Annotated in this window: 43 protein-coding genes and 2 pseudogenes; 29 read left to right on the top strand and 16 right to left on the bottom strand. The window is 72.3% G+C overall.

Annotated features, from left to right (window positions below):
• Window positions 1–84: 84 nt before the first annotated feature.
• The gene (locus tag ACFRIC_RS41570) at window positions 85–765 is read right to left on the bottom strand and encodes a TrkA family potassium uptake protein (protein WP_037620032.1); all 681 of its coding nucleotides are present in this window, start codon (window positions 763–765) and stop codon (window positions 85–87) included.
• Entirely contained in the window at window positions 765–1436 is a 672-nt protein-coding gene (locus tag ACFRIC_RS41565; protein WP_326785032.1) for a TrkA family potassium uptake protein, read from the bottom strand. Before ACFRIC_RS41565 ends, ACFRIC_RS41570 begins: the two co-directional genes overlap by 1 nt.
• Window positions 1437–1870: 434 nt before the next feature.
• Here ACFRIC_RS41565 and ACFRIC_RS41560 point away from each other — a divergent pair, with 434 nt between their 5' ends.
• A complete protein-coding gene (locus ACFRIC_RS41560; protein WP_382797234.1) occupies window positions 1871–3919 on the top strand; it encodes an APC family permease in 2049 nt (682 codons plus the stop codon).
• 295 nt (window positions 3920–4214) lie between these two features.
• Window positions 4215–5543 (top strand): class I SAM-dependent RNA methyltransferase, encoded by a 1329-nt coding sequence (locus ACFRIC_RS41555; RefSeq protein WP_382797233.1) that lies wholly within the window; start codon window positions 4215–4217, stop codon window positions 5541–5543.
• Window positions 5544–5583: 40 nt separating this feature from the next.
• Here the strand turns inward: ACFRIC_RS41555 and ACFRIC_RS41550 are convergent, their stop codons facing one another.
• From ACFRIC_RS41550 to ACFRIC_RS41540, 3 genes are all read right to left on the bottom strand, one after another.
• Entirely contained in the window at window positions 5584–6663 is a 1080-nt protein-coding gene (locus ACFRIC_RS41550; RefSeq protein WP_382797232.1) for a hypothetical protein, read from the bottom strand.
• Window positions 6660–7316, bottom strand: a complete 657-nt coding sequence (locus ACFRIC_RS41545) for a hypothetical protein (RefSeq protein ID WP_382797231.1) — start codon at window positions 7314–7316, stop codon at window positions 6660–6662. Before ACFRIC_RS41545 ends, ACFRIC_RS41550 begins: the two co-directional genes overlap by 4 nt.
• A 195-nt stretch (window positions 7317–7511) precedes the next feature.
• Window positions 7512–8255 (bottom strand): hypothetical protein, encoded by a 744-nt coding sequence (locus tag ACFRIC_RS41540; protein ID WP_382797230.1) that lies wholly within the window; start codon window positions 8253–8255, stop codon window positions 7512–7514.
• Between the two features lie 91 nt (window positions 8256–8346).
• Here ACFRIC_RS41540 and ACFRIC_RS41535 point away from each other — a divergent pair, with 91 nt between their 5' ends.
• The 8 genes from ACFRIC_RS41535 to ACFRIC_RS41500 all read left to right on the top strand — a co-directional run bounded on the left by ACFRIC_RS41535 (window position 8347) and on the right by ACFRIC_RS41500 (window position 17164).
• Window positions 8347–8844, top strand: coding sequence for a winged helix-turn-helix transcriptional regulator (locus ACFRIC_RS41535; protein ID WP_382797229.1), 498 nt, complete (start codon window positions 8347–8349; stop codon window positions 8842–8844).
• Window positions 8845–9031: 187 nt separating this feature from the next.
• Complete coding sequence (locus ACFRIC_RS41530) at window positions 9032–9556, top strand: SRPBCC family protein (RefSeq protein WP_382797228.1); 525 nt, start codon at window positions 9032–9034, stop codon at window positions 9554–9556.
• A 14-nt stretch (window positions 9557–9570) separates the two neighbouring features.
• Window positions 9571–10632 carry an LLM class flavin-dependent oxidoreductase gene (locus tag ACFRIC_RS41525; protein ID WP_382797237.1) on the top strand — a complete coding sequence of 354 codons (1062 nt, stop codon included), beginning with the start codon at window positions 9571–9573 and terminating at the stop codon, window positions 10630–10632.
• 269 nt (window positions 10633–10901) lie between these two features.
• Window positions 10902–11360 carry a hypothetical protein gene (locus ACFRIC_RS41520; RefSeq protein ID WP_382797227.1) on the top strand — a complete coding sequence of 153 codons (459 nt, stop codon included), beginning with the start codon at window positions 10902–10904 and terminating at the stop codon, window positions 11358–11360.
• A gap of 114 nt (window positions 11361–11474) precedes the next feature.
• Window positions 11475–12824 carry a hypothetical protein gene (locus ACFRIC_RS41515; protein WP_382797226.1) on the top strand — a complete coding sequence of 450 codons (1350 nt, stop codon included), beginning with the start codon at window positions 11475–11477 and terminating at the stop codon, window positions 12822–12824.
• Window positions 12825–13035: 211 nt separating this feature from the next.
• Window positions 13036–14541 carry a hypothetical protein gene (locus tag ACFRIC_RS41510; protein WP_382797225.1) on the top strand — a complete coding sequence of 502 codons (1506 nt, stop codon included), beginning with the start codon at window positions 13036–13038 and terminating at the stop codon, window positions 14539–14541.
• A 95-nt stretch (window positions 14542–14636) separates the two neighbouring features.
• Complete coding sequence (locus ACFRIC_RS41505; protein WP_382797224.1) at window positions 14637–15923, top strand: AAA family ATPase; 1287 nt, start codon at window positions 14637–14639, stop codon at window positions 15921–15923.
• A complete protein-coding gene (locus tag ACFRIC_RS41500; RefSeq protein ID WP_382797222.1) occupies window positions 15920–17164 on the top strand; it encodes a VWA-like domain-containing protein in 1245 nt (414 codons plus the stop codon). The genes ACFRIC_RS41505 and ACFRIC_RS41500 overlap by 4 nt, the downstream gene beginning before the upstream one ends.
• 27 nt (window positions 17165–17191) lie before the next feature.
• Here ACFRIC_RS41500 and ACFRIC_RS41495 read toward each other — a convergent pair whose 3' ends face one another.
• From ACFRIC_RS41495 to ACFRIC_RS41485, 3 genes are all read right to left on the bottom strand, one after another.
• Window positions 17192–18019, bottom strand: coding sequence for an SDR family NAD(P)-dependent oxidoreductase (locus ACFRIC_RS41495; RefSeq protein WP_382797220.1), 828 nt, complete (start codon window positions 18017–18019; stop codon window positions 17192–17194).
• A 119-nt stretch (window positions 18020–18138) separates the two neighbouring features.
• A complete protein-coding gene (locus tag ACFRIC_RS41490; RefSeq protein ID WP_382797236.1) occupies window positions 18139–19761 on the bottom strand; it encodes a hypothetical protein in 1623 nt (540 codons plus the stop codon).
• Window positions 19762–19980: 219 nt separating this feature from the next.
• Window positions 19981–20400 carry a molybdopterin-binding protein gene (locus tag ACFRIC_RS41485; protein WP_382797219.1) on the bottom strand — a complete coding sequence of 140 codons (420 nt, stop codon included), beginning with the start codon at window positions 20398–20400 and terminating at the stop codon, window positions 19981–19983.
• A 176-nt stretch (window positions 20401–20576) separates the two neighbouring features.
• Between ACFRIC_RS41485 and ACFRIC_RS41480 the strand changes: the two genes are divergently transcribed.
• The 4 genes from ACFRIC_RS41480 to ACFRIC_RS41465 all read left to right on the top strand — a co-directional run bounded on the left by ACFRIC_RS41480 (window position 20577) and on the right by ACFRIC_RS41465 (window position 23354).
• Window positions 20577–20966, top strand: coding sequence for a cell division protein SepF (locus ACFRIC_RS41480; RefSeq protein ID WP_382797217.1), 390 nt, complete (start codon window positions 20577–20579; stop codon window positions 20964–20966).
• 228 nt (window positions 20967–21194) lie between these two features.
• Entirely contained in the window at window positions 21195–22352 is a 1158-nt protein-coding gene (locus ACFRIC_RS41475; protein WP_382797215.1) for an AAA family ATPase, read from the top strand.
• Window positions 22349–22681: a nucleotide pyrophosphohydrolase gene (locus ACFRIC_RS41470; protein ID WP_382797213.1), complete on the top strand. Its 333-nt coding sequence runs from the start codon at window positions 22349–22351 to the stop codon at window positions 22679–22681. Before ACFRIC_RS41475 ends, ACFRIC_RS41470 begins: the two co-directional genes overlap by 4 nt.
• Before the next feature lie 193 nt (window positions 22682–22874).
• Entirely contained in the window at window positions 22875–23354 is a 480-nt protein-coding gene (locus tag ACFRIC_RS41465) for a DUF6099 family protein (RefSeq protein WP_382797211.1), read from the top strand.
• A 79-nt stretch (window positions 23355–23433) separates the two neighbouring features.
• Here ACFRIC_RS41465 and ACFRIC_RS41460 read toward each other — a convergent pair whose 3' ends face one another.
• Window positions 23434–24357, bottom strand: a complete 924-nt coding sequence (locus ACFRIC_RS41460; protein WP_382797209.1) for an LLM class F420-dependent oxidoreductase — start codon at window positions 24355–24357, stop codon at window positions 23434–23436.
• A gap of 74 nt (window positions 24358–24431) precedes the next feature.
• The gene (locus tag ACFRIC_RS41455) at window positions 24432–25148 is read right to left on the bottom strand and encodes an SDR family oxidoreductase (protein ID WP_382797207.1); all 717 of its coding nucleotides are present in this window, start codon (window positions 25146–25148) and stop codon (window positions 24432–24434) included.
• A gap of 221 nt (window positions 25149–25369) precedes the next feature.
• On the opposite strand from ACFRIC_RS41455, the pseudogene ACFRIC_RS41450 reads away from it, so the two are divergent.
• The 3 genes and pseudogenes from ACFRIC_RS41450 to ACFRIC_RS41440 all read left to right on the top strand — a co-directional run.
• Window positions 25370–25945, top strand: a pseudogene (locus tag ACFRIC_RS41450) (TetR/AcrR family transcriptional regulator); the annotation flags it as partial.
• Window positions 25946–26741: 796 nt separating this feature from the next.
• On the top strand, window positions 26742–28235 hold the full coding sequence (locus tag ACFRIC_RS41445; protein ID WP_382797205.1) for a 3' terminal RNA ribose 2'-O-methyltransferase Hen1: 1494 nt from the start codon (window positions 26742–26744) through the stop codon (window positions 28233–28235).
• Complete coding sequence (locus tag ACFRIC_RS41440) at window positions 28232–30775, top strand: polynucleotide kinase-phosphatase (RefSeq protein ID WP_382797203.1); 2544 nt, start codon at window positions 28232–28234, stop codon at window positions 30773–30775. The genes ACFRIC_RS41445 and ACFRIC_RS41440 overlap by 4 nt, the downstream gene beginning before the upstream one ends.
• A 600-nt stretch (window positions 30776–31375) precedes the next feature.
• Here ACFRIC_RS41440 and ACFRIC_RS41435 read toward each other — a convergent pair.
• Window positions 31376–32269 (bottom strand): hypothetical protein, encoded by an 894-nt coding sequence (locus ACFRIC_RS41435; RefSeq protein WP_382797201.1) that lies wholly within the window; start codon window positions 32267–32269, stop codon window positions 31376–31378.
• Complete coding sequence (locus tag ACFRIC_RS41430; RefSeq protein WP_382797199.1) at window positions 32266–33345, bottom strand: SPFH domain-containing protein; 1080 nt, start codon at window positions 33343–33345, stop codon at window positions 32266–32268. Before ACFRIC_RS41430 ends, ACFRIC_RS41435 begins: the two co-directional genes overlap by 4 nt.
• A gap of 161 nt (window positions 33346–33506) precedes the next feature.
• Between ACFRIC_RS41430 and ACFRIC_RS41425 the strand changes: the two genes are divergently transcribed.
• Window positions 33507–34730 carry an arginine deiminase gene (locus ACFRIC_RS41425; protein ID WP_382797197.1) on the top strand — a complete coding sequence of 408 codons (1224 nt, stop codon included), beginning with the start codon at window positions 33507–33509 and terminating at the stop codon, window positions 34728–34730.
• Between the two features lie 201 nt (window positions 34731–34931).
• Window positions 34932–35939, top strand: a complete 1008-nt coding sequence (gene argF, locus ACFRIC_RS41420) for an ornithine carbamoyltransferase (protein WP_382797195.1) — start codon at window positions 34932–34934, stop codon at window positions 35937–35939.
• 145 nt (window positions 35940–36084) lie between these two features.
• On the opposite strand, the gene ACFRIC_RS41415 is transcribed toward argF, so the two are convergent.
• Window positions 36085–36540, bottom strand: a complete 456-nt coding sequence (locus ACFRIC_RS41415; protein ID WP_382797193.1) for an ATP-binding protein — start codon at window positions 36538–36540, stop codon at window positions 36085–36087.
• Window positions 36541–36981: 441 nt separating this feature from the next.
• Here ACFRIC_RS41415 and ACFRIC_RS41410 point away from each other — a divergent pair, with 441 nt between their 5' ends.
• Both ACFRIC_RS41410 and ACFRIC_RS41405 read left to right on the top strand, forming a co-directional pair.
• On the top strand, window positions 36982–37809 hold the full coding sequence (locus ACFRIC_RS41410; RefSeq protein ID WP_382797191.1) for an enoyl-CoA hydratase family protein: 828 nt from the start codon (window positions 36982–36984) through the stop codon (window positions 37807–37809).
• Window positions 37810–37816: 7 nt separating this feature from the next.
• Window positions 37817–40108, top strand: coding sequence for a bifunctional salicylyl-CoA 5-hydroxylase/oxidoreductase (locus tag ACFRIC_RS41405; protein ID WP_382797188.1), 2292 nt, complete (start codon window positions 37817–37819; stop codon window positions 40106–40108).
• Here ACFRIC_RS41405 and ACFRIC_RS41400 read toward each other — a convergent pair.
• Entirely contained in the window at window positions 40089–40943 is an 855-nt protein-coding gene (locus tag ACFRIC_RS41400) for a PaaX family transcriptional regulator C-terminal domain-containing protein (protein ID WP_382797186.1), read from the bottom strand. The genes ACFRIC_RS41405 and ACFRIC_RS41400 overlap by 20 nt on opposite strands.
• A 15-nt stretch (window positions 40944–40958) precedes the next feature.
• The gene (locus tag ACFRIC_RS41395; RefSeq protein ID WP_382797184.1) at window positions 40959–42695 is read right to left on the bottom strand and encodes an AMP-binding protein; all 1737 of its coding nucleotides are present in this window, start codon (window positions 42693–42695) and stop codon (window positions 40959–40961) included.
• Window positions 42696–42834: 139 nt separating this feature from the next.
• On the opposite strand from ACFRIC_RS41395, the gene ACFRIC_RS41390 reads away from it, so the two are divergent.
• Complete coding sequence (locus tag ACFRIC_RS41390; protein WP_382797182.1) at window positions 42835–43950, top strand: acyl-CoA dehydrogenase family protein; 1116 nt, start codon at window positions 42835–42837, stop codon at window positions 43948–43950.
• The gene (locus ACFRIC_RS41385; protein ID WP_382797180.1) at window positions 43947–44345 is read left to right on the top strand and encodes a RidA family protein; all 399 of its coding nucleotides are present in this window, start codon (window positions 43947–43949) and stop codon (window positions 44343–44345) included. The genes ACFRIC_RS41390 and ACFRIC_RS41385 overlap by 4 nt, the downstream gene beginning before the upstream one ends.
• A gap of 41 nt (window positions 44346–44386) precedes the next feature.
• On the opposite strand, the gene ACFRIC_RS41380 is transcribed toward ACFRIC_RS41385, so the two are convergent.
• Window positions 44387–44581: a DUF5999 family protein gene (locus tag ACFRIC_RS41380; RefSeq protein WP_382797178.1), complete on the bottom strand. Its 195-nt coding sequence runs from the start codon at window positions 44579–44581 to the stop codon at window positions 44387–44389.
• A gap of 251 nt (window positions 44582–44832) precedes the next feature.
• On the opposite strand from ACFRIC_RS41380, the gene ACFRIC_RS41375 reads away from it, so the two are divergent.
• The 6 genes and pseudogenes from ACFRIC_RS41375 (at window position 44833) to ACFRIC_RS41350 (ending at window position 53359) form a co-directional block, all read left to right on the top strand.
• On the top strand, window positions 44833–45258 hold the full coding sequence (locus ACFRIC_RS41375; RefSeq protein WP_382797176.1) for a DUF6299 family protein: 426 nt from the start codon (window positions 44833–44835) through the stop codon (window positions 45256–45258).
• Window positions 45259–45424: 166 nt separating this feature from the next.
• Complete coding sequence (locus ACFRIC_RS41370; protein ID WP_382797235.1) at window positions 45425–49102, top strand: nitrate reductase subunit alpha; 3678 nt, start codon at window positions 45425–45427, stop codon at window positions 49100–49102.
• 1 nt (window position 49103) lies between these two features.
• Window positions 49104–50807, top strand: a complete 1704-nt coding sequence (gene narH, locus ACFRIC_RS41365) for a nitrate reductase subunit beta (protein ID WP_382797174.1) — start codon at window positions 49104–49106, stop codon at window positions 50805–50807.
• On the top strand, window positions 50804–51418 hold the full coding sequence (gene narJ / locus ACFRIC_RS41360) for a nitrate reductase molybdenum cofactor assembly chaperone (RefSeq protein ID WP_382797172.1): 615 nt from the start codon (window positions 50804–50806) through the stop codon (window positions 51416–51418). Before narH ends, narJ begins: the two co-directional genes overlap by 4 nt.
• Complete coding sequence (gene narI / locus ACFRIC_RS41355) at window positions 51415–52143, top strand: respiratory nitrate reductase subunit gamma (protein WP_382797170.1); 729 nt, start codon at window positions 51415–51417, stop codon at window positions 52141–52143. Before narJ ends, narI begins: the two co-directional genes overlap by 4 nt.
• Window positions 52125–53359 (top strand): annotated as a pseudogene (locus tag ACFRIC_RS41350) (nitrate/nitrite transporter). The gene narI and the pseudogene ACFRIC_RS41350 overlap by 19 nt, the downstream one beginning before the upstream one ends.
• The last annotated feature ends 61 nt before the right edge of the window (window positions 53360–53420 follow it).

Raw genomic sequence — 53420 nt, 5'->3', positions numbered from 1 at the left:
CCCCCATCGTCGTACCGCTTCGTCGTATCGCGGCGCGAGCCCTCGTCCCGTCGGCGGACGCCGTACCGCCGACGGGACGGACGGCTACTTCGTCGTGCTCGGGTCGCGGCGCACCGACAGCAGGTCCTCGAGCTGCTCCTCGCGGGCCTGGGCGGCCACGAAGAGGAGTTCGTCGCCCGCTTCCAGGGAGTCCTCCCGGGAGGGGGTCAGGACGCGGGTGCCGCGGATGATGGTCACCAGCGAGGTGTCCTCCGGCCACGCGACGTCGCCCACGGTCGTGCCGGCGAGGGCGGACTCCGGCGGCAGGGTCAGCTCGACGAGGTTGGCGTCGCCGTGGCTGAAGCGGAGCAGCCGCACGAGGTCGCCGACGCTCACCGCCTCCTCCACGAGCGCCGACATCAGACGCGGGGTGGAGACGGCGACGTCCACGCCCCAGGACTCGTTGAACAGCCACTCGTTCTTGGGGTTGTTCACCCGGGCGACGACGCGCGGGACGCCGTACTCGGTCTTCGCGAGCAGCGAGACGACGAGGTTGACCTTGTCGTCGCCGGTGGCCGCGATGACCACGTTGCAGCGCTGCAGCGCCGCCTCGTCCAGGGAGGTGATCTCGCAGGCGTCGGCGAGCAGCCACTCCGCCTGCGGGACGCGCTCGACCGAGATGGCGGTCGGCGCCTTGTCGATCAGCAGGATCTCGTGGCCGTTCTCCAGCAGTTCGCCCGCGATCGAGCGGCCCACGGCACCGGCACCGGCAATGGCGACTCTCATCAGTGCCCCGCCTCCTCTTCAGGACCCTTGGCGAACGCCGCCTCGACCTTGTCCACCTCGTCGGTGCGCATCATCACGTGCACCAGGTCGCCCTCCTGCAGCACCGTCTGCGAGCTGGGCAGGACCGCCTCGCCGAGCCGGGTCAGGAAGGCGACGCGTACGCCCGTCTCGTCCTGGAGGCGGCTGATCTTGTGGCCCACCCAGGCGACGGAGGTGTGCACCTCGGCGAGCTGCACACCGCCCGTGGGATCGCGCCACAGCGGCTCGGCCCCCGAGGGCAGCAGCCGGCGGAGCATCTGGTCGGCCGTCCAGCGGACGGTGGCGACGGTCGGGATGCCCAGGCGCTGGTAGACCTCGGCGCGACGCGGGTCGTAGATGCGGGCGGCGACGTTCTCGATGCCGAACATCTCGCGGGCCACCCGGGCGGCGATGATGTTGGAGTTGTCACCGCTGGAGACCGCCGCGAACGCGCCGGCCTCCTCGATGCCCGCCTCGCGAAGGGTGTCCTGGTCGAAGCCGACTCCGGTGACACGACGGCCGCCGAACCCGGAGCCCAGCCGCCGGAAGGCGGTGGGGTCCTGGTCGATCACGGCGACCGTGTGCCCCTGTTGCTCCAGGTTCTGGGCAAGAGCGGAACCTACTCTTCCGCAGCCCATGATGACGATGTGCACGACCGTCCTTCCGCATGAATGGTTACGGCTCAGGCTAAACAGGGTCTCAGACCGCCGCCCAAGCTACACACGCACGGTCGACCAGGGGCTTCGTTGCGCAGGTTCGCCTGTGCCTTTTTCGCGGAGCGTTCGGGGGACGGGCGTGAACGACGGCGAACGCCGGGCGGTTCAGCGCCGTGTGATGCTCCGAACACTCGCCAGGGTGAGGATTCCGAGGCCGACCAGCGCCACGGCCGCTCCGATGAGCTCAGGGGGCAGATGCATGGATCCTCCAGGGCGGTCGGGAGCGGGGTTTTGTCATATAGACACGTGGATCTCCGGTGCTGCGGAATCCGCAGCGGAAGCCACCCCGTTTTCACCCGGAGAGCAGATGACGTGCCGAAGAGGGACGGCGGGTGGGCGACAGCCAGTTCGAACCCTTACGATTCCCTGTTGTGTCCAAACTGACCGACGTGCCCAAGCGGATCCTCATCGGGCGTGCATTGCGCAGCGACCGGCTGGGGGAAACGCTTCTGCCGAAGCGCATCGCCCTCCCCGTCTTCGCATCCGACCCGCTCTCCTCCGTGGCGTACGCGCCCGGAGAAGTCCTGCTGGTCCTTTCCATCGCGGGCGTGTCGGCCTACCACTTCAGCCCCTGGATCGCGGTCGCGGTCGTCGTGCTGATGTTCACGGTGGTCGCCTCCTACCGCCAGAACGTGCACGCGTACCCGAGCGGAGGCGGCGACTACGAGGTCGCCACCACCAACCTCGGACCGCGGGCCGGCCTCACCGTCGCCAGCGCGCTGCTCGTCGACTACGTCCTCACCGTCGCCGTCTCCATCGCCTCCGGCATCGAGAACCTCGGCTCGGCGGTGCCGTTCGTGGTGGAGCACAAGGTCTTCTGCGCGGTCGCCGTCATCGTGCTGCTCACGCTGATGAACCTGCGCGGGGTCAAGGAGTCCGGAAAGCTCTTCGCGATCCCGACGTACGTCTTCGTCGCCGGCGTCTTCATCATGATCGCCTGGGGTGCCTTCCGCGGGCTCGTGCTCGGCGACACCATGCACGCGCCGACCGCCGAGTACCACATCAAGGCCGAGCACCAGGGGCTCGCGGGCTTCGCCCTCGTCTTCCTGCTGCTGCGCGCCTTCTCGTCCGGTTGTGCGGCACTGACCGGTGTCGAGGCGATCTCCAACGGCGTGCCCGCGTTCCGCAAGCCGAAGTCGAAGAACGCGGCGACCACGCTGGCGGCGATGGGCCTCCTCGCCGTCACCATGTTCTGCGGCATCATCGCGCTGGCCATGACCACCAAGGTGCGCATGGCCGAGAACCCCGCCACGGACCTGATCCACAACGGCGTGGCCGTCGGCACCGGCTACGTGCAGAACCCGGTGATCTCCCAGGTCGCCGAGGCCGTGTTCGGCAAGGGCAGCTTCCTGTTCATCCTGCTCGCCGCCGCCACCGCCCTCGTCCTGTTCCTGGCCGCGAACACCGCGTACAACGGCTTCCCGCTCCTCGGTTCGATCCTCGCCCAGGACCGCTACCTGCCGCGCCAGCTCCACACCCGCGGCGACCGCCTCGCCTTCTCCAACGGCATCGTGCTCCTGGCCGGCGCCGCGAGCATGCTCGTGATCATCTACGGGGCCGACTCGACGCGCCTGATCCAGCTCTACATCGTGGGCGTGTTCGTCTCCTTCACTCTCAGCCAGACCGGCATGGTCCGCCACTGGAACCGCCATCTGGCGAGTGAGACCGACCCGGCCAAGCGCACCCACATGATCCGCTCCCGCGCGATCAACGCCTTCGGTGCCTTCTTCACCGGCCTGGTCCTGGTCGTCGTCCTCGTCACCAAGTTCACCCACGGCGCCTGGGTCGCCCTGCTCGGCATGGTGATCTTCTACGCGACGATGACCGCGATCCGTAAGCACTACGACCGCGTCGCGGAGGAGCTCGCCGCCCCCGAGGGGCCCACCGACGACAGCGTCCGCCCCTCCCGCGTCCACTCAGTCGTCCTGGTCTCCAAGATCCACCGGCCCGCGCTGCGCGCCCTCGCCTACGCCAAGCTGCTGCGCTCCGACACCCTCGAAGCGCTCAGCGTCAACGTGGACCCGGCCGAGACCAAGACCCTGCGCGACGAGTGGGAGCGGCGCGGCATCGACGTACCGCTGAAGGTCCTCGACTCGCCCTACCGCGAGATCACCCGGCCGGTCATCGAGTACGTGAAGGGCCTGCGCAAGGAGTCGCCGCGCGACGCGGTCTCCGTGATCATCCCCGAGTACGTCGTCGGCCACTGGTACGAGCACCTGCTGCACAACCAGAGCGCCCTGCGCCTCAAGGGCCGTCTGCTCTTCACCCCGGGCGTCATGGTCACCTCCGTGCCCTACCAGCTCGAGTCCTCCGAGGCCGCCAAGCTGCGCGCCCGCAAGCGCCAGGACTGGAACGCTCCGGGCGCGGTGCGCCGGGGCCCGGCCCAGGTGCGGCCCAAGGAGCCCACCCAGAAGAGCTGAGCCGACGGGGCGGGAGGCGGGTCGCGAGCCCACCGGCGAGGATGGGAAGCGCGGCGCGAGCACGTCGACCGGGACGGGAAGCCTGACGCGACCACGTCCACCGGGACGGCAGGCGCGTCGCGAACCACGTCCACCGGGACGGCAAGCGCGCTGCGACCATGTCCACCGGGACGGCAAGCTCGACGCGTGCTCGCGGACGAGGCGGGAAGCGGTGCCGTGAGCACGTAGACTGGACGGCTGTTGTCCGGCCGCGCAGTCCGGCCGTTTCCCCCCTCTCAACTGGAGTCACCCCACCATGCAGGCAGAACCGAAGAAGTCGCTGGTGGGGGACGAGTACGAGGTCGAGATCGGCCCCGTGGCCCACGGAGGGCACTGCATCGCCCGTACGGACGAGGGCCAGGTCCTCTTCGTCCGGCACGCGCTGCCCGGCGAGCGGGTCGTCGCCCGGGTGACCGAGGGCGAGGAGGGCGCGCGGTTCCTGCGCGCCGACGCCGTGCGGATCATCGACGCCTCCAAGGACCGCGTCGAGGCGCCCTGCCCGTACGCGGGCCCCGGACGCTGCGGCGGCTGCGACTGGCAGCACGCCAAGCCCGGCGCGCAGCGTCGTCTCAAGGGCGAGGTCATCGCCGAGCAGTTGCAGCGCCTCGCGGGCCTCACGCCCGAGGAGGCCGGCTGGGACGGCACGGTGATGCCCGCCGAGGGCGACAAGCTGCCCGCGGGCGAGGTGCCGCAGTGGCGCACCCGCGTCCAGTACGCCGTTGACCCCGACGGCAACGCCGGACTGCGCCGCCACCGCTCGCACGAGGTCGAGCCCATCGAGCGCTGCATGATCGCCGCCCCCGGGATCACCGAACTCGGCATCGAGGAGCGCGACTGGTCCGGCATGGAGGCCGTCGAGGCGATCGCCGCGACCGGTTCCCAGGACCGCATGGTGATCCTGGAGCCGCGCCCCGGCGCCCGCCTCCCCCTCGTCGAACTCGACAAGCCGGTCTCCGTGATGCGGGTCGCCGAACAGGACGGCGGCATCCACCGGGTCCACGGCCGCGCGTTCGTGCGCGAGCGCGCCGACGGCCGCACCCACCGGGTCGGCAGCGGCGGTTTCTGGCAGGTCCACCCGATGGCCGCCGACACCCTCGTCAAGGCCGTCATGCAGGGCCTGCTGCCCCGCAAGGGCGACATGGCCCTCGACCTCTACTGCGGCGTCGGCCTCTTCGCGGGCGCCCTCGCGGACCGTCTGGGCGACCAGGGCGCGGTCCTTGGCATCGAGTCGGGCAAGCGCGCGGTGGAGGACGCCCGGCACAACCTCGCCGGCTTCGACCGCGTCCGCATCGAACAGGGCAAGGTCGAGGCGGTCCTGCCGCGCACCGGCATCACCGAGGTCGACATCATCGTCCTCGACCCGCCCCGCGCGGGCGCCGGCAAGAAGACGGTCGAGCACCTGTCGTCGCTGGGCGCCCGAAAGATCGCCTACGTGGCCTGCGACCCGGCGGCCCTCGCCCGCGACCTGGCGTACTTCCGCGACGGCGGCTACAAGGTACGCACGCTGCGCGCGTTCGACCTGTTCCCGATGACGCATCACGTGGAGTGCGTGGCGATCCTGGAGCCGGTGAAGAAGTCCGACTGAGGTCGCGGGTTCCGGGCCGGCGGCCGCAACCGCGGACGGTCTAGCGGTTGATGGACTGGATCTCCTGCACGTCCATGTCCTGGGTCGTCTCGAACGTGCCGTCCGGCAGGTCGCCCGCCGCGCCTCCGCTTCCCTGCCAGGAGATCTGCCAGGTGATGGACGCGCTCAGCCGGTAGGGCTTTCCGTCCGTGGCGCGCCGGTAGGTGATGCCGCACGGTGGGGTCCTGCCGGCGTCGCCCTTGGTGTACGGGGTGCCGATGGAGCCGTCGTCGTTGATCGCGCAGTCACCGGAGGCGGGGGAGGTCTCGGCGTCGCTCGTGCCCGGGTTCAGGTGGAGGGCGACCGGCTTCGCCGTCGTCTCCGCCCACACTCCCGCGGCCGCCAGCTCGGCGCGGACCTTGACCGGCTTGAAGGTGCCCTTGTCCAGCCACACCCAGGTCGGCACGTTGACCGTGGACCTGGCGGCCGGCTTCAGCTCGATCTCGGTCCCGGGAACCTTGATCTTGTCGTAGGCGTAGGCGGCGAGCACGTCAGGGGTGGGGGCGTGCTGGTTGGCGGGGAGCGTCCTGGCGTTCTGCCAGAACAGGGTGTCCTCGCAGTCGTACGACGCGGGGTCGTCGGCCCTGTCCTGATTGATCACCCCGCGCCAGAACATGCCGTCCTTGCCGAGGTTGTAGTTCTCGTAGCCGTCCCCGCTGCCGTTCTCGGCCTTGCCCTTCTCGTAGTGGTCGACCATCAGGTCCTCGCCCCAGCTCAGCGTGGGCGTGACGGGCACCAGGTCCGTGTTGGGGTTCTTCTTGAGGCGGTCCACCGCCGCCTTCAGTGCCTGCGGCGTGGCCACCGGCTCGTACCAGCACGCCGGGGGCTTCCAGTTGGGGTCCGCGGGGGCGAGGGCCTTGGGCGACGTGTGTGAGCGGCCACCGCTGATCTGTGTGACCTTGATCTGGGTGGACGTGGCCTTGGCCGTCAGCGTGGCTCCGGACGAATCTCCGGAGGGGCCCGGAGGCGGGGGCGCCTGACCGTGTTTGCCCCCGATCGCGAAGGCGGTCGGGGAGGCGAGGAGGAGAACGGCAGCGGATGTGACGACGAGGCTGGACGCCCTCGTTGCGGACCGCGTCACCTGCAACCCCCTGCGACGGTCGTCAGGGACACGTTCTTCCAGACGCCCTGTGACGTCTTGTCCAGCCGCTCGCGGTACTGCAGCACGGACTCGGGCTTGTCCGGTGTGGTCGTCACCTTGCCCGTCCTGCGGTTCTTCGTGGACGCCTTGCGTTCGTCGACGCAGTAGAAGAGCACGCCCGAGCCGGTGTCGTTGAGGTGGACCTGGGGGTTGTAGACCGTGACCTCGCCGATCAGACCGTCGTCGGTGTCGGTGAAGCTTTTGATCCACTGGCGGGCGGAGGTCAGGGAAGTCCCCGAGTTGTAGAACGCGACGGCGTCCGAGTCCGGGTTCGACTCGATGATCGCCGCGTATTTGGACCTCAGCTCCTCCCGACCGTCATCCAGGATCGCCTGGAGTTTCGGATCGCTGTTCGTCCAGCCCTGGAAGTTCGCCTGGAAGTCCTTGGAGAGGGTGATCTTCGGCCGCCCGGCACCGTCCTGCGCCGTCGGAGAGGAAGCGGGCGCGCTCGCCGAGGCCTTCTTGCCGTCGGCGTCCGCCCCCTTGATCTTGTCCGAGGAGGAGTCGTCGCCCCCTCCCGAGCCGCAGGCGGTCAGCAGCAGGGCCGTGGATGCGGTGAGCGCGGCTACGACGAGCCGGGCGGGGCGGTTCACTGGGGACTCCCGTTGAGGTAGGGGTTGCTCAAGCGAACCACGCTATCCCTGGGGCGCGTGGTGACACCAGTCGGGGTTCCGCCAGGACGGGACAACTGTGGCTCACCCAGGGCGGTTTAGGCGGTCTGGGTGACCGACGCGGCGTCAGCGGCCGCGGCCAGGAGGCATGTCGAGGTTCGCCGGGAGTTGCGGACGCTACGTGCCAGGAGTGCGCCGCTCCTGCGGAGGGACGGGCGGTGCGGCGTCCTGCGGTGGGGGCGGGGGCGTCGGGTTCTCCGTCCGGAGGGGGTTCCTCGCTCGTTCCCGCAGTCTGCGGCGGTGGCCGGCGCGGTCGGGGCGGCCCTTGTAACCCGCGGGCTGCCATTTCCTGCCGTGCCAGAGGTCTGGTGGAACCCAGCGGGAGCAGGCCAGTTCGACGTCCGGCGTCACGTTGACCATGTTGGTGAGCCCGACGCGGTAGCGCAGCCTCGGGAGACCGTCGGCGGGCGGGTCGGCGTCCCGTGCGTGGCGCCACAGCACGGGGTGATCGCGGTCGAAGTCCTCGCGGGGGAAGAGTTCGAGCGTCGCGGTGCCACCCTCGGCCGCCGCGTCACCGGTGGAGCAGATGCACACCCCGGCCAGTGAATCCCAGGTCAGCAGGGCGTCACCGTCCATGCTGAACGACCACCAGCCCGTCGCGTCGAAGACGAACCTGTCGTCCGACGTGGCCGCGGTCCCGATCAGCAGGAACAGGCCGCACAGCGCGCACAGGCCGCCGGCCGAGGCCAGGAGCCACCGGATCACGTCGTCGTCGAGCAGCGCCGCCGCCGACAGCCCGAGAGCGGCGATCGACCATATGAACGCTGTGGCGATCAGGCCGGGTGTGATCTCCCGCTGCCCGTACCGCACGACGGTCGCGTCGTCGGACGGCTGTTCCGGCAAGCTCCCCCCGGTGCTCATGGGCGTCACGGTACCGGCCCCCGCCGAGCCGCGGCACCCCCTCCGTTCCGGGCTGCCGGGTCCGTTTGCGGGACCTTCGTATGCTGGGCCTGTGAGGCGGACTTCTTTTGCGAACTGGCCCTGCTCCATCGCGCGCACGATGGACCTGCTCGGCGACTGGTGGACGCCCCTGGTCCTGCGGGAGGCGTTCTACGGGATCAAGCGGTTCGACGCCTTCCAGCAGGAGCTCGGCATCGCGCGCAACACGCTGACCGACCGGCTCCGTCGGCTGGTCGACGAGGGGCTCATGGAGAAGCGGGCCTATCAGACCGACCCGGTCCGCTACGACTACGTCCTCACCGAGATGGGCCGGGACTTCTTCGGGGTGCTGGCTGCCATGAACAGGTGGGGCAATCGCTGGCTCAGTGGTGAGCAGGGCCCGCCGGTCGTCTTCCACCACGAGCGTTGCGGGCACGAGGCCGAGGCCGCCGTGGTGTGCGCCGAGTGCGGTGAGCCGATGACGGCCGAGGACACCCGTCCGCGGCTCGGCCCCGGCTATCCGCCGCACCTCGCGGAACGGCCCGACATCCAGAAGCGTTTCACCGCCTGACCGCGCCGCGGCTTCCGCGTTCGTCCTGGCGTCCCCTCTCCGCTCTCTTCGAACTCTTCCCGCTCCCCGCTTCCGGTCCCGCGCCGGGAGCGGTTTTCCTTGACATGACAGTCTATCTACGCAACTCTCAAGGTCAGAGCCCTGGGATGGGTGAGGTCCTGGGGGACGAGAGGAAGGCCGGAGACTCATGGAGTGGACGGGCGCCCGCTACGCGGACCAGCCGACCGTCGATGTGCGGACACGGATCGACGCGCCACCGCGACGGGTGTGGGACCTCGTCTCCGACATCCGGCTGATGCCGGACCTGAGCGCGGAGCTCCAGTCGGTCGAGTGGCTCGACGGCGTGACGGCGCCGCGCGTCGGTGCCCGCTTCGTGGGGCGCAGCAGGCACGAGTCGCTGGGGGAGTGGGAGACCACCTCGTACGTCGTGGAGTGCGAGCCCTGCCGGGTCTTCGCCTGGGCCGTGGCCGACCCCGAACACCCCAGCGCCGTATGGCGGTTCACCCTGGCTGAGGTGGACGACGGTACGGAGCTGACCCAGTGGATGCGGATGGGGCCGGGCCGTTCGGGGCTGTCCTTCGCGATCGACCGGATGCCGGAGAAGGAGCAGAAGATCGTGTTCGTACGGCTGCGGGAGTTCGAACGGAGCATGACGGACACCGTCGCGGCGATCAGGAAGCTGGCCGAGAGCGCGGAAGGGGCGGGGGCGTGATGGGCGGGCGCGTGATGCGGACCTCCACGACGATCGAGGCGTCGGCGGGCGACTGGCGGGAGACCGTCGACTTCGTGGTCGAGGCCGAGAAGCTCGGCATGGACATCTGCTGGGTCGCGGAGGCCTGGGGATCCGAAGCCCCCTCCCCTCTGGGCTACTTGGCGGCGAGGACCGAGCGGCTGCTGCTCGGCTCCGGGATCATCCAGCTCGGCACGCGCACCCCGTCGGCCATCGCCCGCGCCGCGATCACGCTCTCCAACCTGTCCGACGGGCGCTTCCTCCTCGGCCTCGGACCGTCCGGGCCCCAGGTGATCGAGGGGCTGCACGGAGTTCCGTTCGCCCGTCCGCTGTCCCGGATGCGGGAGACCGTGGAGATCGTCCGGCAGGCCGCTGCGGGGGAGAAACTCTCGTACGAGGGAAGGGAGTTCACGATCCCGCTGCCCGGTGGTGAGGCCCGGCCCATGCGGATGTCGATGCGGGCCGAGCACGACCTGCCCGTCTACCTCGCCACGCTGTCGCCGAAGATGCTGCACCTGACGGGCGAGATCGCCGACGGCTGGCTCGGCACCAGCTTCGTGCCCGAGGGCGCCAAGGAGGCGTACTTCGATCACCTGGACGCGGGCCTCGCCGCGTCCGGCCGCGACCGCGCCGACCTCGACATCTGCCAGGGCGCCGAAGTGGCCTTCGCGGAGGACGAGGACGCGCTGCGCGCCATGGTCGCGGGCCGGAAGAAGGAACTCGCCTTCAGCCTCGGCGGAATGGGCTCCGCCACCACCAACTTCTACAACGCCGCCTACAGCAGGCAGGGCTGGGCGGAGATCGCCGCCGAGATCCACGCGCGCTGGCAGGCCGGGGACCGGGACGGCGCCGCCGGGCTCGTGACCGACGAGATGGTCCTCGGCACCACCTTGATCGGCACCGAGGACATGGTCCGCGAGCGGCTCCGGGTCTGGCGCGCCGCGGGTGTCGACACGGTCCGCTTCTATCCCGCCGGCGCGACTCTGGACGAGCGGCTCACGACGCTGGGGCGCGCGCTGGATCTCGTGGCGGAGCAGAACGGGGCGCCTGTCGCCTAGCTCGCTGATATCCGCCGCGGGGCAGCGCGGGGCGGAAACCGCCGTCGGGACCGTCACCCGATCAGTGGAGCCCCCGTGGCGGGGGACGCGTGGCGGGCGGACGCTCGAACTCCCCGGTGCTTCCGGCACGGGGACGGCCGGCGGCCGACAGCGCAGCGAGGTGGTCGAGCATGAGCCAGGATTCTTCGAGACCTCCGGGCCCCCCGCCCGGTGGCGGCACGGGATCCCAGCCCGGCGGCGGCACGGGATCCCAGCCCAGCGGCGGAGACATGCCGCTGTGGGGAGACCAGTGGTCCGGTGCCGCTCCCGCCGCGGGGGGCATGGGACCGCCGCCCTCCGGCAGCAGCGGCTGGGCGGCCGGCGGAGTCACCTTCGCCGGTGTCCTCATGCTGGTGAACGGGGGCCTCAACATCCTCCAGGGCATCTCCGCGCTGGCCAAGGACGACGTCTACACGCGCGTGAACGACTACGTCTACCGGATCAACCTCACCGGCTGGGGCTGGATCCTGCTGATCCTCGGCGCGATCGCCGCCGTCACCGGCTGGGGGATCCTCAAGGACGCCGCGTGGGCCCGGGTCACCGGCATCGTGCTGGCCTCGCTGAGCATGCTCTTCCAGTTCATGTTCCTGCCGTACGCGCCGATCTGGTCGGTCATCCTGCTGGCCATCGACGTCTTCGTCATCTGGGCGCTGGCCACCTACCGGCCCGACAGCCGACAGCCGCGCTGACGCGGCCCCTCCGCCGAGTGGAGCGAGACACGCCATGGATGACGTGACCGACCGGACGCGAGCAGGTGGGTCCGCGCGAGGCGCCGCCGGCCCCCTCGACGACCCGGAGACGACGTGAGCACCGGAGACGTGAGCGGCGGTGCCGGGGCGAACGGCGGCGCCGCGGACGCGCGCGAGCTGGCCGAACTGCGGGCCCGCGTCGCCGAACTGGAGAAGCGTCCGCCGAGAGCCGAGCACCACCGCGTCCGGTCGACCTTCGCGGTCGTCCTGATCCTTCTCGCGGCCCTGCTCACCCCGCTGAGCGCGGTGGCTGCCTGGTCGAGCGACCTGATCGGGAACACCGACCGCTACGTGGCGACCATGAAGCCGCTCGCCTCCGACAAGGACGTCCAGGACGCCGTCGCCAACCGGGTGACCAAAGCGGTCATGCAGCACGTCGACGTCAAGACGCTGCTCGAATCCGCCGCCCCGGCCGACCGGCCCGCACTGACCAAGGCGATCGGGCCACTGAGCGGTCCGATCACCAGCGGCCTCACCGACTTCGTGCACACCGTGGCCCTCAAGTTCGTCAGCAGCGACGCGTTCGCCACCCTGTGGACCGAGCTGAACCGCAAAGCCCATGCCGCCGTCGACAAGGCGCTGACCGGCAAGGGCGGCGGGGCGGTGAAACTGACCAACGACGCCGTCGTCATCGACCTCGCCCCCGTCATCGACCAGGTCAAGCAGTCCCTCGTCGACCAGGGGCTCGGCGTCGCCGCGAAGATCCCCCAGGTGCACACCAACTTCACGGTGATGACCTCCGACTCCATCGGCAAGGCCAAGAAGATCTACCGGCTGCTCGAACTCGTCGGATTCTGGCTGCCGGTGCTGACGCTCCTGCTGGCGGCGGCCGGTGTGCTGCTCGCCGTCCGCAGACGCCGCGCCCTCGTCACGGCGGCGCTCCTGGTGGCCGCCGGGGCCGCGGTCCTGGGCATCGCCCTGTGGATCTTCCGGGAGATCTATCTGGACGGTCTGCCGTCGGACGTCTCCCAGCCCGCCGCCGGATCGGTCTTCGACACCCTGGTGCGCTATCTGCGGACGTCGGTACGCCTCGTGATCACCATCGGCGTCGTCGTGGCGCTGGCGGCCTGGCTGACCGGCAGCGGCCGGGCGGCCTCGCGGGTCCTCGCCGCCTGGAAGGGCGGCATCGGTGCCGTGCGTACGGCCAGCGGGGCCGAACTGGGCGCGGTCGGCGCCTGGGTGCACCGGGCCAAGACCTGGCTGAACTGGACCGTCGTCGCGGTCGCCGCCGCCGTCCTGCTCGTCTGGAACTACCCCACGGCCGCCGTCACCATCTGGATCGCCCTGCTGGCGCTGCTGGCCCTGGCGATCGTCGAGTTCCTCGACGACGACGGCACCCCGCACCTGATCGGCTCCGGCGACGGACCTGTGGCGGGGCCCCCGGAAGCCAGGAGCCCGGCCTGATCCATCGGTTTCCGGCGCGGCCGCACTCCGCGGACGCCGAGCTCCGCGAACGTTCTCCCACGTCCTCCGGCGTCCGCCGACCCCCGTCGCCGGGCGCCGGAGGACGTCCGGGACGAAAGCACCTGACAGATCGTCGGCGTCGGGTTACGCTCCCCGCGATGACTTCCTCCCTGATCAGATTGGGGGACCCGTCCGCGCAAAGTGAGTGCTGATGCTCACTTCGACCGCGTACGAGGATTCCCTCCTCTCCTTCTGGCCGCGCGTGCGTGACTTCGCCGTGCCGCCCACCATGATCGAGACCGCGACCGTCCGCCGCCGTCAGGGGGACTGGGCGGGGGCGTGTGCCGCCGCCGGTGTCGACATCGACCTCGATCTGCGTTCGCTGGCACGTACGCACGGCCGCGAACTGACCTCCCGAATCCGCCGCGATCTGCGTCATCTGGCTCCCGACCTGCTGCGCTGGCACATGCCGAGAGTGGCCCCCGACGGGCTGCTGCGGCCGGGCCTCACCATGACCCTGGCCCGGTACGAGCGTGACCCCGGGCGGGACGACACCGATCCCGTACGACCCGTGCACCTCGTGGTCCGTACGCCGCCGGCCTGGGCGGACGGCGGCCAGCGGATGAGCCTGGCGCTCTGGGACGGAGCTCCCGGCGCGTCCCGCGAGCGGTTCTCCTTCGACACCGGCGCCCGCCGCCATCCGCACCCCCGTCCCAGCCGCCGGTACCGCCTGGACCTGCACCGGCACCTGTGGGACACCCGCAGGACCGACGAGCTGCGCGTCCGTTCCGGAGCCGACCTGACCGCGGGCGACGACCGTTCGGGGAGAGGGGACCCGCCGGGGCCGGCCCCCAGGGACCTCGGCCACGACGCGGTGCCCTGGCCGGTGCTCCAGGACCTCGGCTGCGCCGTCGCCCGATGGGCCGACGAGGCGGCGATCGTGCTGCGCGACCAGGGGCGTACGGCCGGCTCCGTCACCGTGCGGCTCGGAACCGGCCGGTGGCTGCTCCTGGAGCTGGTCGCGGACCCGGCACGCGTCGGGCCGCCCGCCCTGCGGATCACGGACGCGCCCGACCGCGCGGGCGGTGGCGATCTCGCGGTCCCGGCCCTGCCCGACGCCGCGACCTGGATACCGCCCGACCTGGCACTGCTCCGCGCCGGCGCCGTCGAACCCGGGCGACTGCATCCGCTGGTCGCCTCCGCGCTGGCACCGGAACACGGCGACTCCGGAGCCGACGGGCACGCGCGCCCCGCGGGACCCGACGGGCCCGTGGCGGCGGGCGCGGCGCGCTTCGTGGAATGCCGGGGAGCCCGGCACCGGATCGGCCTCGTGGACGGCGTGCTCGCGCCGCTCGACCACGATCCGGCCGAGATCCGCAGGGAGGAGCTGCTGGTCGCCCTGACCGGCACCCCCCTTCCCTGCCTCCGGGCGATCGACGAGGCGCACCGGCGGCCGCAGTGTCTCTCCGGTGTCCGAGAACGGCTGCGGCACGGCGACACCGCCGGCGCGCTGGCCGTCGTCGAGGGACTCCTCGGCCCCGACGCGGTGCTGCGCGGCGGCGCCCTGCGGGACGAACTCCAGGCGGCCGCGCGGCGACGTCTCACCTACGGACTGTTCAGGGCCGGACTCACCGGGCCCGGACCCGACCGACTCACTCCGGGGCCCGCCCGGCCTCGCGGTCATCGCTCCCACCCGCGTGACACGACGGTCCGCTGACCGCCCGTCCATCGCTCACCGAAAGCCAGTTGACCGCCCCCGGGGCCAAGCCCCGTGTCCGGGCGGCCCGTTCACGAACCCAAAGGTGATCAGACATGCCCACCAGCACCCCGCTCGCCCCGGCCGAGGCCCACGCGCACGGCGAAGCCGACACCCTCGCGGCCCCGGCCGGACCCACTCAACTCGACGTGGCCGACGCCCTGTCGGCCCTGCTCCGCGCCACCGGGACCGAGCCGCGCCCGGACAGCCAGCTCGAAGCGCTGACCCTCGCCGTCGCCGCCGATCTGCCCGTACTCCTGTGGGGCGAACCCGGGATCGGCAAGACCGCGGCCCTGACCCAGCTCGCCGAGACCCTGGACCTGCCCCTGACCACGGTGATCGCCAGCGTCCACGAACCCTCCGACTTCTCGGGACTGCCCGTCCTCGGCGACGACCCCGCCGAGCAGGGCGTGCCCATGGCCCCGCCGGACTGGGCGGTGCGGCTCGTACGGGCCGGCCGCGGGCTGCTGTTCCTGGACGAACTGTCCACCGCGCCCCCGGCCGTTCAGGCCGCGTTGCTCCGACTCGTCCTGGAGCGGCGCATCGGGGCCCTTCGACTGCCGCCCGGAGTGAGGATCGTGGCCGCCGCGAACCCGCGCTCCTCGGCGGCCGACGGCTGGGAACTGAGTCCGCCGCTGGCCAACCGGTTCGTCCATCTCCAGTGGGCCCACGACCACGAGGTCGTCGTACGCGGACTCGGTGGCACCTGGCCGCGGGCGACCCTGCCACGGCTCGACCCCGACCGGCTCCCGGAGGCCGTGGACTTCGCCCGGCGCGCGGTGTGCGGGCTCCTCGCCGCACGTCCCGCACTCGTCCACCGGCTGCCCAGCGGCGAGACCCGGCGCGGCGGTGCCTGGCCCTCACCCAGGAGCTGGGAGACGACCGTGCGGCTCGTCGCTTTCGCCCACGCCGCCGGTTCCTCCCGGGAGGTGCTCTCCCTGCTGGTCAGAGGTGCCGTCGGCGACGGCCCCGGACTGGAACTGCTGGCGTGCGTGGACCGCATGGACCTGCCCGACCCCGAGACCCTGCTCGCCGACCCGGCGGCCGCCGTCCTGCCCGAGCGGGGGGACCTGCGCCAGGCCGTCCTCGACGGCGTCGTGGCCGCGGTCCGCGAGCGGCCCGACCGGGCCCGCTGGGACGCCGCCTGGGCGCTCCTCGTACGGGCCCTGGACACCGGCGCCCCGGACCTGGTGGTCGTTCCCGCGACGACCCTCGCGACGCTGCGCCGGGAGGACTGGGACGTCCCGGCGTCCATCGAGCGGCTGGCCGGGGCGGTGGCCCTGTCCCGGCGCGCGGACGAAGCGGCGGCCCGCGTCGCGGTCGCCGCCGAGGCGCGCCGATGACCGCGACGACCGGGACCGCACCCGGGACCCTCGACCTGGACACGCTCTACGCCGCCCGGCTGCACGCGGTACGGGCCCGGCCCTATCTGGCGACGGCGCTGTTCGCCCTCCACACCGTCGAGTCGCGGTGGGTGCCGACGATGGCCGTCGACCGGCACTGGCGGTGCTACGTCTCGCCCGCCTTCGTGGACCGCACTCCCGTCGAGGACCTGGCCGGGGTCTGGGTGCACGAGGTGTCGCACCTGCTGCGCGACCACCACGGGCGGAGCGAGCGGTTCGCCCGCCGACACGGGCTCACCGGCCCGGCGGAGCGCCTGCGGATGAACATCGCCGCCGACTGCGAGATCAACGACGACGCGTTCGGGACCGGGCTCGTCCGGCCCGAGGGCGCCGTCACCCCGCAGTTCCTGAACCTTCCCCCCGGGGAGCTGATGGAGGACTACCTCCGCCAGTTCCGGCTCGGGCCGAGCACACAGAGCCTGGCCTGGCTGGACTGCGGCAGTGGCGCCGACGGACGCGAACGCGAGTGGGACCTCGGACCCGACGGCGCGCACGGCCTCAGCGCGCAGGAACGCGACGCGGTCCGCTTCCGGGTCGCGCAGGGCATCAAGGCGCGGCCCGGGCGCAGTCCGGCCGGCTGGGAACGCTGGGCGGAGGAGGCCTTCCACCAGCCCCAGCCGTGGCGGGAGTTGCTGGGGGCCGCCGTGCGCTCGGCGGCCTCCGGGCCCGGTGCGGGGGAGGACTACACCTACGGCCGGCCGTCGCGCCGCTCGGTCTCGGTGCCCGGTGTCGTCCTGCCGAGTCTGCGCCGCAGACCGCCGAGGGTGTCGGTCGTCATCGACACCTCCGGATCGGTCAGCGACGCCGAACTGGGCAGCGCCCTTCTGGAGGTCGCCGCGATCTCCCGTGCCGTGGGCGGTCGCCGCGACCTGGTCACGGTGGTCTCGTGCGACGCGGCGGCGGGGGTCGCGCACCCCCTGTGCCGGGCCGAGGGGATCCCGCTCCTGGGCGGCGGCGGTACGGATCTGCGCTCGGGTTTCACCGCGGCGCTACGGGCCCGGCCCTGCCCCGACGTCGTGGTGGTCCTGACCGACGGACAGACCCCGTGGCCGGAGTCGCGGCCCCCGTGCCGTACGGTCGTCGGCCTGTTCCCGCGCGGGGACGGCTCCTGGGACGAGGACGATCCCGACTACGTCCCCGACGCGCCGCCCGCATGGGCCCGGGTGGTCGAGATCGGCTAGGCCCGTCCGGGCGTGATCCGGCGTCCCTCACACGCTGTACCCGCCGTCCACCCCCAGCGCCTGTCCGGTGATGAAGCCCGCGCTGTCCGAGGCCAGGAACGCGACGGCCTCCGCTACGTCCTGCGCGGTGCCGAAGCGGCGCAGCGGGGTGTTGCGGCGGGTGATCTCCAGTGCCGCGTCGTCGAGTTCGCCGGAACCGATCAGCCGGGCCGCGATGCCGTCGGTCAGCATGCCGGGTCCGACGCAGTTCACCCGGACGCCGTAGCGGCCTTCCTCGGCGGCCAGGGCGCGGGCGACCGCCTCGACCGCCCCCTTGGGCCCCGAGGAGAGCCCGTCGCGCACCGGATACCGGCGGGTGGCCACGGTGGTGACGGCGACGACGCTGCCCCGGCTCTCCCGCAGCGGCGGCAGGGCGGGATGCACCAGGTTGAAGAACGCGCCCGCGTCCGCGTCGAGCTGGGCACGGAACGCGCTCGGCGTGACCGTGCTCAGGTGCACCATCGGCACGTGCGGGCCCGCCGCGTGGACGAGGGTGTGCAGTCCGCCGAGCGCGGCGGCCGTCTCGGTCACGGCGGCGGCGACGGCCCGCTCCTCGCTCAAGTCGAGCCGCAGCGCACGTACTCGGCGTCCCCGCTGAGCGAACTCCTCCTCGGTCCGCGCGGCGAGGGTGTCGGCGGCCGTCCGGTCGGAGCGGTACGTGAACACGACGTCGCTGCCCCGCTCGGCGAGTGTCCGCACGATCGCCGCGCCGATCCCGCCGGTGCCGCCGGAGACGAACGCGACCCCTTTGAGGTGCGCGAAGTCCGGTCGATGCGCGAAGTCCGAGCGTGGTGGGAGGTCCGACGGTTCCGGCATGGGGCTTCACCGTCCCAGGGAGTCGGGAGTCGGGAGTCGTGAGCCGGGTCATTCCAGCACGTCCGTCTCGCATGCACCAGAAGGCGGGCGGGGCCGGCGAGAGAAGCCGTGCGCGGCGCTCAGGGCCGGGTCGTCGGGAGATGGAGGTCCGTGCTCGACAGGGTCATCGGGGACGCCGAGACGGCGCGCAGGCGGATGCGGACGCCGGCGCGCGGGAGTGTGAACCTGCCGTCGGGGGGCCGGAGTTCGTAGCGGCCGAAGGCGTGGCCGGCCAGGGTGGCGGGGCCGGAGATCACCGACCAGTAGCGGCTCATGCCCTGGCCCGTGGTCAGCGTGAAGTGCGGACTCAGTGCCTCGGCACCGAGGTTGGTGACGCCGACCGTGAGTCCGGTCAGGGAATGGGCGGCGCGGCGGGCCTCGGTGACCCGCATGCGCAGCGGCGGTGACCCGGTGGCCGCCAGGCTCACCGCGATCACCGACGGGGCCAGCAGCAGGGCGACCGCGGCCACCCGGACCCCGCGCCGGTGCGGACCGCGCAGAAAGGCCGGACGGGGCTGCCACGCGGTGCGGAAGGACTGCCAGGGCGCGGTGATCACGGCGGCCACCCACAGCGGTGTCATCAGCAGGTAGTAGCCGTCCTGTGAACGGGTCGCCGCGTAGAAGGCGCACCAGGGCAGCACCGTCGCCGCCGGCCCCAGCCGCCGTACGAACAGCACGAACAGCGCCAGCAGACCCGCGGCCAGCAGCAGGCTCGCGTGCGCGTACCAGGCGAGGCGGTCGCTGCCGTCGGTGAGATACAGCGAGATGCCGACCAGGCCCTGTCCGTGGATGTCCGCGTCCTGGGTGAGGGGCAGGGCGATCCCGGAGAGCCAGGCCCGCGGCTCGCTCACGACGAAGTACGCGTTGATCAGCAGCCAGGTGGTGGCGGCGACGCCCACGATCCGGCCCACCGCCATCGCCGCCGGCCGCGCGCCCAGGTCGCCGCGGCGCAGCGCGTACACCCCGGCCAGCAGGAACGGCGCGAGGAACCAGGGAAGTTGCTGCGCGGCGCAGGCCGCCCCGAGGCAGACCGCCCGCAGGATGTCGGCCCGGCCTCCGCGGCCCGTGCGCGGCCATCCGATCACCACCGGGACGAGCAGGGCGCAGGCGAGGACCGCCGGGTAGCCGAGCCGCGCGTACGTCGGCAGCAGACCGAAGCCGAGGCAGGACAGCGTCGCGGCGGACCGCCACGGCACCGGCAGCATCCGCCACATGACGGCGGCGCCCGCGATCAGGGCGCCGGTGCCGACCATCGTGGCGGCGGCCGAACCGTGTCCGACCCACAGCAGCGGGGCGGTGAGCATGAGCGCGAGCGGCGGATAGCCGTACGTGTAGTCGTAGCCGCCGTTCATCGTCGCGGTGAGCGCGACGCCGTGGCCGAAGAGCCAGGGCCACGGACGGCCGTAGACCTGGTGGCCGGCGACGAACTCGTGGGCGGCCCGGGTGGTGAGGACCGACTCGTCGCTGCCCTGGTGGTTCATCACCAGTCCGCACACCACGAGCGTCACCGCGGTCACCAGGACGACGAGGTCGAGCCGGGCCAGCGAGCGGCCCCGGCGCACGACGAGGGTCAGTACGCCGGTCGCCAGGATCGAGGCGTAGCAGAGCGAGACGACCGCGGCCACGAGGAGCCGGTGGCTCGCGGCCTGCGCCCACAGCGGGCGCGTACCGATGAACAGGCTGATGTCGGCCAGGAGGGTCAGGGCGCGATGCCATTGCGCGGGCGCCTCGTCCGGGTTCCATCGCGCGGCCGGCCCGCCGGGCGAGACCTTCGCGGGGGTCTGCCGACGGACGGGCGTCGTCGTGATTTCTGCCGAGTACACGGCCCGAAACGCTAATTCTCGCCGGTGAGCGGGGCGCGACCGGACGTGAAGAGTCGGGTGTGAGGCCAGTAAGAGCATGTCCGCCCCTGCTGGGGAGCGTCAGGCGTTGGACAGCGACACCTCGGTGGACTTGATCAGCGCGACGACCTCGGAGCCCTCCGCGAGGCCCAGGTCCGCGACGGCGTCCTTGGTGATCGCGGAGGTCAGCTCGCCGCCGGCGACCCGGACCTTGACGCGGGCCATGGCGCCGCCGGAGGTGACGTCGGTGACGGTACCCGGCAGTTGGTTGCGGATGCTCAGCCCGTCCACCGGGCCGGTCGCGAGGGAGACCTCCGTGGACTTGACGAGGGCCCGCACGGTGGAGCCGGAGGCCAGGCCGAGTTCCTGTACGGCTTCCAGGGTGACGGCCGCGGTGATCTCCTGTCCGGCGTCGAGCCGGACCTTGACCGTCGCCATCACCTCACCGGGGGTGACGGACGTGACGGTGCCGGGGAGTTGGTTGCGGATGCTCAGGCTCATGCGGAGGCCTCGCTTGCCGGGCTGCGGGATGGATAGGGGCGTATATGCGTAGCTTGCCGCACGCGTCGGCTCCCGGTCCGGGTTCGCGGACCGTGTCGCTGTTGGGCCGAACGGGTGACCATGCGTAAGAATTGCCCGGTGCAGACAACGAGTGCGAGCCAGGACGGGGTGGATCGATGACCGGCCACGACGTCACCGATGAACAGTGGGAAGGGCTCGCCCAGGTCGTTCCGTTGCGCGGCCGGGACGCCTGGCCGTCCGCGGTCCGTCACCGGTCGATCCCCGAGGCCGCGACCGAGACGCGGCGCCGCTTCGTGGTCCTGCGGGTGAACGTCTTCGCGGACGCCCGCGACGTCGCCGAGACGCTCATGTCCGGCGTCCCGGTGCTCCTCGACCTGACCGGCGCGGAGACCGAAGTCGCCAAGCGGGTCCTGGACTTCAGCACGGGCGTGGTCTTCGGTCTGGCCAGCGGGATGCACCGGGTGGACCGGAACGTGTTCCTGCTGACGCCCCCGGGGACCGAGGTGCGGGGTCTGATGGAAGGGGTCGCCGTTCCCGGCCTCTGAGAAGGCCGGCGTTCCGGGCTTCTGAGGGGGCCGGCGTTCCGGGCTTCTGAGAGGGTTGCCGGTCCCGGCCTCCGATGAGGGTCGCCGTTCCCGTCCTCTGGACGGGGCGGCGTTCCGGCCTCCGGCCTCCGACCGTGCCCGACCTCGATCGGGGGCCGCGTCCCCCGATCGTAGGAAGGTCCCCCGGGCGTAACGGTTCGCCCCGCCGCGGAGGCCTACCGTCCGCATATGACTCTGTCCTCGCCGGAAGCTCCCACGGCGGTGGCGGCGCGCCCGGTCCGTCCGGGCGTCACCGAGCTGCGGCTCGCCGCCTTCGCCGCCCACCGCCGCGTCCGGTTCCCGCTCGGACCGTTCACCCTGGTCGCCGGCCCGAGCGGCAGCGGCAAGACGACCGTCCTGCGGGCCTACGAGGCACTGGCGCGGCTCGGTTCCGGAGCCGGGCTCGCCGAGGTGTTCCCGGACCCGGCCGCGTGCGTGCCCGAGCGGTCCCGGCCCGACGCCCAGCTCCGCCGGGGCTTCCGCATCGGCTGCACGGTCGACGGCCCCGAGGGCCCGGTGCGGCTCGACGTCGCCGTCCAGGCCGAACCCGAACTGCGGGTCGTGGGCGAGCGGTTGTCGGCGGGCGGGCGGACCCTGCTGGAGACGGCGCTGCGCGACCCCGGCCGCCCGTCCGTCCAGGCGGCCTGGCACACCGGCGGGTCCTCGGCGGTGACCCGGGTCCCGCTCCCCGACGACCGCCTCGGCACCGCGCTGCTGCCCCTGCGCGTCGCGGGCCGCACCGCCGGGGAACGCCATGTCCTGGCCGCGGCCGAGCAGATGGTGCTCGCCCTGCGGTCCGTCTACGTCTGCGATCCGGACCCGGACTCCATGCGGGCCCCCGTCCCGCTCGGCCCGGGGCGGCTGCTGCGCGGCTGCGGCAACCTCGCCGAAGTGCTGTGGCGCACCCGGTCGGAGTGCGGCCACCGGTACGCCCACCTGGTCACGGCGGTGCGCGCCGGATGCGCCGGCCCGGTCACGGACGTCCTGGCCGACGTGCTCGGCGACGGCACGGTCCGTGCGCTGCTCGACCGCGGCGACGGAGTCCGTACGCCACTGGGGCTGCTCGGGGACGGCGAGCTGCGGTATCTCGCGCTCGCCCTCGTGCTGCTCACCGGCCCCGGCGTCCTGGAGGTCGACCCGGCGGGCGAGGTGCCGGCCGCGCTCCAGACGCTGACGGTCCTGGCCGACGGCCTCGACCGGGGACTCGATGCCCGGCAGGCCGGGGAACTGATACGGCTGGCGGGCCGCATGTGCGAGCGGGGGCACATCCGGCTGATGGGCGCGGTGGGCGACGGGGTCCGCGCGCTCGGAACGGCCGGGGCCACGGTGGTAGACCTGACGCCGTGAGTGAACTGGACGTAGCGACGCTGCAGCGCAGACTGGCCGAGTTCGCGGCCGCGCGGAACTGGCAGCCGTACCACACCCCCAAGAACCTGGTCGCCGCCCTCAGCGTGGAGGCGTCCGAACTCGTCGAGATCTTCCAGTGGTTGACGCCGGAGGAGTCGGCCCGCGTGATGGCGGACCCCGACACCGCGCACCGCGTCAACGACGAGGTCGCGGACGTCCTCGCGTATCTCCTGCAGTTCTGCGAGGTGCTGGGCATCGACCCGCTCGTCGCCCTCGCCGCGAAGATCGACCGCAATGAGGAGCGCTTCCCGGCGCCGGGAGAGCCCTGACGGGCCGGTCGTTCCGCGGCGCACAAAACGGAATCTGACACTCTCCGTAGTTGTCATGGCGCTCCGATGCGATTCCGTGTCCGCAGATTTCGGGCTTCCTCTGGCTTTTCGTCTCAACGGACTTCACTCTGGGTAGTGAACAAGGGAGTTCGGGTGGACGTGCGAGAGCGCGTCGGACAGACGGGGGCAGCGCATGGAAGCGGTGCGGCTCATCGTGGCGAGCAGACGCGCCCTGGCGGAGAGCGGTGAGACTCCGGAGGTGATGGCGGAGGCGTGGCAGGCGCATTCCCTGGCGCAGGCGATCGGCAGCCGCCTCGCCGTGTCCGGGCCCCCCGAACTCCGGGGAGAGGCACTGGGGTTGACCGAGCTGGCGGGCCGCGGCTGCGGGGTGCTCGGCGATCACGCGCTCGGGGTCGGCGCCTTACGGGCCGCCCAGCTCACGGAGCTGGGCGACGCGCGCGAGGCACTGCTCTGTCTCGGCAGCCTCCTCGCCGAGGTCGGCATAGCCCTGGTCGGCATCGCCTGCGCGGCGGACGACGAGGGGAGGTACTGGCAGTGCATGGAGGCGATCGACGCGGCGGACGAGTCCCGGGACCGCGTCCTGGAGATGCTGAGACGTCTCGCGGTGCGGGACGAGAAACGCGTGGTGGAGCGGGATCCGGCCACCGGGTAGGGACGAGGCCTTCGCTCCCTGGGGAACCGGTCCCGGTCGTGGCGGGGCGCCCGACCGGAACCGCTCGTGGTCCTCGCGGTCAGGCGATCTGCGGCGCCACCGCGGAGGCGATCAGGTCCAGGTGGTCGAGGTCGGTGAGGTCCAGCATCTGGAGGTACATCCGCTGCGAACCGACCGCCTGATACCGGGCGATCCGTTCGACGACCTCCGCCGGCGAGCCCGCGAGCCCGTTGGCCTTCAGCTCGTCGACATCGCGGCCGATGGCGTCCGCCCGCCGCCTCACCTCGCTGTCGGTGCGGCCGACGCACACCACCAGGGCGTTGGAGTAGACGAGTTCGTCGGCCTTGCGCCCGGCCTGCTGCAACGCCGCGCGGACCCGGCCGAACTGCTGCTCCGTGTCCGCGACCGAGGCGAAGGGGATGTTGAACTCGTCGGCGTAGCGTGCGGCGAGCGCGGGGGTCCGCCTGGCGCCGTGACCGCCGATCAGGACGGGCACCTTCGCCTGCGCGGGCTTGGGCAGCGCGGGCGAGTCCTTGAGCTGGTAGTACGTTCCGTCGAAGGTGAAGCGCTCGCCGACCGGCGTGCCCCACAACCCCGTGACGACGGCGAGTTGCTCCTCCAGCCGGCCGAACTTCTCCTTCGGGAACGGAATGCCGTACGCCGTGTGCTCGGCCTCGTACCAGCCGGCGCCCAGGCCGAGTTCGACACGGCCGCCCGACATCTGGTCCACCTGCGCGACCTGGATGGCGAGGACGCCGGGGAGGCGAAAGGTTCCGGCGGTCATCAACGTACCCAGGCGGATGCGGCTCGTCTCGCGTGCGATGCCGGCCAGGGTGATCCACGCGTCGGTGGGACCGGGGAGTCCGTCGACGGATCCCATGTGCACATAGTGATCAGAGCGGAAGAAGGCTCCGTAATGAAGGTCTTCGGCGGCCTTGGCGACGCGGAGCAGCGTCTCGTAGGTCGCGCCTTGCTGCGGTTCGGTGAAGACTCGAAGATCCATGTATCCATCATGCACCGGTCACAACAGCCGTCCCGTGCCGAACCGCTGGCGCATCGCGCACCGTCTGTGCGGGGCTACCACCTCTGCACGGCGAGCTGCGGGTACAGGTCGCTCACTTCGCCGGAGAGGGTGGCCTTGACCTGGCGGGTGAGCGCGTCCGCGAGGACCTCGTGCGCGTCGGTCTCGATCCCGTCGAGGGCCTGTCCGGCGACGCTCTCGGCGGAGACCTTGGGCACGTCGAGGCTCGCGGTCAGGTCCGTGTCGACGTAACCGACGTGCAGCCCGGTGACCTTGACGCCGCGCGGCTGGAGCTCCAGTCGCAGGGCGTTGCTCTGGGACCACAGGGCGGCCTTGGCGGCGCTGTAGCCGTCGGCGCCGGGCACCGTGACCCAGGAGAGCACCGAGTGGACCGTGAGGATGTGCCCGTCGCCGTTGCGCTCCAGGACCGGGACGAAGGCCCGGGTGGTGAGGAGCGGCCCGAAGAAGTTGATGTCGAACTCGCGCCGTATGTCCTCGACGGGGGAGTCCAGGAACGACGTGGGGGTCGTCGCGCCCGCGTTGTTGATCAGGATGGTGACGTCCTGGGCCCGCGCGGCGGCGGCCGCGACGGACGCGGGGTCGGTGACCTCCAGGGCCAGCGGTACCGCGTCGGGGTGCGCCACGGTCCGCGGGTCGCGGGCCGTCGCGTAGACCTTCTTGGCGCCGCGTTCGTAGAGGGCGTCCACGAAGGCCTTGCCGATGCCGCGGCTGCCGCCCGTCACGAGTGCCACCGAGCCGTCGATGCTGGTCATGATCTTCTCCTTCTGAGGGCCGCCGGGAATCGGGGGTGCGGGGTGACCGGGGTCGGGGCGTGACGGTGTGCTCGAAGGGCGGTCGGCCGTGCCGTCCGCCGTGTCGTCCGGCGGTCCCGTCCGCCGTGTCGGCCCCATCGTAAACCGATCGGTTTTCCGTGCTGTCCGCACTGTAAACCGATCGGTTTCCGAGAAGCAAGCGGAGAACGTAAGCTGGGCTCATGACTCAGGCGACCCCGACCGCGACCGCCGGTTCACCGACCCGCGACCGACTGCTCGACGCGGCGGCCGAGCTCTTCTACCGCGAGGGTGTCGGCGTCGGTGTCGAGGCGCTGTGCCGGGTGGCGGGGGTGTCCAAGCGCTCGATGTACCAGCTCTTCGACAGCAAGGACGGCGTGCTGGCGGCGAGCCTGGAGCGCAGCGCGCCCGCGTACCTGGCGTTCCTGCTGCCCCCCGACGACGGCCGGGCGCCGCGTGATCGCGTCCTGCACGTCTTCGAACGGCTGGAGGAGATGGCCGCGCGTCCGGACTACCGCGGCTGCCCCTTCGTGGCCGTGAGCGCCGAGCTCAAGGCACCGGACCACCCCGCGAGCCTGGTTGCCCGCCGCTGCAAGGACGAGCTGACCGCGTTCTTCCGGCAGGAGGCGGAGCGCGGCGGAGCCGGGGATCCCGAGCTCCTCGCGCGTCAACTCACCGTCGCCTTCGACGGATCGGGCGTCCGGGCCGTCATGCAGGGCCAGGGCCTCGACGGCCTCGCCCTCGCGACCGCGGCCGCCCTGCTCACGGGCGCGGGCGTGAACGGCCCCGAGGCCGGGGCCGACGCCGGCACCGCCACCGGCCCCGACTCCGGCACAGACGACGCCGGCACCGGCACCGGCTCCGGCTCCGGCACAGACGACGCCGGGACCGGCTCCGGCCCCGACCCCGGCACAGACGGCCCCGACGCCGACCTCGACGCAGACACACACCGGCCCTGACCCCGCTCCGGATGCCGACGCGGGCCCTGGCGCCGGCTCGGGCCGTGACACCAGCCCGAGTCCCGACGGCGACCCTCGCCCACCCCCGGCCCTGACGGCGGCCCCGCGCCCAGTCTCGGCCGCGACGGCGGCCCCGCGCTCAGTCTCGGCCGCGACGGCGGCCCCGCGCTCAGTCCCGGCCTCGACGGCGGCCCCGCGCTCGGTTCCGGCCTCGACGGCGATCCCGCGCTCGGTTCCGGCCTCGACGGCGCCCCTCGCCCACCCCCGGCGGGGCCGCGCGACCCGCCCCGGAAACCTCCGGCTGACCTGCCCGGACGTCACGGCCGGCGTCCTCGAACCCTTCGGTCGTGGCCCCGGCCCCCGCCGAAAAACCCCGGGTCCACCTGCGGTTTCCGCTGTACGTTGTGGGGGCGCGCCGAGGGCAGGCGTCGCCCCCGCGGTCGGCCGCGGCGCGGCGTGGCCACGGGCCACGCGGGCCGCGGAGGAGCGGGGCCGGCGACGGCACAGGCGCGCTCGCCCACGCTGTGACCCGACGGCGTCCGGAGGACGCACGCGCGCCGGCCGGACGCGTCGCCGGGTCCCCACAGCTCAGAAGACGTATCGAGGCAGACACACCGTGTTCCTGACGATCAGTACCACCGGTACCCCAGAGCGGCCCGCGACCGACCTCGGCTTTCTGCTGCACAAGCATCCTGACAACGCGCAGAAGTTCTCGACCTCGTACGGGACGGCGCACGTGCTGTACCCCGAGGCGACCCCCGAGCGGTGCACGGCCGCCCTGCTCCTCGAGGTCGACCCGGTGGCGCTGGTCAGGCGCGGCAAGGGGAAGGGACGCGGTGGCGCGCCCGACGCGGCACTCGCACAGTACGTCAACGACCGCCCGTACGCCGCCTCCTCGCTGCTCGCCGTGGCGCTGAGCGCCGTGTTCTCCAGCGCGATGAAGGGCCAGTGCAACGCCCGGCCCGAGCTGCCCGCCGAGCCGAGGCCGCTGCGCGTCGAGGTGCCCGCGCTGCCCGCCCGAGGCGGAGCCGACCTGGTGCGCGGGCTCTTCGAGCCGCTGGGCTGGACGGTGACGGCCGAGGCCGTGCCGCTCGACGAGCGCTTCCCGGAGTGGGGCGACTCCCGCTACGTACGCCTGGAGCTGGCGTCGCGGGAGCTGACGGTCGCCGAGGCCCTGCGGCACCTGTACGTGCTGCTCCCGGTCCTCGACGACGCCAAGCACTACTGGGTGGCGTCCGACGAGGTCGACAAGCTGCTGCGGGCGGGCGAGGGCTGGCTGCACGACCACCCGGAGCAGAAGCTGATCACCAGCCGCTATCTCTCCCGGCGCTGGTCGCTGACCCGGGAGGCCCTGGAGCGGCTCGAACTCGCCCGGCTCGCCGAGGCCGACGACATCGCGGTCGAGGAGATCGACAACGCCGTCGACGAGGAGACCGACACCGAGGAGAAGCCGATACCGCTCGCCGTGCAGCGCCGGGACGCGATCCTCGCCGCGCTGCACGCGTCCGGCGCGAGCCGCGTCCTCGATCTCGGCTGCGGACAGGGCCAGTTGGTGCAGGCCATGCTCAAGGACACACGCTTCACCGAGATCGTCGGGGTCGACGTGTCGATGCGGGCGCTCACCATCGCCTCGCGCCGCCTCAAGCTCGACCGCATGGGCGAGCGGCAGGCCGCACGCGTCCAGCTCCTCCAGGGCTCGCTCGCCTACACCGACCGCCGTCTGAAGGGGTACGACGCCGCCGTGCTCAGCGAGGTGATCGAGCACCTCGACCTGCCCCGGCTGCCCGCCCTGGAGTACGCGGTGTTCGGCTCCGCCCGCCCGCGGACCGTCCTCGTGACGACCCCGAACGTCGAGTACAACGTGCGCTGGGAGACCCTGCCGGCCGGCCACTCCCGGCACGGCGACCACCGGTTCGAGTGGACCCGCGAGGAGTTCCGCTCCTGGGCCCGCACGGTGGCCGGACGGCACGGGTACGACGTGGAGTTCACCCCCGTCGGCCTCGACGACCCCGAGGTCGGCCCGCCCACCCAGATGGCCGTCTTCACCCTGGCCACGAACCCGGCCGGCACCACCGGCACCCCGAACGCGAAGGAGGAGAAGGCCGCATGAGCGAGCAGACCGAACAGGGGCGCGTCCTGCCCGTCACCGACCTCTCCCTCGTCGTGCTCATCGGCGCCTCGGGCTCCGGCAAGTCCACGTTCGCCCGGCGTCACTTCAAGCCGACGGAGATCATCTCCAGCGACTTCTGCCGCGGTCTGGTCGCCGACGACGAGAACGACCAGAGCGCCAGCGGCGACGCCTTCGACGTCCTGCACTACATCACGGGCAAGCGGCTCGCGGCCGGCCGCCGGACCGTCGTCGACGCCACCAGCGTCCAGCAGGACAGCCGCCGCCAGCTGATCGAGCTGGCCAGGAAGTACGACGTCCTGCCCATCGCCATCGTGCTCGACGTGCCCGAGGAGGTGTGCGCCGCACGCAACGCGGCGCGCACCGACCGCGCCGACATGCCGCGCCGCGTGATCCAGCGCCACATCCGCGAACTGCGGCGCTCGCTGCGCTCCTTGGAGCGCGAGGGCTTCCGCAAGGTGCACGTCCTGCGCGGGGTGGCGGACGCCGAGAACGCGTCGGTCGTGACCGAGAAGCGGTTCAACGACCTGACCCACCTCACCGGCCCGTTCGACATCGTCGGCGACATCCACGGCTGCGCCTCGGAGCTGGAGACCCTGCTCGGCAAGCTCGGCTACGTCGACGGTGTGCACCCCGAGGGCCGTACGGCCGTGTTCGTGGGCGACCTCGTCGACCGCGGCCCGGACTCGTCCGGCGTGCTGCGCCGCGTGATGTCCATGGTCGGCTCCGGAAACGCCCTGTGCGTGCCCGGCAACCACGAGAACAAGCTCGGCCGCTACCTCAAGGGCCGCCAGGTCCAGCACACCCACGGACTCGCCGAGACCATCGAGCAGATGGACCGGGAGAGCGAGGAATTCCGGGCTTCCGTACGGGAGTTCGTCGACGGACTGGTCAGTCACTACGTCCTCGACGGCGGACGTCTCGTCGTCTGTCACGCCGGTCTGCCCGAGAGGTACCACGGCCGCACCTCGGGCCGGGTGCGCTCGCACGCGCTGTACGGCGACACCACGGGGGAGACCGACGAGTTCGGGCTGCCCGTGCGCTATCCGTGGGCGGAGGACTACCGGGGCCGCGCGGCGGTGGTCTACGGACACACCCCGGTCCCCAACGCCACCTGGCTCAACAACACCATCTGCCTGGACACCGGTGCCGTGTTCGGCGGCAAGCTCAGCGCCCTGCGCTGGCCGGAGCGCGAGCTCGTCGACGTACCGGCCGAGCGGGTCTGGTACGAGCCGGCCAAGCCGCTGGCCACCGAGGCGCCGGGCGGTCACGAGGGCCGTCCGCTGGACCTGGCGGACGTGCACGGCCGCAGGGCGGTCGAGACCCGGCACGCCGGGCGGGTGGCCGTCCGTGAGGAGAACGCGGCCGCGGCGCTGGAGGTCATGAGCCGTTTCGCGGTCGACCCGCGGCTGCTGCCGTACCTCCCGCCGACCATGGCGCCGACCGCGACGTCGCACCTCGAGGGCTATCTGGAGCACCCCGCCGAGGCCTTCGCGCAGTACCGGGAGGACGGGGTCGCGCGGGTCGTGTGCGAGGAGAAGCACATGGGATCGCGGGCGGTGGCCCTGGTGTGCCGGGACGCGGACGTGGCGCGCGAGCGGTTCGGCGTCGACGGTCCCACCGGGTCGCTGTACACCCGTACCGGCCGGCCCTTCTTCGACGACTCCGCCGTCACCGAGGAGATCCTCGGCCGAGTGCGCGCCGCCGCGACCGAGGCCGGTCTGTGGGAGGAGCTGGGCACCGACTGGGTGCTGCTGGACGCCGAGTTGATGCCGTGGTCGCTGAAGGCGTCCGGGCTGCTGCGCAGTCAGTACGCCGCTGTCGGCGCCGCCTCCGGGGCGGTGTTCCCCGGAGTGCTGACCGCGCTCGAAGGGGTCGCGGCGCGGGGTGTCGACGTCACGGACCTGCTGGCGCGCCAGCGCGAACGGGCCGCGGACGCACAGGCGTTCACCGACGCGTACCGCCGCTACTGCTGGACCACGGACGGCCTCGACGGCGTCCGCCTCGCGCCGTTCCAGATCCTGGCCGTCCAGGGCCGGAGCCTCGCCGCGCTGCCGCACGACGAGCAACTCGCCCTGATCGACCGGCTCGTGGAGAACGACGGGAGCGGACTGCTGCACACCACCCGGCGGCTCTTCGTCGACACCGGTGACCCGGAGTCCGTGCGGGCCGGTGTCGACTGGTGGCTGGAGATGACCGGCCGCGGCGGCGAGGGCATGGTCGTGAAGCCGGTCGGCGCGGTGGTGCGCGGCGGGCACGGGCGTCTGGTGCAGCCCGGCATCAAGTGCCGGGGCCGTGAGTACCTGCGGATCATCTACGGCCCTGAGTACACCCGTCCGGAGAACCTCGCCCGGCTGCGCGGCCGCTTCCTGAACCACAAGCGGTCCCTGGCCCTCCGCGAGTACGCACTCGGCCTGGAGGCCCTGGACCGCCTGGCCGAGGGCGAGCCCCTGTGGCGCGTCCACGAGGCGGTGTTCGGAGTCCTCTCCCTGGAATCCGAACCGGTCGACCCCCGCCTGTAGCGGGTCCACCCTCGGACCCGGACCGGCCCCGCCAGGGGCGCGGGGAACGGCGCACCCACCCGGGCTGGGCGTTGAGTCCCGGGTGGGGGCGCCCCGTCAGGGGCGCGGGGAACGGCGCGCCCGGCCCCCACCGGACCGGCAGCCGAACGGCGAACCCACCCGGGCTGGGCGTTTAGTCCCGGGTGGGGGAGACCCGCAAGGGGCGCGGGGAACGGCGCGCCCGGCCCCCACCGGGCGGACAGCCGAACCGCGCACCTACCGGGACCGGCAATCGCCAGGCTGGTGGGAGCCCCGTCAGGGGCGCGGCCAGCCCCCACCGGGGCCGCAGCCGAAATCGCGCTCCCACCGGGACCGGTAGTCACCACCCCGGTGGGAGCCCCGCAAGGGGCACGGGGAACGGCGCGCCCAGCCCCCACCGGGCGGACAGCCGAACCGCGCACCCACCGGACCCGCAGCCGAACCATGCCCCCACCGGGGCCGCACCCGAACCCGCCCCACCGGGGCGCACGCGACAGACCCCGCCCGGGGAGAGGCCCGGTCCGGGGCGACGGGGCCCGGCGGGGTTCGGCGCGGCCGGGCGGCGAGGGAGCGAAGCGAACCTCAGCCGACGAGGCGGAGCCGAACCCCGGCCACCCCCACCTGCACGGTCTGGCCCCACACCAACTCCACCGCATCCCCCTCCATCCCGTCCCCGAACACGATGAGTCGGTCCGACTCCACGGTCAGGGACAGCCGCCCGGACCCGGTGAGCTCACCGGCCACGAGCGAGGTGCCCGTGGCCGGCGAGGGCCAGGCCTCGCGGACGAACCAGAGCAGGCGCTCGTCCGTGGGCCCGGGCAGCGGCAACTGTTCCCCCCGCTCCTGCCACACCGAGCGCAGCCAGCCGGTGGCCCCGGTCCCGGTCCCCACCAGCACCCCGGAGGACGCCTGGGGCTCGACGGCACCCCCGTACTCGTCGAGCCCCAGCCGATAGCGGGCCGTCTGATGGCCCGCGGCTCCCAGATAGATCTCGTTCAGGGCGACCAGCCGCTGGGTGTCGTCCGCGACCGCCTCGACCATGGTCAGTTCGTCGGCGGCACCGCCCCGCGCCGAGGCGAGCAGCGCGCCCGCGTCCCCGGGCCGGTGCCGCACGAGCACGCCCGGATTGCGCCCGGGGTCGGCGTCGATCCCCACGACCGGCTGACCGGCCAGGTACTTGGCGACGTTCGCGACCAGCCCGTCCTGGCCGACGACGACGACCACGTCCTCCGGCGCGAACAGGAAGCGGTCCAGATCGGCCCGCTCCACGCGCGCCTGACGCCAGGTCAGCGGAATGGCCGCCACCACCGCGGCGAGCGCCTCGCGGGCCCGCCGGTGCCGCTCGGCGACCTCCGCGATGTCCCGGCCGCGCGAGGACAGGAAGAACGCCGCCTGCCCGTGCGTGCCGTGCCGGGCCGTCAACTCCTCGTACTCCGTGGTCCGGTGGACGATGACGACCCGGGGCGCGAGACTCACGCCGAGTCCCCGGCGCTGCCGTTGCCCAGCTTGGCGAGCAGCCCGGTGAGCACGTCGGGCGAGAGCGTGAGGTTCTCGATCCGCGGCAGGTTCTCGGCGAGCCGGCTGCCGGTCAGGGCGTGCAGCGTCGCGACATCCACGTCGCCGTGGACCCGCAGCCAGGCCGCCTGCGCCTCGGCCCGTGCCGCCCCGACCTCGCGCTCCGCCTGCGCCTCGGCCCCCGCGAGCCGCACCTTGCGCGTGGCCTCCGCCTCGGCGAGCCGCAGCGACCGGGTGGCCTCGGCCTCGGCCAGCCGGACCGTGCGGGCCGCCTCCGCCCCGGCGCGCACCGCGTCCGCCGCCGCGAGCTCCTCGGCCTCGCGGCGCGCGTTCGTACCGCGCTGGTCGACCAACTGCTCCTCGCGCCGGGCGAGTTCGATCTGGCTGTGGAGTTCGTTCTCGGCGATGGCGCGCTCCCGCTCGACGGCGACCGCCCGGCGTTCGTACGTGGCCTTGTCCGCGTCCTGCTGGATCTGCTCGCGGGCGGGGGTGCGCAGCGCCCGTTCCACCTCGGGCTCCGGCCGCAGCGCGACGACCCGCACCGCGACGACTTCGAGGCCGGTGGCGGGCAGCCGGGGTTCGCCGGCGAGGCCGTCCGCGATCCGCTCCCGTACCGAAGCGACACCGTCGACCAGGGCGGACGCCAGTGTCGTACGGGCCAGGACGTCGAGCGCGTGCTGCTGGGCCGTCTCGGTCAGCAGTGAGCCGAGCTGCTCCAGCGGGGTGCCGCGCCAGGCGCCGGAGTCGGGGTCTATGGAGAAGTCGATGCGGGAGGCGGCGACCGCGGGGTCGCTGACCCGGTAGGTGACGGTCGCCTGCACCGCGACGTCCTGGAAGTCGGACGTACGGGCGTGGAAGGTCATCGCCAGCTCACGGTCGTCGACGGGGACCTCGGAGAGCGCCGCCGTCAGCGAGCGGTACCAGAAGCTGAGCCCGGGGCCGTCGTGGACCAGTTGCCCCGACTTGTGGTGCCGGACGTGGGCGGTGGGCGCCCCCCGCAGATGGCGCCAGCCGAGGCGTCGCGTGATGTCGGCCATGAGTACCCCCTCGACGCCGGGTCGGCCCGGCGGTTCCGCTCTTCGTTGTCGTCATTGAGACGATAATGAGTTCACCGCTTATCGTCAAGGGGACGAAATGAATGCGGTGCGGCTGACGCGAACCACGGGTGAACACGCGTCCGGATGGTCAGGATGGAGACATGGGATTCCACGTCGACTCCGAGGCCGGGCGGCTGCGCCGCGTCATCCTTCACCGGCCCGATCTCGAGCTCAAAAGGCTCACCCCCAGCAACAAGGACGCGCTGCTCTTCGACGACGTGCTGTGGGTACGCCGGGCGCGCGCGGAACACGACGGGTTCGCCGACGTCCTGCGCGACCGTGGGGTCACCGTCCACCTCTTCGGCGACCTGCTCACCGAGACCCTGGCGTTCGCGGAGGCCCGGTCCCTCGTCCTGGACCGGGTCTTCGACGAGAAGGAGTACGGGCCGCTCGCCACCGACCACCTCCGGGCCGCCTTCGAGGCCATGCCCGCCCAGGAGCTCGCCTCGGTGCTCGTCGGCGGCATGACCAAGCGCGAGTTCCTGGACGCGCACGCGGAACCCACCTCCGTGCGCTTCCACGTTATGGACCTCGACGACTTCCTCCTGCGGCCGCTGCCCAATCACCTCTTCACCCGTGACACCTCCGCCTGGATCTACGACGGCGTCTCCATCAACGCCATGCGCTGGCCGGCCCGGCAGCGCGAGACCGTGCACTTCGAGGCGATCTACCGGCATCACCCGCTGTTCCGCGAGGAGGGCTTCAACCTCTGGTCGGAGGGACAGGCCGACTACCCCTCCACCATCGAGGGCGGCGACGTCCTGGTGATCGGCAACGGCGCGGTGCTCATCGGCATGAGCGAGCGGACGACGCCCCAGGCCGTCGAGATGCTCGCCCACAAGCTGTTCGCGGCCGGCTCGGCCCGCACCATCGTGGCGCTCGACATGCCCAAGCGGCGCGCGCTCATGCACCTCGACACGGTGATGACGATGGTCGACGGCGACATCTTCACCCAGTACGCCGGGCTCGGCATGCTCCGCTCGTACACCATCGAGCCGGGTGCGGGGGACAAGGAGCTGAAGGTCACCGACCATCCGCCGGAGCACATGCACCGCGCCATCGCCGCGGCGCTCGGCCTCAACGAGATCCGCGTCCTGACCGCCACGCAGGACGTCCACGCGGCCGAGCGGGAGCAGTGGGACGACGGCTGCAACGTCCTCGCCGTCGAGCCGGGCGTCGTCATCGCCTACGAGCGCAACTCCACCACCAACACCCATCTGCGCAAACAGGGCATCGAGGTGATCGAGATCCCGGGCAGCGAGCTGGGCCGCGGCAGGGGTGGCCCCCGCTGCATGAGCTGTCCGGTCGTTCGGGACCCGGTCTGAGGGGCCGGTGCGAGAGGGGGGCGTACGAGTCGGGGCACCCTTACGAATGGGAGGGACCCGTGTGAGTCAGGGGCCCGTGTGGGCCGCGAGGCGAGGCCCGCACGGGGAGTCGAACGACAGACCGCATATAAATGCTGAGCGTCGTATAGAATTTCAGGCGTCCGGCCCCGTCCTCGTCCCCGTCATCCCTGGAGCGCCCCCATGGCGACAGTCCCGACCGCCCTCGCCGGCCGTCACTTCCTCAAGGAGCTGGACTTCACGGAGGAGGAGTTCCTCGGCCTGGTCGAGCTGGCCGCCGGACTCAAGGCGGACAGGAGGCTCGGGGCGGAGACCCGCTATCTCTCGGGCCTGAACATCGCGCTGATCTTCGAGAAGACCTCCACGCGCACCCGCTGCGCCTTCGAGGTCGCGGCCGCGGACCAGGGTGCCTCGACGACGTATCTGGACCCGTCCGGTTCCCAGATCGGCCACAAGGAGTCCGTGAAGGACACCGCCCGCGTGCTCGGGCGGATGTTCGACGCGATCGAGTACCGCGGTGACAGCCAGGACGCGGTGGAGGAGCTGGCCGCCCACGCCGGAGTGCCGGTCTACAACGGCCTGACCGACGCGTGGCACCCCACCCAGATGCTGGCCGACGTCCTCACGATGACCGAGCACTGCGCCAAGCCGGTCGGCGAGATGACCTTCGCCTACCTGGGCGACGCCCGTTTCAACATGGGCAACTCGTACGTGGTCACCGGCGCGCTGCTCGGCATGGACGTGCGGATAGTGGCCCCGCGGGCCTACTGGCCGGCCGACGACATCGTCGCGCGGGCCCGCGAACTCGCCGTGAAGAGCGGAGGCACCGTCACCCTCACCGAGGACGTGGCCGAGGGAGTCCGCGGCGCCGACTTCGTCGCCACCGACGTCTGGGTCTCCATGGGGGAGCCCAAGGAGGTGTGGGCCGAGCGCATCGAGGCCCTCGCCCCGTACGCCGTGACCATGGACGTACTGCGCGCCACCGGGAACCCGGACGTCGGCTTCCTGCACTGCCTGCCGGCCTTCCACGACCTCGGCACCCAGGTCGGCCGCGAGCTATACGACGTCTACGGACTCGACTCGCTGGAGGTGACCGACGAGGTCTTCGAGTCGGCGCACTCCGTGGTCTTCGACCAGGCCGAGAACCGGCTCCACACCATCAAGGCGATCATGGTCGCCACGCTGGCCTGATCCTCCGCGGACCCGCGGACCCGCAGACCCGCAGACCCGCAGACCCGCGGACCCGCGGACCCGCAGCCCCGCAGACCCATAGACCCGTAGCCCCACAGGTCCGTACGCGGGCGCCTGGGTCGAACGTCGTGTCGCGGGCCGGCGCCTAGAGGGCCGGCCGGCGCTGGGCGGGGATCACCGGCAGCCGGAACCAGACCGCCTTGCCGGAGTCGGTGGGGCGGTGTCCGCAGGCCGAGCTGAGGGCGCGGAGCAGCAGCAGACCGCGCCCGTGCTCCTGCCAGGGGTCCGGCTCGCCGGGCGGGTGCGGCAGGGTGAGATCGTGCGGCGGCACCGGGTCCGGGTCGTGCACCTCGACCCGGCAGCCGGTCGGCATCAGCTCGACGACCAGCTCTATGGGGCCGTCACCCGCGGTGTGCTCGACGGCGTTGGCGACCAGCTCCGCGGTGAGCAGCTCGGCGGTGTCGCTGTCGGCCGCGTGCTCCCGTTCCGCGAGTGCCGTGCGGACCAGGGCGCGGGCCACCGGCACGGCCGCGACGGTGTGCGGCAGCGCGATGCGCCAGGAGGCGGGTGCTGGGGTGTCGGGCAAGGCGAGTCCGTTCATGGAGCAGGCTGTCCTGCTTGCAACCTAAGGAATGGTACGGCTCCACCGGCCGAACGCGCGCGGTGGGCTTTCTCGGGACATCGGCCGATGTGTTCCGCGGGAGGGAGGCCTCCTTTCGGGACGTTCGGTCGGATACGGGCTGTCTACCCGGACGAACGGCCCCTCTCCCGTGTTCCCTCCCGCCGTTACACGGCTGTCGAAGGCCCGTGACGGGGTGACGGACCACGGCTCCCCGGCGTCCCTGTGTTCACGGCCTGTCGCGGGTCGCTCACCACCCGCGACCGTTCTTTCATGTCTCGTAGTCATCACGTTTTCGCGGCGTCGCCCCGACGTCCCGCCTCCGTATCGCCCTATCGCGCACTCGTGACGACGGTCACGAACAGGTGATAACTTGGTGGGACAGCCGTATCGCGTCGCCCCCGCCCTAGGAGGCCGCCCGCCATGAGTCCCTTCACCGGCTCCGCCGGCCGCACCGCCGACTGGCAGCATCTGAGGTACGAGCTCACCGACGGCGTCGCCACCGTCACCCTGGCCCGCCCCGAGAAGCTGAACGCGCTCACCTTCGGTGCCTACGCCGACCTGCGCGACCTGCTCGCCGAGCTGTCCCGCGAGCGGTCCGTGCGGGCCCTGGTGCTCGCCGGCGAGGGCCGCGGATTCTGCTCCGGCGGCGACGTCGACGAGATCATCGGCGCGACCCTCTCCATGGACACCGCCCAGCTCCTCGACTTCAACCGGATGACCGGGCAGGTCGTCAGGGCCGTACGGGAATGCCCGTTCCCGGTGATCGCGGCGGTGCACGGGGTGGCGGCGGGCGCCGGAGCCGTGCTGGCGCTGGCCGCGGACTTCCGGGTGGCCGACCCGAGCGCCCGGTTCGCGTTCCTCTTCACCCGGGTCGGGCTGTCCGGCGGCGACATGGGCGCGGCCTATCTGCTGCCCCGCGTGGTCGGACTCGGCCACGCGACCCGGCTGCTCATGCTCGGCGAACCGGTGCGGGCGCCCGAGGCCGAACGCATCGGGCTGATCAGCGAGCTCACCGACGAGGGGCACGCCGACGAGGGCGCGCAGGCGCTGGCCCGCCGTCTCGCGGACGGTCCGGCCCTGGCGTACGCCCAGACCAAGGCGCTGCTCACCGCCGAACTGGACATGCCGCTCGCGGCCGCCGTCGAACTGGACGCGGCGACCCAGGCCCTGCTGATGAACGGCGAGGACTACGCCGAGTTCCACGCCGCCTTCACGGAGAAGCGGGACCCGAAGTGGCGGGGGAGGTGAGCCCGCGATGCGAGCGAAGGCCGATGTGAGGCGGGTCGCGGTGATCGGCGGCGGCCCCGGCGGACTCTACGCCGCGGCGCTCCTCAAACGCCTCGGCCCGGACCGCGAGATCACCGTCTGGGAACGCAACGCACCCGACGACACCTTCGGCTTCGGCGTCGTCCTCTCGGACGAGACCCTGGGCGGCATCGAGCACGCCGACCCGGTCGTGTACGCCGCGCTCCAGGCCGAGTTCGTCCGCTGGGACGACATCGACATCGTGCACCGCGGGGTCCGGCACACCTCCGGCGGCCACGGCTTCGCCGCGCTCGGACGGCGCCGGCTCCTGGAGATCCTGCACGAACGCTGCCGCTCGCTCGGCGTCGGCCTGCGCTTCACCACCGAGGCCCCGCCCGTGGACGAACTCATGGCGGAGTACGACCTCGTGGTCGCCGCCGACGGTGTGCACAGCCTCACCCGCGCGGCCCACGCCGAGGTGTTCGGGCCGTCCGTCGAGGAGCACCGCTGCCGCTACATCTGGCTCGCCGCCGACTTCGCCTTCGACGCCTTCCGCTTCGAGATCGCCGAGACCGAGCACGGCGTGATGCAGCTCCACGGCTACCCGTACGCGGCCGACGCCTCCACCGTCATCGTCGAGATGCGCGAAGAGGTCTGGCGCGCCGCGGGGTTCGCGGACCTCGACGAGGCGGAGTCCGTCGAACGGTGCGGCAAGATCTTCGCGGACGCGCTCGGCGGACGCCCGCTGCGCGCCAACAAGTCGACGTGGACGACCTTCCGCACGATCGTCAACGACCGCTGGTCGCACGGGAATCTGGTCCTGCTGGGCGACGCGGCGCACACCGCGCACTTCTCCATCGGCTCCGGTACGAAGCTCGCCGTCGAGGACGCGCTCGCGCTGGCCGCCTGCCTGGAGGAACAGCCCTCGACGGCGGAGGCGCTGGCGGCCTACGAGGAGGAACGGCGCCCGGTCGTCGCCTCCACCCAGCGCGCCGCCCGCGCCAGCCTCGACTGGTTCGAGGACATCGGCCGCTATCTCGCCCAGCCCACCCGGCAGTTCGCGTTCAACCTCCTCACCCGCAGCCGCCGCGTCACGCACGACAACCTGCGGCTGCGTGACGCGCGCTTCGTGGCCACGGTCGAGCGCGAGTTCCGCTGCCCGCCCGGCACCCCGCCGATGTTCACCCCGTTCCGGCTGCGCGGACTGACCCTGCGCAACCGTGTCGTCGTCTCGCCGATGGACATGTACTCGGCCGTGGACGGCGTGCCCGGCGACTTCCACCTCGTCCACCTGGGCGCCCGGGCCCTGGGCGGCGCGGGACTGGTCATGACCGAGATGGTGTGCGTCAGCGCGGAGGGGCGCATCACGCCCGGATGCGCCGGTCTCTACACCGCCCGCCAGGCCGAATCCTGGCGGCGGATCGTGGAGTTCACGCACCGTCAGGCCCCGGGCTCCGCGATCGGCCTCCAGCTCGGCCACGCCGGCCGCAAGGGCTCGACCCGGTTGATGTGGGAGGGCATCGACGAACCCCTGCCGGACGGCAACTGGCCCCTCGTGGCCGCCTCCCCGCTCCCGTACCGGCCCGACAGCCAGACCCCCCGCGAGCTCTCGCGCGCCCAGCTCACCGATCTGCGCGAGCAGTTCACCGCGGCCGCCTGCCGCGGTGCCCGCTGCGGCTTCGACCTGCTCGAACTGCACTGCGCCCACGGCTACCTGCTCTCCGGCTTCCTGTCCCCGCTGACCAACCGGCGGACCGACGCCTACGGCGGGTCGCTGGAGAAGCGGCTGCGCTTCCCCCTCGAAGTCTTCGACGCGATGCGGGCGGTGTGGCCCGCCGAGCGCCCGATGACCGTCCGCATCTCCGCCACCGACTGGGCCGAGGGCGGCACCACGGGCGAGGACGCGGTCGCGATCGCCCGGGCCTTCGCCGCGCACGGCGCCGACGCGGTGGACGTGTCGACCGGCCAGGTCGTGGCGGACGAGCGCCCCGAATACGGCCGTTCCTACCAGACGCCGTACGCGGACCGGATCCGGCACGAGACCGGGATCCCGGTGATCGCCGTCGGCGCGATCTCCTCCTGGGACGACGTCAACTCCCTGATCCTGGCCGGGCGGACGGACCTGTGCGCGCTCGCCAGACCGCATCTGTACGACCCGAACTGGACGCTGCACGCGGCCGCCGAACAGGGCTACGAAGGGCCGGGCGCCCACTGGCCGATGCCCTACCGCGCGGGCAGCCGCCGCCCCCAGACCGGCCGCACCGACGCGCCGCGACCCCGGCTCACTCTGGGCGGTCGGTAGCCTCCGGGCGCCCCGGGCGCGGAGGCACTCCGGCGAACTCCGCGCCCGCGTCCCGCAGCCGCTCGTGCAGCGCCCGGAAGACGGTCGCCGAACGGGCGCCGGGCCAGTCCTCGGGGAGCAGGGCCGCGGGCAACCCCGGGTCCGTGTACGGGAGATGGCGCCAGGAGTCGAGGGCGAGCAGATAGTCGCGGTAGGCCTCGTCGGGCGGGGTGTCCGTCCGGTCCTCCCAGGTGTGCAGCACCCGCGCGTGCCGGCCGAGGAACGCCTCGTGCTCCTTGGCGATCGCGGTCAGGTCCCACCAGCGCGCGACCGCGTCGGCCGTGGCGGCGAACCCCAGGTGCTCGCCCCGGAACAGCTCCACGTACCCGTCCAGCCGCAGTCGTTCCAGGGTGTGCCGGGTCTCCTCGTACAGCCGTGCCGGGGCGATCCACACTCCGGGAGCCGCCGTGCCGAAGCCGAGACCGGCCAGCCGCGAGCGCAGGACGTGCCGCTTCTGCCGCTCCGACTCGGGTACGGAGAAGACGGCGAGCACCCAGCCGCCGTCCTCGGGAGGCGTCGTCGCGTACACCCGGCGGTCGCCGTCGTCGAGCAACTGCCGTGCGTCCGGCGACAACGCGTATCCGGCCGCGCCCGCCGGGGTGCGCGCAGGCTCCAGCAGCCCGCGCCGCTTGAGCCGGGACACCGACGAACGCACCGAGGGCGCGTCCACGCCGACCGCGGCGAGGAGCCGGATCAACTCGGCCACCGGTACCGGGCCGGGCGCGAAACGGCCGTAGGCGCCGTAGAAGGTGACGATGAGGGACCGGGGGGCGTGGTGCTCTGACACGTTGATCACTCTAGTGCGCGAAGATCACTTGGGATCGCCGTCCGCGGGCAGGACGCCCTCGGGCGCGGAGACCGGCTCGCGCGGAACGGGGGCCGACGGGGCGCCCGCAGCGCCGTCGGAAGGGGTCTCCTCGCGCAGTCTGAACCTCTGGAGCTTGCCCGTGGCGGTCCGTGGCAGCGCGTCCAGGAAGACGATCTCGCGCGGGCATTTGTACGGCGCCAGCTCGGACTTGAGGAAGGCGCGCAGCGCTTCGCCGTCCCTGCGGGCGCCCTCCCTCACCACGGTGTAGGCCACCACGATCTGCCCGCGGGCCTCGTCGCTCCGCCCCACGACAGCCGTCTCGACGACGTCCGGGTGCCGCAGCAGCGCGTCCTCGACCTCGGGACCCGCGATGTTGTACCCGGCCGAGATGATCATGTCGTCGGCGCGGGCCACGTAGCGGAAGTAGCCGTCGGGGTCGCGGACATAGGTGTCACCGGTGATGTTCCAGCCGCCGCGTACGTACTCCCGCTGCCGGGGGTCGGCGAGATACCGGCAGCCGACCGGGCCGCGCACGGCCAGCAGGCCGGGTTCGCCGTCCGGCACCGGCGTCCCGTCGGTGTCGACCACACGCGCCTGCCAGCCCGGCACGGGCCGGCCCGTCGTGCCGGGACGGATGTCCCCGTCGGCCGCGGAGATGAAGATGTGCAGCAGCTCGGTGGCGCCGATGCCGTTGATGACGCCGAGTCCGGTGCGGCCCTGCCAGTCACGCCAGGTCGTGGCGGGCAGGTTCTCGCCGGCGGACACGCAGCGGCGCAGCGACCCGATGTCGTACGCGTCCGCCTCCGCCATCTCCGCCAGCATCGCCCGGTAGGCGGTCGGCGCCGTGAACAGCACGGAGACGCGGTGTTCGGCGATCGCGGGCAGCAACTGCCGGGGGCCCGCCTGTTCGAGCAGCAGGGAGCAGGCGCCTGCGCGCAGCGGGAAGACCACGAGACCGCCGAGCCCGAAGGTGAAGCCCAGGGGAGGGCTGCCCGCGAACACGTCGTCCTCGCGCGGCCGCAGCACATGCTTCGAGAACGTGTCCGCGATCGCCAGCACGTCGCGGTGGAAGTGCATACAGCCCTTGGGCCGCCCGGTGGTGCCCGAGGTGAACGCGATCAGCGCCACGTCGTCGGCGGCCGTGTCCACCGCGTCGAAGGGCTCGTCCGGGGCGCCGGTGATCCGCAGCAGCAGATCGTCGGGCGCGTCACCCCCGTACGTCGTGACCCGCAGCCCGGGGACCTCCGCCTTGACCAGGTCGTCGACCGAGCGGACGTCGCACAGGGCGTGCGTCACCCGTGCGATCGAGCAGATCGTGCCCAGTTCGTGCGGCCGCTGCTGCGCGAGCACCGTGACGGCGACCGCGCCCGCCTTCAGCACCGCCAGCCAGCAGGCCGCGAGCCACGGGGTGGTCGGGCCGCGCAGCAGCACCCGGTTGCCCGGCACGACACCCAGTTCGCCGGTCAGCACATGGGCGATCCGGTCGACCCGGGTGCGGAGCTGTCCGTACGTCCACGGCGCGCCGGACGGCGTACGGAACACCGGGCGTCCGGGGTCGGTGTCCGCGAGGAGTTCGGCGGCGCAGTTGAGCCGGACGGGGTAGCGCAGCTCGGGCAGGTCGAAGCGGAGCTCGGGCCACTGCTCGGAGGGCGGGAGATGGTCGCGCGCGAAGGTGTCGACGTGGGCCGAGCGTGCCGGCCCCGGAATGTCTGCGGGATCCAGGGGATCCACAAGGTCCATGGCGTCTCGCCCCCTTGCCTTGGTGGGCTGCCTCGGTGGGCGTCGTGGTGGGCTCGCACAAGGAGCGTATCGTGTTGGTGACGACAGTCAACGGTTCGCGATAACGTGGGTGGCGTCCGATGGGGAGAGAGGACGGGCAATGACCGCATTCTCGCTCGAACCGGGGCAGACCGCCTGGTGTGCCGAGCTGCGCGCGCACGCCGCGGACCGACTGCGCCCCCTCGCCGACAAGGGCGAGCCGGGCCACGTCAACCGGCCGCTCGTCGCCGAACTCGGCCGGCTCGGACTGCTCTCCCGCCTCTTCACCTCCGGCGCCCTCGACCTCTGCCTCATGCGCGAGTCCCTGGCCCAGGTCTGCACCGAGGCCGAGACGGCACTCGCGCTGCAAGGACTCGGCGCCCATCCCGTCCACGCGTACGGCACCGACGCCCAGCGCGGACACTGGCTGCCCCGGGTCGCGGACGGCACCGCCGTGGCGGCCTTCGCGCTCAGCGAGCCAGGCGCCGGTTCGGACGCCGCCGCCCTCGCGCTCCGGGCGGACGAGGACGGCGCCGGCGGCTGGCGCCTCACCGGCGAGAAGTGCTGGATCTCCAACGCCCCCGAGGCCGACCTCTACACCGTCTTCGCGCGCACCGCGCCCGACGCCGGAGCCCGCGGTGTCACCGCCTTCCTCGTCCCCGCCGACCGCCCCGGCCTCACCGGCACCCCGCTCGACATGCTCTCCCCGCACCCCATCGGCGCCCTCGCCTTCGACGCCGTACCCGTCACGGCGGACGACGTGCTCGGCGAACCCGGCCACGGGTTCCGGGTCGCCATGGGCACCCTCAACCTCTTCCGGCCCAGCGTCGGCGCCTTCGCCGTCGGCATGGCCCAGGCCGCGCTGGACGCGACCCTCGCGCACACGGCACGGCGCGAGGCGTTCGGCGGCCCGCTGAAGGACCTGCAGACCGTGGCCCACCAGGTCGCCGAGATGGCGCTGCGCACCGAGGCGGCCCGGCTGATGGTCTACGCGGCGGCGGCGGCGTACGACGCGGGGGCGCCGGACGTGCCCCGGCGGGCGGCGATGGCGAAACTGCTCGCGACCGAGACCGCCCAGTACGTCGTGGACGCGGCCGTCCAGCTCCACGGGGCCCGCGCCCTGCGCCGGGGCCATCTGCTCGAACACCTCTACCGCGAGGTGCGCGCGCCGCGCATCTACGAGGGGGCCAGCGAAGTCCAGCGGACCATCATCGCGAAGGAGTTGTACCGCGTATGACCGTCGAGCGCGTCAATCCGTCCGAGCTCTCCCCGCCGGCCGGGTTCTCGCACGCCGTCGTCGCCACCGGCTCCCGCGTCCTCTTCCTGGCCGGACAGACCGCCCTGGACGTGGACGGGAAGGTGGTGGGGGAGACCCTGCCCGCCCAGTTCGAGCGGGCGCTGGCCAATCTGCTGACCGCGCTGCGGGCGGCGGGCGGCACTCCCGCGGACCTCGCCCGGGTGACCGTCTACGCCACCGACGTCGCCGACTACCGTGCCCACGCCGCCGAACTGGGCGGCATCTGGCGCCGGTTGGCGGGCCGCGACTACCCCGCGATGGCCGTCGTCGGCGCCGTGCGCCTGTGGGACGAACAGGCGCTGGTCGAACTCGACGGCTTCGCCGTGCTGGCGTAGGACCGCGGGGCGCGGCGGAGAACGCGGATCACGCCGGGGTGTCAGGCCGCGACGGCCAGCCGGTCGGCGAACACCCGGTGCGGAGCGACCACGCTGCCGTCGGGAAGCAGTTCACCGCTGTCGTCGAAGACGATCGCGCCGTTGCACAGGAGGTTCCAGCCCTGCTCGGGATGGGCCGAGACGATGTGCGGGGTGGTGGCTTCCGCGGACGGGCACGAAGACCGGTGAGAACACATGGTGCACCTCCACGTGGGATGCGAAGAGTGTCGGCGGCGCTGTCGTCGCCCTCGCATACACAGACCATGCGCGCGCGGCGAACTGATCGGAACACCCGGCCGTGAAGCGTGACAACACGAGGACAACTCTCGGACGTCCCCATGACGGACGGCGCCAACTCGCCACCAAAGGGGTGATGATCACCGGCCCTGGGGCCTTGGACCGGTACCTGTTGAGCACCCTTGCAGGTCCCCGTTCCAGGAGGTACCCCATGTCGTTCCGCCAGGCCGCAGGCGCCGCCGCCGGTGCCGCGCTGCTCCTGTTCCTCGCCCCGTCCGCCGTCGCCCTGTCCGCCTCGTCCGACGAGGTCACCGTCGACCCGACCGGCACGGTCGCCGCCGACGGCACCATCACCCTCTCCGGCACCTACCGCTGCACGGGCGCCTCCGGACCCGTCTTCGTGTCGTCCTCCGTGTCCCAGGACGACCCCCGGGTCAAGCAGGGCATCGGCGGCACGACGGCCCTCTGCGACGGCGCCGAGCACACCTGGACCAACTCGGAGAAGCCCGTCCCCAGCACCCTCAAGGCGGGCCCGGCCCACGTCCAGGCCACCCTCATGGAACTGAGCACGACCGGCCTCCCGCTCCCGTCGTTCCACGCGGTGCGGGACCAGGACATCACGGTCGTCAAGGGCTGAACGAGCCCGCGGAGGAGCCGCCGGCACCACGACCGGCGGCCCACCTTGCCTCCCTCGCCCGTTCAGCCCCCCACGCATGCGGACCCCGCCCATGAATGGTCCGCTGGGCTGAAGCCGGCCGAGAGGAGCGTCCGTGTCCGCGACCCAGGGCCGAGGTACCGGTGGGATGGACGGCACGGCCAGTGAGCTGCTGTTGCGTACCGGGCGGTTCTTCCGGCGGGGGGAGACCTCCGCCGATCTGCGCACGCTCTCCAAGGAGGGCGGGCGGGGCGGTGACGTCTTCTACCGGGACCGGTGGAGTCACGACAAGGTCGTGCGCTCCACCCACGGGGTCAACTGCACCGGCTCCTGCCGGTGGAAGGTGTACGTCAAGGACGGCATCATCACCTGGGAGACCCAGGAGACGGACTATCCGAGCGTCGGCCCGGACCGTCCCGAGTACGAGCCGCGCGGCTGTCCGCGCGGGGCCGCGTTCTCCTGGTACACGTACTCGCCGACCCGGGTGCGCTACCCGTACGTCCGCGGTGTGCTTCTGGAGATGTACCGGGAGGCGAAGGAGCGAACCGGCGACCCGGTCACCGCGTGGGCCGACCTCCAGGCCGACCCCGAGCGCCGACGCCGCTACCAGCGGGCCCGCGGCAAGGGCGGCCTCGTGCGGGCGAGCTGGGCCGAGGCCCTGGAGATCGCTGCCGCCGCGCACGTCCACACCATCAAGGCCCACGGCCCCGACCGCATCGCCGGCTTCTCGCCCATCCCGGCGATGTCCATGGTCTCGCACGCCGCCGGCGCCCGGTTCCACTCGCTGATCGGCGCTCCCATGCTGTCGTTCTACGACTGGTACGCCGATCTGCCGGTCGCCTCCCCGCAGGTCTTCGGCGACCAGACGGACGTCCCCGAGTCGGGGGACTGGTGGGACGCTGCGTACCTGATGATGTGGGGCAGCAACGTCCCGGTCACCCGTACGCCGGACGCCCACTGGATGGCCGAGGCGCGCTACCGCGGCCAGAAGGTCGTCGTCGTCTCCCCGGACTACGCCGACAACACCAAGTTCGCCGACGAGTGGCTGCACCCCCACCCCGGCACCGACGGAGCACTGGCCCTCGCGATGGGGCACGTCGTGCTCAAGGAGTTCTTCGTCGACCGGCAGGTGCCGTTCTTCACCGACTACGTCCGGCGCTTCACCGACCTGCCGTTCCTCGTCACCCTGCGGGAGCACGACGGCGGCCACGTCCCGGACAAGTTCCTGCGCGCCTCCGACCTCGGGGACACCGCCGAGGGCGCCGAGTGGAAGACGGTCGTCCTCGACGACGCCACCGGCCGGCCGGAGGTCCCCGGCGGGTCGCTGGGCTTCCGCTGGACCGCGTCGGGCGAGGGCCGGTGGAATCTGGAACTCGGGGATCTGGAGCCACGGCTCTCGCTGTACGGGCGGGACGGAGCCGTCCCGACCGAGGTGCTGCTGCCCCGCTTCGACACCGACGGCGGGCCGCACGGCCAGGGCAGCGGGGCGGTCCGCGCCGCCGGCGTCCCCGCCGCGCGCGTCGGCGGCCGGCTCGTGACGACCGTCTACGACCTGCTGCTCGCCCAGTACGGCGTCGCCCGCGAAGGGCTCCCCGGGGCCTGGCCCGAGGGCTACGGCGACCCCGCCGTCCCCTGCACGCCCGCCTGGCAGGAGGTCCACACCTCCGTCCCCGCCGCGGCGGTCGTCCGCACCGCGCGGGAGTTCGCGGACACCGCCGAGCGGTCCCGGGGCCGCTGCATGATCCTCATGGGCGCCGGCACGAACCACTGGTTCCACTCCGAGACGATCTACCGCGCCTTCCTCGCCCTGCTCCAGCTCACCGGCTGCCAGGGCCGCAACGGCGGCGGCTGGGCGCACTACGTCGGCCAGGAGAAGTGCCGACCGGCGACCGGCTGGGCCACCCTGGCCGCCGCGTCCGACTGGTCGCGTCCGCCGCGCCAGGCGATCGGCACCGCCTACTGGTTCCTCAACACCGACCAGTGGCGGTACGACCACTACCGCGCCGACACCCTCGCCTCCCCGCTCGGCACCGGAGCGTTCGCCGGGATGACGGCCGCCGACTGCCTCGCCCAGGCGACCCGTTCGGGGTGGATGCCCTCCTACCCCACCTTCGACCGCAATCCGCTCGACCTGTGCGACGAGGCCGGGGACCAGGACCCGGTCGCGTACGCGGTGGACCAACTCCGCTCAGGCAAGCTGGGATTCGCCGGAGAGGACCCCGACGCGCCCGCCAACTGGCCACGCGTCGTGACTCTCTGGCGGGCCAACCTGCTGGGCTCGTCCGCGAAGGGCGCCGAGTACTTCCAGAAGCACCTGCTCGGCACCACCTCCTCGCTCGGCGCCGAGGAGGCCGCGCCCGAGGAACGCCCCCGCGACGTCCGCTGGCACGAGAAGGCCCCCGAGGGAAAGCTCGACCTGCTGCTGTCCCTGGACTTCCGCATGACGTCCTCCACCCTCATGTCGGACATCGTCCTGCCCGCCGCGACCTGGTACGAGAAGCACGACCTCTCCAGCACCGACATGCACCCCTACGTGCACTCCTTCACCCCGGCCGTCGACCCGCCCTGGCAGGCCCGCACCGACTTCGCCGCCTTCCACGCCCTCGCCCGGTCCTTCTCCGCGATGGCGGCGAAACACCTGGGCGTGCGCCGCGACCTCGTCGCCACCGCTCTCCAGCACGACACCCCGGCCGAGACCGCACAGCCCGGGGGCGTCGCCCTGGACTGGCGGCGCGGCGAGTGCGAGCCCGTACCGGGGAGGACGATGCCCCGACTCACCGTCGTGGAGCGGGACTACGGCGCCGTCGGCGAGAAGATGGCCACCCTCGGCCCGCTGGCCGAGAAGCTCGGCCTGCCGGTCAAGGGCATCACCTTCGACGTGGCGGAGGAAGTGCGGCTGCTCGCCGACCGGCACGGCACACGCAGTTCGGGACCGGCCGCGGGGCGGCCTCTCCTCGACACGGCCGTCAAGGCGGCGAACACGATCCTCGCCCTGTCCGGCACCACCAACGGCCACCTCGCCACCCAGGGGTTCCACACCCTCGAGCGCCGCACCGGGCAGCCGATGGCCCACCTCGCCGCAGAGCACGAGGGCAAGCGGATCACGTACGCCGACACCCAGGCGGCACCCGTGCCGGTCATCACCTCGCCGGAGTGGTCCGGCAGCGAGGCGGGCGGGCGCCGCTACACCGCCTTCACCCTCAACACCGAGCACGCCAAGCCCTGGCACACCCTCACCGGCCGCCAGCACTTCTTCCTCGACCACGACTGGATCCACGAACTCGGCGAGGCCCTGCCGGTCTACCGGCCGCCCCTGGACATGCGCCGGCTCTTCGGCGACCGGATCTCCACCGGCGAGGACGGCCAGGCCGAGGTCACCGTCCGCTACCTCACCCCGCACAGCAAGTGGTCCATCCACTCCGAGTACCAGGACAACCTGCTGATGCTGTCGCTCTCCCGCGGCGGCCAGAACATCTGGATGTCCCCGCAGGACGCCGAGGCGATCGGCGTGCGCGACAACGACTGGATCGAGGCGGTCAACCGCAACGGTGTCGTCGCGGCCCGCGCGGTCGTCAGCCACCGCATGCCGCGCGGCACGGTGTACATGCACCACGCGCAGGACCGCGTCATCGCCACACCCAGGACACAGACGACCGGCAGACGCGGCGGGACCCACAACTCCCTCACCCGGCTGCTGCTCAAACCGAGCCATCTCATCGGCGGATACGCCCAGCTGAGCTGGGCGTTCAACTACCTCGGTCCGACCGGCAACCAGCGCGACGAGATCACGGTCGTCCGGCGCCGCACCGAACCGGTGGAGTACTGACATGCGCGTCATGGCACAGATCGCGATGGTCATGAACCTCGACAAGTGCATCGGCTGTCACACCTGCTCCGTCACCTGCAAACAGGCGTGGACGAACCGCGGCGGCGTCGAGTACGTGTGGTTCAACAACGTCGAGACCCGCCCCGGGCAGGGATATCCGCGCCGCTACGAGGACCAGGAGACCTGGAAGGGCGGCTGGGAGCTCAACAGGCGCGGCCGGCTGAAGCTGAAGGGCGGCGGCCGGTTCTCCAAGCTCGCCCACATCTTCTCCAACCCCAAGCTGCCGGGCATCACCGACTACTACGAGCCGTGGACCTACGAGTACGCCAACCTCGTCGACGCCCCCCTCGGCGACGACATCCCCGTCGCCCGGCCGCGCTCGCTCCTCAGCGGCAAGCCCATGAAGATCGAGTGGAGCGCCAACTGGGACGACAATCTCGGCGGGGTGAGCGAACACGGCGGACTCGACCCGATGGTGGCGAAGGTCCGTGAACAGGCCTCGGAGAAGGTGAGGTTCGCGTTCGAGCAGACCTTCATGTTCTATCTGCCGCGGATCTGCGAACACTGTCTGAACCCGTCCTGCGTCGCCTCGTGCCCCTCCGGCGCGATGTACAAGCGGCAGGAGGACGGCATCGTCCTGGTCGACCAGGACCAGTGCCGGGGCTGGCGCATGTGCGTCACCGGCTGCCCGTACAAGAAGGTCTACTTCAACCACCGCACCGGCAAGGCCGAGAAGTGCACGCTGTGCTACCCACGGCTCGAAGTCGGCCTGCCCACCGTCTGTTCCGAGACCTGCGTGGGACGGCTGCGCTACCTCGGCGTCATGCTCTACGACGCCGACAGGGTCCTGGAAGCGGCCTCCACGCCCGAGGACACCGACCTGTACGAGGCCCAACTGGGCGTGTTCCTCGACCCCGAGGACCCCGTCGTACAGCGGGAGGCCGAGCGCGCAGGCATCGCCCAGGACTGGATCGACGCGGCCCGGCGCTCGCCCGTCCACGCCCTCATCAGCAAGCACCGGGTGGCGCTGCCGCTCCACCCGGAGTACCGCACGATGCCGATGGTCTGGTACATCCCGCCGCTCTCCCCGGTCGTCGAGGCCCTCACCGAGACCGGCTTCGACGGCGAGGACACCGGCAACCTCTTCGGCGCCATCGACACCCTGCGCATCCCCCTGGAATACCTCGCCGAACTGTTCACCGCCGGCGACACCGCACCCGTACGGGCCTCCCTGGAGAAGCTCGCCGCCATGCGCGGCGCGATGCGCCCCGGGCTGCTCGCCGGCGGCCCCTCGGGCCGCGCCCCGGTCGACGAGGACATCGCCCGGTCGGTCGGCATGTCGGGGGAGGAGATGTACGCGATGTACCGGCTGCTGGCTCTCGCCAAGTACGAGGAGCGGTACGTGATCCCCACCGCCGCCGTCGGCGACGCACGGCGTCTGGAGGAGTCCGTCCTGCCCGACGAGTGCAGCCTCGACTACACGGGCGGGCCCGGCATGGGCGGCTCCGGCCCCTACGGCGAAGGGTCCGGCGAGACGCCCCCGATGTCGGTGGAGAACTTCCACGTGCTGCGCGACCGCCAGACCGCCGACGCGCCCGCCGACCCCGCGCGCAGCCGCGTCAACCTCCTCAACTGGGACGGCCGGGGCCACCCCGCCGGACTGTTCCCACCCGCCGGTACGCCCGACGACGAGGAGGAGAGATGACCACCCCGCACGCCGTCGTCCACGCCGCGGTCGCCCGCTGCCTGGTCTACCCCGACGACGCGTTCCACGCCGGGCTGGAGGTCCTGCGCGCGGCCCTCGACGAACGACGCGGCCCGGGACGGGGCGAGTTGCGCGCCTTCCTCGACCACGCGGCCGGCACCGCACCCGACGCGCTCCGGCAGGAGTACGTCCGGACGTTCGACTTCTCCGGCCGCCGCTGCCTGTACCTCACCTGGTGGACGGACGGCGACACCCGCCGCCGGGGCCGGTCCCTGGTGCGCTTCAAGGAGATCTACCGGGAGCACGGATGGGAGTACGCGGACACCCGCGAACTCCCCGACTTCCTCCCGGCCGTCTGCGAGTTCTCCGCCCTCACCGGTACCGACACCCTCCTGCGCGACCACCGCCCGGCGCTGGAACTGCTGCGCCTCGCCCTCGTCGAGGCCGCCTCGCCGTGGGCCGGCGTCCTCCAGGCGCTCGTCGCCACCCTCCCCGGCGCCTCGCCCCGCGACCGCGCGGCCGCCCAGGCGATGGCGCGGAGCGGACCGCCGCGCGAGGACGTGGGGCTCGCGCCGTTCGGCACCCCGCTGCTGGAGGTCGTCACCCGATGAGCCTCGCCGACAGCCTCCTGTGGACGGCCACGCCGTACGTCACGATCGTCCTGCTCGTCGGCGGGATCATCTGGCGCTACCGCTACGACAAGTTCGGCTGGACGACCCGCTCCTCGCAGCTCTACGAATCGAGGCTGCTGCGGATCGCGTCCCCGATGTTCCACTACGGGATCCTCTTCGTGCTCGCCGGCCACCTCGTCGGACTGTTCGTCCCGGACTCCTGGACCAGCGCGCTCGGGGTGAGCGAGACCGCGTACCACTACCTCTCCCTCACCACCGGCACGCTCGCTGGTCTCGTCACCGTCGCCGGCATCGCGCTGCTGATCTACCGCCGCCGCACCAACGGACCGGTCTTCCGTGCCACCACCCGCAACGACAAGTTCATGTACGTCGTCCTGCTCGCCGCCATCCTCATGGGCATGATCGCCAAGCTCACCCACGCGGGAGGCCACGGGTACGACTACCGGACCACCATCGCCCCCTGGCTGCGCAGCGTCTTCACCCTGCGTCCGGACTACGCGCGGATGGACGGCGTGCCGGTGACCTATCAGATCCACATCGTCATCGGGTGCGCGCTCATCGCGCTCGTCCCCTACACCCGGCTGATCCATATGTTCAGCGCCCCGGTGCCGTACCTCTTCCGCCCCTACATCGTGTACCGCAGCCGTGAACGCGGCCAGCTCGGCACCCGTCCCGAGCGGCCCGGATGGGAGCGAGTGCCGTGACCGCCCAGACCGCCGCCCGGACGGACCCGACCCCCGTGGTGCCCGGCGCCGCCTACCGCAACCTCGTCGTCGCCACCATCGGCTTCGCCATCTCCTTCTGGGCCTGGAACCTCATCTCGCCGATCGCCACTCCGCTGGGCGAGAAACTCTCACTGAGCTCCTTCCAGCAGTCGCTGATGGTCGCCGTCCCCGTCCTCGTGGGCTCGCTCGGCCGGGTCCCCGTCGGCGCGCTCACCGACCGCTTCGGCGCGAAGATCATGTTCCCGCTCGTCACCGCGCTGACCATCGTGCCCGTCCTGCTGCTCATCGTCGTGAAGGACTCCTACGCCGGCCTCCTCGTCGTCGGGTTCTTCCTCGGCCTGGGCGGCACGACGTTCGCGATCGGCGTCCCCCTCGTCAACTCCTGGTTCCCGCCGGCCCGGCGTGGCTTCGCCGTCGGGGTGTTCGGCGCGGGCATGGGCGGTGTCGCCCTCTCCGGCTACTTCACCCCCCGCATCTACAAGCACGGCGAGAACCTGCCGTTCGTGGTGCTGGCCGTCGCCCTGGCCGTCATGGCCGTCGTGGAGTACTTCCTCCTCGCCGACCGTCCCGACCGCGTGGTCCCCACCACCTCGCTGGCCACCCGGCTGGGCGACGCCGGGCGGCTGCGGGTCACCTGGGAGCTCGCGGCCCTGTACGCGATCGGGTTCGGCGGCATCGTCGCGTTCGGCGTCTACCTGCCGACCTACCTCAAGACCTGGTACGAACTGTCGCCCACCGACGCCGGTACCCGCGCGGCCGGTTTCGCGCTCGTCACCGTGGTCTTCCGCCCGATCGGCGGCTGGCTCTCCGACCGCGTCCACCCGGCCGTCGTCACCTCCTGGGCCCTCGGCGTCGTCGGGATCATGGCGGTGTGCCAGGCGTTCGAACCCCACCTCGTCCCGGGCGGAACGGTCTTCCTCCTCGTGATGGCCGCCGGCCTCGGCACCTCCAGCGGCAGCGTCTTCGCGATGGTCGCGCGGGTCACCCCGCCACCGAAGGTCGGCAGCGTCACCGGCATCGTCGGCGCGACCGGCGGACTCGGCGGCTTCGTCCCGCCCCTGGTCATGGGAGCCGTCATTGCGCCAAGAACTCGTACGCCATCGGATTCATGCTGCTCTCCGACCTCGCCCTGGCCGGCTGCGTCTACTCCTTCGGCCGCATGCGCGAAGTGGGCCGCGACCGTCAGGCGGCCTGAGCCCGCGAGAGCCCCGCGGACACCACCGCGCCCCGCCGGACCGTGTGCTAACGGGTCCGGC

This window comes from Streptomyces sp. NPDC056738, assembly GCF_042790435.1.
GTDB lineage: Bacteria > Actinomycetota > Actinomycetes > Streptomycetales > Streptomycetaceae > Streptomyces.
Note: the sequence above shows the minus strand (reverse complement) of the source record. Positions and strands in the feature narration are given on the sequence as shown.

What these genes read in the sequence shown, in the direction of transcription:
- ACFRIC_RS41440 (WP_382797203.1), top strand. Translation starts at nt 28,232, where the DNA reads ATGAGCGAGCAGACCGAACAGGGGCGCGTCCTGCCCGTCACCGACCTC.
- argF (WP_382797195.1), top strand. Translation starts at nt 34,932, where the DNA reads ATGGCGACAGTCCCGACCGCCCTCGCCGGCCGTCACTTCCTCAAGGAG.
- ACFRIC_RS41570 (WP_037620032.1), bottom strand. Translation starts at nt 765, where the DNA reads ATGAGAGTCGCCATTGCCGGTGCCGGTGCCGTGGGCCGCTCGATCGCG.
- ACFRIC_RS41385 (WP_382797180.1), top strand. Translation starts at nt 43,947, where the DNA reads ATGACCGTCGAGCGCGTCAATCCGTCCGAGCTCTCCCCGCCGGCCGGG.
- narI (WP_382797170.1), top strand. Translation starts at nt 51,415, where the DNA reads ATGAGCCTCGCCGACAGCCTCCTGTGGACGGCCACGCCGTACGTCACG.
- ACFRIC_RS41495 (WP_382797220.1), bottom strand. Translation starts at nt 18,019, where the DNA reads ATGCCGGAACCGTCGGACCTCCCACCACGCTCGGACTTCGCGCATCGA.
- ACFRIC_RS41425 (WP_382797197.1), top strand. Translation starts at nt 33,507, where the DNA reads ATGGGATTCCACGTCGACTCCGAGGCCGGGCGGCTGCGCCGCGTCATC.
- ACFRIC_RS41540 (WP_382797230.1), bottom strand. Translation starts at nt 8,255, where the DNA reads ATGAGCACCGGGGGGAGCTTGCCGGAACAGCCGTCCGACGACGCGACC.
- ACFRIC_RS41390 (WP_382797182.1), top strand. Translation starts at nt 42,835, where the DNA reads ATGACCGCATTCTCGCTCGAACCGGGGCAGACCGCCTGGTGTGCCGAG.
- ACFRIC_RS41505 (WP_382797224.1), top strand. Translation starts at nt 14,637, where the DNA reads ATGCCCACCAGCACCCCGCTCGCCCCGGCCGAGGCCCACGCGCACGGC.
- ACFRIC_RS41530 (WP_382797228.1), top strand. Translation starts at nt 9,032, where the DNA reads ATGGAGTGGACGGGCGCCCGCTACGCGGACCAGCCGACCGTCGATGTG.
- ACFRIC_RS41430 (WP_382797199.1), bottom strand. Translation starts at nt 33,345, where the DNA reads ATGGCCGACATCACGCGACGCCTCGGCTGGCGCCATCTGCGGGGGGCG.
- ACFRIC_RS41475 (WP_382797215.1), top strand. Translation starts at nt 21,195, where the DNA reads ATGACTCTGTCCTCGCCGGAAGCTCCCACGGCGGTGGCGGCGCGCCCG.
- ACFRIC_RS41415 (WP_382797193.1), bottom strand. Translation starts at nt 36,540, where the DNA reads ATGAACGGACTCGCCTTGCCCGACACCCCAGCACCCGCCTCCTGGCGC.
- ACFRIC_RS41480 (WP_382797217.1), top strand. Translation starts at nt 20,577, where the DNA reads ATGACCGGCCACGACGTCACCGATGAACAGTGGGAAGGGCTCGCCCAG.
- ACFRIC_RS41520 (WP_382797227.1), top strand. Translation starts at nt 10,902, where the DNA reads ATGCCGCTGTGGGGAGACCAGTGGTCCGGTGCCGCTCCCGCCGCGGGG.
- ACFRIC_RS41460 (WP_382797209.1), bottom strand. Translation starts at nt 24,357, where the DNA reads ATGGATCTTCGAGTCTTCACCGAACCGCAGCAAGGCGCGACCTACGAG.
- ACFRIC_RS41380 (WP_382797178.1), bottom strand. Translation starts at nt 44,581, where the DNA reads ATGTGTTCTCACCGGTCTTCGTGCCCGTCCGCGGAAGCCACCACCCCG.
- ACFRIC_RS41410 (WP_382797191.1), top strand. Translation starts at nt 36,982, where the DNA reads ATGAGTCCCTTCACCGGCTCCGCCGGCCGCACCGCCGACTGGCAGCAT.
- ACFRIC_RS41395 (WP_382797184.1), bottom strand. Translation starts at nt 42,695, where the DNA reads ATGGACCTTGTGGATCCCCTGGATCCCGCAGACATTCCGGGGCCGGCA.
- ACFRIC_RS41500 (WP_382797222.1), top strand. Translation starts at nt 15,920, where the DNA reads ATGACCGCGACGACCGGGACCGCACCCGGGACCCTCGACCTGGACACG.
- ACFRIC_RS41510 (WP_382797225.1), top strand. Translation starts at nt 13,036, where the DNA reads ATGCTCACTTCGACCGCGTACGAGGATTCCCTCCTCTCCTTCTGGCCG.
- narJ (WP_382797172.1), top strand. Translation starts at nt 50,804, where the DNA reads ATGACCACCCCGCACGCCGTCGTCCACGCCGCGGTCGCCCGCTGCCTG.
- ACFRIC_RS41370 (WP_382797235.1), top strand. Translation starts at nt 45,425, where the DNA reads ATGGACGGCACGGCCAGTGAGCTGCTGTTGCGTACCGGGCGGTTCTTC.
- ACFRIC_RS41375 (WP_382797176.1), top strand. Translation starts at nt 44,833, where the DNA reads ATGTCGTTCCGCCAGGCCGCAGGCGCCGCCGCCGGTGCCGCGCTGCTC.
- narH (WP_382797174.1), top strand. Translation starts at nt 49,104, where the DNA reads ATGCGCGTCATGGCACAGATCGCGATGGTCATGAACCTCGACAAGTGC.
- ACFRIC_RS41525 (WP_382797237.1), top strand. Translation starts at nt 9,571, where the DNA reads ATGCGGACCTCCACGACGATCGAGGCGTCGGCGGGCGACTGGCGGGAG.
- ACFRIC_RS41405 (WP_382797188.1), top strand. Translation starts at nt 37,817, where the DNA reads ATGCGAGCGAAGGCCGATGTGAGGCGGGTCGCGGTGATCGGCGGCGGC.
- ACFRIC_RS41485 (WP_382797219.1), bottom strand. Translation starts at nt 20,400, where the DNA reads ATGAGCCTGAGCATCCGCAACCAACTCCCCGGCACCGTCACGTCCGTC.
- ACFRIC_RS41455 (WP_382797207.1), bottom strand. Translation starts at nt 25,148, where the DNA reads ATGACCAGCATCGACGGCTCGGTGGCACTCGTGACGGGCGGCAGCCGC.
- ACFRIC_RS41465 (WP_382797211.1), top strand. Translation starts at nt 22,875, where the DNA reads ATGGAAGCGGTGCGGCTCATCGTGGCGAGCAGACGCGCCCTGGCGGAG.
- ACFRIC_RS41555 (WP_382797233.1), top strand. Translation starts at nt 4,215, where the DNA reads ATGCAGGCAGAACCGAAGAAGTCGCTGGTGGGGGACGAGTACGAGGTC.